Annotated in this window: 56 protein-coding genes; 34 read left to right on the top strand and 22 right to left on the bottom strand. The window is 51.6% G+C overall.

Going from position 1 to position 57,671, the window contains the following annotated elements; all coding sequences use genetic code 11:
* Window positions 1-56: 56 nt before the first annotated feature.
* Genes pdxA through HY879_07935 form a run of 7 tightly spaced genes read left to right on the top strand, consistent with a single transcriptional unit; the run spans window position 57 to window position 7,135 of the window.
* Complete coding sequence (gene pdxA / locus HY879_07965) at window positions 57-1,067, top strand: 4-hydroxythreonine-4-phosphate dehydrogenase PdxA (protein MBI5603277.1); 1,011 nt, start codon at window positions 57-59, stop codon at window positions 1,065-1,067.
* Window positions 1,064-2,026, top strand: coding sequence for a tripartite tricarboxylate transporter substrate binding protein (locus HY879_07960; protein MBI5603276.1), 963 nt, complete (start codon window positions 1,064-1,066; stop codon window positions 2,024-2,026). Before pdxA ends, HY879_07960 begins: the two co-directional genes overlap by 4 nt.
* A gap of 54 nt (window positions 2,027-2,080) precedes the next feature.
* Window positions 2,081-2,539: a tripartite tricarboxylate transporter TctB family protein gene (locus HY879_07955; GenBank protein ID MBI5603275.1), complete on the top strand. Its 459-nt coding sequence runs from the start codon at window positions 2,081-2,083 to the stop codon at window positions 2,537-2,539.
* A gap of 19 nt (window positions 2,540-2,558) precedes the next feature.
* Window positions 2,559-4,070: a tripartite tricarboxylate transporter permease gene (locus HY879_07950; protein ID MBI5603274.1), complete on the top strand. Its 1,512-nt coding sequence runs from the start codon at window positions 2,559-2,561 to the stop codon at window positions 4,068-4,070.
* Between the two features lie 25 nt (window positions 4,071-4,095).
* Window positions 4,096-4,971 carry a 4-hydroxy-tetrahydrodipicolinate synthase gene (dapA, locus tag HY879_07945; GenBank protein MBI5603273.1) on the top strand — a complete coding sequence of 292 codons (876 nt, stop codon included), beginning with the start codon at window positions 4,096-4,098 and terminating at the stop codon, window positions 4,969-4,971.
* Window positions 4,972-4,992: 21 nt separating this feature from the next.
* Entirely contained in the window at window positions 4,993-5,970 is a 978-nt protein-coding gene (locus HY879_07940) for a hydroxyacid dehydrogenase (GenBank protein ID MBI5603272.1), read from the top strand.
* 4 nt (window positions 5,971-5,974) lie between these two features.
* Window positions 5,975-7,135 carry an iron-containing alcohol dehydrogenase gene (locus HY879_07935; protein ID MBI5603271.1) on the top strand — a complete coding sequence of 387 codons (1,161 nt, stop codon included), beginning with the start codon at window positions 5,975-5,977 and terminating at the stop codon, window positions 7,133-7,135.
* A 189-nt stretch (window positions 7,136-7,324) separates the two neighbouring features.
* Here the strand turns inward: HY879_07935 and HY879_07930 are convergent, their stop codons facing one another.
* Window positions 7,325-8,650, bottom strand: coding sequence for a phospholipase (locus HY879_07930; GenBank protein MBI5603270.1), 1,326 nt, complete (start codon window positions 8,648-8,650; stop codon window positions 7,325-7,327).
* 372 nt (window positions 8,651-9,022) lie between these two features.
* Between HY879_07930 and HY879_07925 the strand changes: the two genes are divergently transcribed.
* Both HY879_07925 and HY879_07920 read left to right on the top strand, forming a co-directional pair.
* The gene (locus HY879_07925) at window positions 9,023-9,703 is read left to right on the top strand and encodes a response regulator (GenBank protein ID MBI5603269.1); all 681 of its coding nucleotides are present in this window, start codon (window positions 9,023-9,025) and stop codon (window positions 9,701-9,703) included.
* A 5-nt stretch (window positions 9,704-9,708) separates the two neighbouring features.
* Window positions 9,709-11,574 (top strand): HAMP domain-containing protein, encoded by a 1,866-nt coding sequence (locus HY879_07920; protein ID MBI5603268.1) that lies wholly within the window; start codon window positions 9,709-9,711, stop codon window positions 11,572-11,574.
* Between the two features lie 13 nt (window positions 11,575-11,587).
* On the opposite strand, the gene HY879_07915 is transcribed toward HY879_07920, so the two are convergent.
* Together HY879_07915 and HY879_07910 are read right to left on the bottom strand one after the other, a co-directional pair.
* A complete protein-coding gene (locus tag HY879_07915; protein ID MBI5603267.1) occupies window positions 11,588-12,673 on the bottom strand; it encodes a 4Fe-4S binding protein in 1,086 nt (361 codons plus the stop codon).
* A gap of 56 nt (window positions 12,674-12,729) precedes the next feature.
* Window positions 12,730-13,320, bottom strand: a complete 591-nt coding sequence (locus tag HY879_07910; protein MBI5603266.1) for a PadR family transcriptional regulator — start codon at window positions 13,318-13,320, stop codon at window positions 12,730-12,732.
* Window positions 13,321-13,624: 304 nt separating this feature from the next.
* On the opposite strand from HY879_07910, the gene HY879_07905 reads away from it, so the two are divergent.
* From HY879_07905 to HY879_07880, 6 genes are read left to right on the top strand one after another with little or no spacing between them, the layout of a single operon-like run.
* Entirely contained in the window at window positions 13,625-14,212 is a 588-nt protein-coding gene (locus tag HY879_07905; GenBank protein MBI5603265.1) for a glycerol-3-phosphate acyltransferase, read from the top strand.
* Window positions 14,213-14,214: 2 nt separating this feature from the next.
* A complete protein-coding gene (locus HY879_07900) occupies window positions 14,215-15,387 on the top strand; it encodes a beta-ketoacyl synthase (protein ID MBI5603264.1) in 1,173 nt (390 codons plus the stop codon).
* Between the two features lie 6 nt (window positions 15,388-15,393).
* The gene (locus tag HY879_07895) at window positions 15,394-16,050 is read left to right on the top strand and encodes a 3-oxoacyl-ACP synthase (protein ID MBI5603263.1); all 657 of its coding nucleotides are present in this window, start codon (window positions 15,394-15,396) and stop codon (window positions 16,048-16,050) included.
* Window positions 16,050-16,310: an acyl carrier protein gene (locus HY879_07890; protein ID MBI5603262.1), complete on the top strand. Its 261-nt coding sequence runs from the start codon at window positions 16,050-16,052 to the stop codon at window positions 16,308-16,310. Before HY879_07895 ends, HY879_07890 begins: the two co-directional genes overlap by 1 nt.
* An 18-nt stretch (window positions 16,311-16,328) precedes the next feature.
* A complete protein-coding gene (locus HY879_07885; GenBank protein MBI5603261.1) occupies window positions 16,329-17,588 on the top strand; it encodes a radical SAM protein in 1,260 nt (419 codons plus the stop codon).
* Window positions 17,589-17,619: 31 nt separating this feature from the next.
* Window positions 17,620-20,043, top strand: a complete 2,424-nt coding sequence (locus HY879_07880) for an MMPL family transporter (protein MBI5603260.1) — start codon at window positions 17,620-17,622, stop codon at window positions 20,041-20,043.
* A 138-nt stretch (window positions 20,044-20,181) separates the two neighbouring features.
* Here HY879_07880 and HY879_07875 read toward each other — a convergent pair whose 3' ends face one another.
* The 9 genes from HY879_07875 to HY879_07835 form a co-directional block, all read right to left on the bottom strand.
* A complete protein-coding gene (locus HY879_07875; protein ID MBI5603259.1) occupies window positions 20,182-21,393 on the bottom strand; it encodes a polysaccharide deacetylase family protein in 1,212 nt (403 codons plus the stop codon).
* 180 nt (window positions 21,394-21,573) lie between these two features.
* Window positions 21,574-23,028, bottom strand: coding sequence for a cobalamin B12-binding domain-containing protein (locus tag HY879_07870; protein ID MBI5603258.1), 1,455 nt, complete (start codon window positions 23,026-23,028; stop codon window positions 21,574-21,576).
* Between the two features lie 22 nt (window positions 23,029-23,050).
* Entirely contained in the window at window positions 23,051-23,875 is an 825-nt protein-coding gene (locus HY879_07865) for a polyketide synthase dehydratase domain-containing protein (GenBank protein MBI5603257.1), read from the bottom strand.
* 7 nt (window positions 23,876-23,882) lie between these two features.
* Window positions 23,883-24,362, bottom strand: coding sequence for a YbgC/FadM family acyl-CoA thioesterase (locus tag HY879_07860; protein ID MBI5603256.1), 480 nt, complete (start codon window positions 24,360-24,362; stop codon window positions 23,883-23,885).
* 1 nt (window position 24,363) lies between these two features.
* Complete coding sequence (locus tag HY879_07855) at window positions 24,364-25,629, bottom strand: beta-ketoacyl-[acyl-carrier-protein] synthase family protein (protein MBI5603255.1); 1,266 nt, start codon at window positions 25,627-25,629, stop codon at window positions 24,364-24,366.
* A gap of 16 nt (window positions 25,630-25,645) precedes the next feature.
* Window positions 25,646-26,896 (bottom strand): beta-ketoacyl-[acyl-carrier-protein] synthase family protein, encoded by a 1,251-nt coding sequence (locus tag HY879_07850; protein MBI5603254.1) that lies wholly within the window; start codon window positions 26,894-26,896, stop codon window positions 25,646-25,648.
* A 66-nt stretch (window positions 26,897-26,962) separates the two neighbouring features.
* Complete coding sequence (locus HY879_07845; protein ID MBI5603253.1) at window positions 26,963-27,961, bottom strand: 4Fe-4S cluster-binding domain-containing protein; 999 nt, start codon at window positions 27,959-27,961, stop codon at window positions 26,963-26,965.
* Between the two features lie 157 nt (window positions 27,962-28,118).
* Window positions 28,119-29,189 carry a radical SAM protein gene (locus HY879_07840; protein MBI5603252.1) on the bottom strand — a complete coding sequence of 357 codons (1,071 nt, stop codon included), beginning with the start codon at window positions 29,187-29,189 and terminating at the stop codon, window positions 28,119-28,121.
* Window positions 29,190-29,249: 60 nt separating this feature from the next.
* A complete protein-coding gene (locus HY879_07835) occupies window positions 29,250-29,522 on the bottom strand; it encodes a phosphopantetheine-binding protein (GenBank protein ID MBI5603251.1) in 273 nt (90 codons plus the stop codon).
* A 404-nt stretch (window positions 29,523-29,926) separates the two neighbouring features.
* Between HY879_07835 and HY879_07830 the strand changes: the two genes are divergently transcribed.
* The 13 genes from HY879_07830 to HY879_07770 all read left to right on the top strand — a co-directional run bounded on the left by HY879_07830 (window position 29,927) and on the right by HY879_07770 (window position 41,501).
* Complete coding sequence (locus tag HY879_07830; protein ID MBI5603250.1) at window positions 29,927-30,313, top strand: hypothetical protein; 387 nt, start codon at window positions 29,927-29,929, stop codon at window positions 30,311-30,313.
* A 77-nt stretch (window positions 30,314-30,390) separates the two neighbouring features.
* The gene (locus tag HY879_07825) at window positions 30,391-31,332 is read left to right on the top strand and encodes a lysophospholipid acyltransferase family protein (GenBank protein MBI5603249.1); all 942 of its coding nucleotides are present in this window, start codon (window positions 30,391-30,393) and stop codon (window positions 31,330-31,332) included.
* A gap of 3 nt (window positions 31,333-31,335) precedes the next feature.
* Window positions 31,336-32,682: a cobalamin B12-binding domain-containing protein gene (locus tag HY879_07820; GenBank protein MBI5603248.1), complete on the top strand. Its 1,347-nt coding sequence runs from the start codon at window positions 31,336-31,338 to the stop codon at window positions 32,680-32,682.
* Window positions 32,679-34,442, top strand: a complete 1,764-nt coding sequence (locus tag HY879_07815) for a DegV family EDD domain-containing protein (GenBank protein ID MBI5603247.1) — start codon at window positions 32,679-32,681, stop codon at window positions 34,440-34,442. Before HY879_07820 ends, HY879_07815 begins: the two co-directional genes overlap by 4 nt.
* Before the next feature lie 51 nt (window positions 34,443-34,493).
* Window positions 34,494-34,955: a hypothetical protein gene (locus tag HY879_07810; protein MBI5603246.1), complete on the top strand. Its 462-nt coding sequence runs from the start codon at window positions 34,494-34,496 to the stop codon at window positions 34,953-34,955.
* Window positions 34,956-34,978: 23 nt separating this feature from the next.
* Complete coding sequence (gene fabG, locus HY879_07805; protein MBI5603245.1) at window positions 34,979-35,716, top strand: 3-oxoacyl-ACP reductase FabG; 738 nt, start codon at window positions 34,979-34,981, stop codon at window positions 35,714-35,716.
* A 22-nt stretch (window positions 35,717-35,738) separates the two neighbouring features.
* On the top strand, window positions 35,739-36,350 hold the full coding sequence (locus tag HY879_07800) for an outer membrane lipoprotein carrier protein LolA (GenBank protein MBI5603244.1): 612 nt from the start codon (window positions 35,739-35,741) through the stop codon (window positions 36,348-36,350).
* Window positions 36,347-37,003: a hypothetical protein gene (locus HY879_07795; protein ID MBI5603243.1), complete on the top strand. Its 657-nt coding sequence runs from the start codon at window positions 36,347-36,349 to the stop codon at window positions 37,001-37,003. Before HY879_07800 ends, HY879_07795 begins: the two co-directional genes overlap by 4 nt.
* Window positions 37,004-37,136: 133 nt before the next feature.
* A complete protein-coding gene (locus tag HY879_07790) occupies window positions 37,137-37,556 on the top strand; it encodes an acyl-CoA thioesterase (protein ID MBI5603242.1) in 420 nt (139 codons plus the stop codon).
* A 74-nt stretch (window positions 37,557-37,630) separates the two neighbouring features.
* The gene (locus HY879_07785) at window positions 37,631-37,885 is read left to right on the top strand and encodes an acyl carrier protein (GenBank protein ID MBI5603241.1); all 255 of its coding nucleotides are present in this window, start codon (window positions 37,631-37,633) and stop codon (window positions 37,883-37,885) included.
* Window positions 37,886-37,899: 14 nt separating this feature from the next.
* Window positions 37,900-39,144 (top strand): 3-oxoacyl-ACP synthase, encoded by a 1,245-nt coding sequence (locus HY879_07780; protein ID MBI5603240.1) that lies wholly within the window; start codon window positions 37,900-37,902, stop codon window positions 39,142-39,144.
* A 52-nt stretch (window positions 39,145-39,196) separates the two neighbouring features.
* On the top strand, window positions 39,197-39,964 hold the full coding sequence (locus HY879_07775; protein ID MBI5603239.1) for a 1-acyl-sn-glycerol-3-phosphate acyltransferase: 768 nt from the start codon (window positions 39,197-39,199) through the stop codon (window positions 39,962-39,964).
* Window positions 39,965-40,013: 49 nt separating this feature from the next.
* Window positions 40,014-41,501 carry an NAD(P)/FAD-dependent oxidoreductase gene (locus tag HY879_07770; protein MBI5603238.1) on the top strand — a complete coding sequence of 496 codons (1,488 nt, stop codon included), beginning with the start codon at window positions 40,014-40,016 and terminating at the stop codon, window positions 41,499-41,501.
* 202 nt (window positions 41,502-41,703) lie between these two features.
* On the opposite strand, the gene HY879_07765 is transcribed toward HY879_07770, so the two are convergent.
* A complete protein-coding gene (locus HY879_07765; GenBank protein ID MBI5603237.1) occupies window positions 41,704-42,384 on the bottom strand; it encodes a 4'-phosphopantetheinyl transferase superfamily protein in 681 nt (226 codons plus the stop codon).
* Window positions 42,385-42,594: 210 nt separating this feature from the next.
* Here HY879_07765 and HY879_07760 point away from each other — a divergent pair, with 210 nt between their 5' ends.
* The 3 genes from HY879_07760 to HY879_07750 are packed head-to-tail and all read left to right on the top strand — an operon-like array spanning window position 42,595 to window position 46,690.
* Window positions 42,595-43,917, top strand: a complete 1,323-nt coding sequence (locus HY879_07760) for a beta-ketoacyl-[acyl-carrier-protein] synthase family protein (GenBank protein MBI5603236.1) — start codon at window positions 42,595-42,597, stop codon at window positions 43,915-43,917.
* A complete protein-coding gene (locus HY879_07755) occupies window positions 43,910-45,154 on the top strand; it encodes a beta-ketoacyl-[acyl-carrier-protein] synthase family protein (protein MBI5603235.1) in 1,245 nt (414 codons plus the stop codon). Before HY879_07760 ends, HY879_07755 begins: the two co-directional genes overlap by 8 nt.
* A 12-nt stretch (window positions 45,155-45,166) precedes the next feature.
* Window positions 45,167-46,690: a long-chain fatty acid--CoA ligase gene (locus HY879_07750; GenBank protein MBI5603234.1), complete on the top strand. Its 1,524-nt coding sequence runs from the start codon at window positions 45,167-45,169 to the stop codon at window positions 46,688-46,690.
* Between the two features lie 277 nt (window positions 46,691-46,967).
* Here HY879_07750 and HY879_07745 read toward each other — a convergent pair whose 3' ends face one another.
* Window positions 46,968-47,876, bottom strand: a complete 909-nt coding sequence (locus HY879_07745) for an MBL fold metallo-hydrolase (GenBank protein MBI5603233.1) — start codon at window positions 47,874-47,876, stop codon at window positions 46,968-46,970.
* Window positions 47,877-47,952: 76 nt separating this feature from the next.
* The gene (locus tag HY879_07740; GenBank protein ID MBI5603232.1) at window positions 47,953-48,327 is read right to left on the bottom strand and encodes a hypothetical protein; all 375 of its coding nucleotides are present in this window, start codon (window positions 48,325-48,327) and stop codon (window positions 47,953-47,955) included.
* Between the two features lie 241 nt (window positions 48,328-48,568).
* Between HY879_07740 and HY879_07735 the strand changes: the two genes are divergently transcribed.
* Genes HY879_07735 through HY879_07725 form a run of 3 tightly spaced genes read left to right on the top strand, consistent with a single transcriptional unit; the run spans window position 48,569 to window position 50,362 of the window.
* The gene (locus tag HY879_07735) at window positions 48,569-49,309 is read left to right on the top strand and encodes a hypothetical protein (protein ID MBI5603231.1); all 741 of its coding nucleotides are present in this window, start codon (window positions 48,569-48,571) and stop codon (window positions 49,307-49,309) included.
* Window positions 49,306-49,932: a hypothetical protein gene (locus HY879_07730; GenBank protein ID MBI5603230.1), complete on the top strand. Its 627-nt coding sequence runs from the start codon at window positions 49,306-49,308 to the stop codon at window positions 49,930-49,932. The genes HY879_07735 and HY879_07730 overlap by 4 nt, the downstream gene beginning before the upstream one ends.
* A gap of 4 nt (window positions 49,933-49,936) precedes the next feature.
* Window positions 49,937-50,362 (top strand): hypothetical protein, encoded by a 426-nt coding sequence (locus HY879_07725; GenBank protein ID MBI5603229.1) that lies wholly within the window; start codon window positions 49,937-49,939, stop codon window positions 50,360-50,362.
* Window positions 50,363-50,626: 264 nt separating this feature from the next.
* Here the strand turns inward: HY879_07725 and HY879_07720 are convergent, their stop codons facing one another.
* The 7 genes from HY879_07720 to HY879_07690 form a co-directional block, all read right to left on the bottom strand.
* Complete coding sequence (locus tag HY879_07720) at window positions 50,627-51,517, bottom strand: MipA/OmpV family protein (protein ID MBI5603228.1); 891 nt, start codon at window positions 51,515-51,517, stop codon at window positions 50,627-50,629.
* On the bottom strand, window positions 51,484-52,158 hold the full coding sequence (locus HY879_07715) for a class I SAM-dependent methyltransferase (GenBank protein ID MBI5603227.1): 675 nt from the start codon (window positions 52,156-52,158) through the stop codon (window positions 51,484-51,486). The genes HY879_07720 and HY879_07715 overlap by 34 nt, the downstream gene beginning before the upstream one ends.
* Window positions 52,155-52,871: a glycosyltransferase family 2 protein gene (locus HY879_07710; protein ID MBI5603226.1), complete on the bottom strand. Its 717-nt coding sequence runs from the start codon at window positions 52,869-52,871 to the stop codon at window positions 52,155-52,157. Before HY879_07710 ends, HY879_07715 begins: the two co-directional genes overlap by 4 nt.
* Before the next feature lie 258 nt (window positions 52,872-53,129).
* Entirely contained in the window at window positions 53,130-54,389 is a 1,260-nt protein-coding gene (locus HY879_07705; protein ID MBI5603225.1) for an MFS transporter, read from the bottom strand.
* Between the two features lie 208 nt (window positions 54,390-54,597).
* Window positions 54,598-54,981, bottom strand: coding sequence for a type II toxin-antitoxin system PemK/MazF family toxin (locus HY879_07700; GenBank protein ID MBI5603224.1), 384 nt, complete (start codon window positions 54,979-54,981; stop codon window positions 54,598-54,600).
* On the bottom strand, window positions 54,975-55,205 hold the full coding sequence (locus tag HY879_07695; GenBank protein MBI5603223.1) for a hypothetical protein: 231 nt from the start codon (window positions 55,203-55,205) through the stop codon (window positions 54,975-54,977). The genes HY879_07700 and HY879_07695 overlap by 7 nt, the downstream gene beginning before the upstream one ends.
* 562 nt (window positions 55,206-55,767) lie before the next feature.
* Window positions 55,768-57,582, bottom strand: a complete 1,815-nt coding sequence (locus HY879_07690) for a radical SAM protein (GenBank protein MBI5603222.1) — start codon at window positions 57,580-57,582, stop codon at window positions 55,768-55,770.
* Between the last annotated feature and the right edge of the window lie 89 nt (window positions 57,583-57,671).

Genomic DNA, 57,671 nt, shown 5'->3' with positions numbered 1-57,671 from the left:
GAATGAAACAGACCATGAAACGTGGAGCCATTTACAAACCAGTCATCGGAATCACCATGGGTGACGGGGCCGGGATCGGTCCCGAGATTATCGTCAAGGCCCTGATGGATAAAAAGATTTATGAAATCTGCCAACCCCTGATCATCGGCGACCGGGGCATCATGGAAAGAGCGGTCTTGATTGAAAAGGCCCCGGTGACGATAAGGGGAATCGAACAGGTCCATGAGGCCCATTTTGTTTATGGAACACTGGATATTCTGGACCTAAAAAACTTATCAGCTGACCTGCCTTTTGCCAAGGTTGACGGGCGGGCCGGGAAAGCGGCTTATGAGTACATCGAGAAGGCCGTCCAACTGGCCCTGAAAGAAGAACTTTCGGCCATGGCTACCGCCCCCATCAACAAAGAGGCCCTGGCGGCCGGGGGCAGCCCTTTCCCCGGACATACCGAGATCCTCAGCTCCCTTTCCGGAACCAAGAATTACGCCATGATGCTGATTTCAAAATCCCTCAAAGTCATCCATGTCTCCACCCATGTTTCCCTTCGCCAGGCCTGTGACCTGGTCAAAAAAGAGAGGATTATTCAGGTCATTAAACTGGCCGACGAAGCCTTGCGGCATTTTGGAATGGCCTCACCCCGAATTGCCGTGGCCGGCCTAAACCCACATGCCGGAGAAGGAGGCCTTTTCGGTAGGGAAGAAGTCGAGGAAATTATTCCCGCGGTCTCGGAGGCACAGGCCTTGGGCCTCCGGGTTACAGGCCCCGTTTCACCGGATACCGTCTTTTACCGGACGGCCCTGAAGCACGACTTCGACCTAGTAGTGGTCATGTATCATGATCAGGGGCATATTCCGCTTAAGCTGCAAGGCTTTGAGGACGGTGTGAATGTGACCGTGGGGTTGCCCTTCATCCGCACTTCAGTGGACCATGGCACGGCCTTCGATCTGGCCGGGAAAGGCACGGCGGACCACCGAAGCATGACGGAGGCCATACGAACGGCGGCCACCATGGCCCGTTCTAAGAAAAATTCGAAATACCTTTTTTCAACCCGAAAGGAGCAAGAACGATGAGAACTAAATTTTTTATTTTCGGATTTCTAATTCTTTTTGCCTGGTGTACTATCGGGACGGCCGCGGATTTTCCGCAAAGACCGATCCGCATGATCATCCCCTGGAGTGCGGGGGGAGGAAGTGACGTCCTGTGCCGGGCTTTCCAGCCAGCCATTGAAAAAGAACTGGGTCAGAGAATGCTGATTGAAAACATCCCCGCCGGATCAACCAAGGTGGGCACTATGGAGCTGTTGAAGGCCAAACCGGACGGATACACCCTGCTCTTTTCCAATGAAGCCTGGATCTCCCGGTACTACGCCAAGACCTACGATACCAAGGTCTGGGAACAGATGACGCCCATCGGCAATGTCACCTCCGAACCCCTGGCCTTTGTCGAGGTCCGGGCCGAATCGCCCTTTAAAACCTGGGGAGACCTGGTGAAGGCGGCCAAGGAGAATCCCGGCAAATTGTCCTGCGGGAACCCCGGGGTCGGATCGCCGTTGGATATCGTCTTTAAGGAAATCACCGAACAAACGGGCATCAATGTACGGTATGTACCCTTTGCCGGAGGCGGCAAATCCAAAATCGCCATGCTCGGAGGACACGTTGATTTTCGGCTCTGTCAACCGCCGGAAGCCATCGCCATGATCCGGGCCGGAAAATCCAGGGGGCTGGCGGTTTCCACGGATAAAAGGATGAAGGCCCTCACGGACGTTCCCACCTTCAAGGAACTGGGACTAAAGGGCGGGGAAATGTATACGATTATCCGCGGTGTCTGGGGACCTCCCAATATGCCCCCCGCCCTGGTCAAAACAATCACCAGGATGATCGAAAAGGCCACAAAAGATCCGGCCTTCATCAAGATCGCCCAGGATGAATTCCTCTACACCGTGGACTATCGATCGCCCGAACAGGTGAAGGCCTTTGTGCTGAAATTCGATAAGGAATTCGGGCCGAAATTGGCGGAAATCAACAAATAGATCTTGGCTTTTAGCTTCCAGGCGGAGAAAAAGCCGGTCTCAACAGGAGGAGGCATGAAGAATCGGGACGTGGTCAGCAGTATCGTCTGGATGGCCCTGGGATGCCTGTTTGTGGGCGGTGCCTTACACCAGGGCCTGATGAGAAAAGGCGTGCCGGGACCGGGATTCCTTCCCTTTTTATCAGGCATGGCCTTGATCTTTATTGCCCTTTTCGTCCTGATTCCCGCGTTGGTTCAAAAAGAAAAGGAAAATGGCAGCGATTTCTTTCCGGAAAGCGGCAGCTTCAGGAAATTAGTGTTTGCCCTGGTGGCCCTGCTGGCCTTCGGGGTCGCCCTGAATTATTTGGGATACCTGATCACCACCTTCCTCTTCATGTTTTTAATGGCCCGGCTTATAGAACCCAAGGGATGGTGGATCACCGCCCTGGTGGCTCTCCTGACGGCCGTCGTGTCTTACCTGCTCTTTGTGGTACTGTTGGAAGTGCAATTACCTACAGGGCCGCTTGGATTCTGAGCGGTCCAAGGAGGATGGAATGGATTTTTTTTCCCATGTCTACCTGGCTTTTCAAGTAGCCCTGGAACCTACCAATATATTTCTATGCTTTGTGGGTTGTCTCATAGGCACTTTCGTCGGTGTCCTTCCGGGGTTGGGACCGGCGGCCTCCATCTCTCTGCTGCTTCCCCTGACCTTCAAGCTCCCCCCCGAGTCAGCCATCATCATGTTGGGCGGTCTCTATTACGGAACCATGTATGGCGGATCCACGACCTCCATACTGCTCAATGTCCCCGGTGAGGCGGCCTCCGTCGTAACCTGTCTCGACGGCTATCAGATGGCTAAAAAAGGGAGGGCCGGACCGGCCCTGGGAATCGCTGCTTTTGGCTCCTTCCTCGCCGGAACCTTTGCCACCATCATGATCATGCTGCTGGCCCCGCCTCTGGCCGGGATAGCCCTGAAATTCGGTCCCCCCGAGTTCGTCGGCCTGGTTTTTATGGGATTGATCATGGTCACCTACCTCTCCAGCGGATCCATGGCCAAGGCCTTGATGATGGCCGTCGTGGGCTTGTTGATCAGCTTCATCGGCACCGACATCGTCACCGGCAGGGAAAGATTTACCCTGGGAATACCCACCATGGCCGGGGGGTTTGATATGGTCCCGATCGTCATGGGATTATTCGGTATATCCGAGGTCTTATTGAATTTAGCCTCTCCGGAGGGCGGCGGGGATGTCTTTCAGACCAAGTTGCGCGACCTTTTGCCGACTAAGAAGGACTGGAAGGACTCTACCGGACCGATTACCCGGGGGTCTATCATGGGATTCTTTTTGGGCATAATCCCGGGAGGCGGCGGAATGATTCCCGCATTTATTTCCTACGCCATGGAAAAGAAGCTGGCCAGGCACCCCGAGACCTTCGGCCAGGGAGATATCCGCGGGGTGGCCGGACCGGAGTCGGCGAACAACTCAGGCGCCCAGGGGGCTTTCATTCCCATGCTGACCATGGGCATACCCTGCAATGTGGTCCTGGCCATCTTGATAAGTGCACTGATGATCCATGGGGTCACCCCGGGACCGAGATTGTTGATCGAGCATCCCCGGATATTCTGGGGGGTGGTGGGGAGTATGTACGTTGGGAATTTCATGCTGCTTATCTTGAATCTGCCCCTGATCGGTCTTTGGGTCCGCCTGCTCAAGATCCCCTATTCCCTGCTCTTCCCCTTCATTGTCCTCTTCTGTCTCATCGGGGCTTACACGGTGGGCAACAATATTCAGGATGTTTATATCATGATCTTTTTCGGGATCTTGGGGTACCTGATGAAAAAGTACGATTATGAACCGGCCCCGCTTGTCCTGGCCTTTGTCTTAGGCCCCATGTTTGAGGATGCTTTACGTCAGTCCCTGATCATTTCCGGCGGGAGTCCCTTGATTTTTTTGAGCCGGCCCATTGCCGCCGCTTTTCTGCTGATCGCGTTTGCACTCCTGGTTTCTCCAGTGGCCTTAAAGTTTTTTGGCAAGGAGCGGCCGGGGGTGGGATTGAAAGAATGTTGAGTTGAGCTACTAGGAGGGAAAAAACATGTTCAAACCACAAGGCATCATCACCCCTATCGTTACGGCCATGACAGAAGATGAGAACATCAATGAAAAGGAGTTGCGCATTCAGGTCAACCGGCAAATAACCTGCGGCATAAACGGGATCTTTGCGCTGGGAACCAACGGTGAGGGATATGCCTTAACCACGGAAGAGAAATTGGAAGTCATCAGGATCGTGGTGGAGGAAACCAGTGGAAGGGTCCCCGTATATGCCGGTACGGGAGGCATCAGCACCCGGGAGACCATCTTTCTGTCAGGCCGGGCCAAGGAACTGGGAGTGGATGCCTTATCGATTGTCTCTCCCTATTTTGTGGCCATATCTCAGGAAGATATTTATCGGCATTACAGCCAGGTCGCCGAATCGGTCGATCTGCCCATCGTTCTGTATAACCTGCCGGCCAGGACGGGAAACAACATCGACTATAAAACAGTCCGCCGGCTGGCCCAATATCCCAACATCGTTGGCGTCAAGGACAGCAGCGGGAATTTTGACAATACCCTGAGATACATTGAAGATACGGATCGAAGGTTATCCGTTCTGGCCGGAAACGATTCCCTCATCCTCTGGACCCTGCTGGCCGGAGGCAGCGGGGCCATCGCCGGAACGGCCAATGTCTTTCCGGAAATCGCCCTGGGGATTTACCGATTATGGGAAGCCGGAAAAATCGCCGAAGCCAATCAACTGCAAGCCAGACTCCGGCCCCTTCGCGATGTGATGAAACTCGGGAATCCCAATTCCGTCATCAAAAGGGCCATGAATCTCCTGGGTTATCCGGTCGGGCCGGCCCGGGAACCGGTCAAAGGCATAAGCCGGGATATAGACGAAGAGTTGCAAAAGGCGTTTGCGTTTTATAAATAACCGAAAATGGGAAATTGAGACATGAAAAAGGTGGTGTTATCCCATCGGCTTTATGAAGCCGGCATGAAGATCCTCGAGGGCAAGGTTGCTGTCAGGATCACCGACACAGGCAATCCGCAGGAAATGCTTCCCGAACTGATTGACGCCGACGGGCTGATCCTTCGCATCGGATCCATCGACAGAGAGACGATGGAGGCAGCCAAAAATCTCAAGGTCATCGGACGTCCAGGCGTCGGGGTGGATGACGTCGACCTGACGGCGGCCACTGAACTGGGCATTCCGGTAGTCATCGCCCCCGGGGCCAATACGCGCTCCGTGGCCGAACACGCACTGACCCTCATCCTGGCCCTATCCAAGGACCTGCAGAACAGCGACCGGAAAACCAAAAGCGGCGACTTCCAGGTGCGCAACAGCTATAAGGCCTTTGAAGTATCGGGGAAGATCCTCGGACTGGTCGGCTGCGGCCATATCGGACAGGAACTGGCCAAACTCTGTTCGGCCCTGGGGATGAGGGTGCTGGTTTATGACCCGTTCATCCCGGCCGAAACCCTTGAGCGGCAGAGGTATGGACATGCCAAGGACCTGGAGCCTCTCCTGCAGAGCGCCGATGTCATCTCCCTGCACGTTCCCCTGACCGATAAAACCCGGAACATGATCGGCCGGAAGGAATTGGGCCTGATGAAACCATCGGCCGTCCTGATTAACTGCGCCCGGGGTGGCGTCATCGATGAAACGGCCCTGGTGGAAGCCCTCCAGGGGTGCCGGATACACGGAGCCGGACTGGATGTCTTCGCCTCCGAACCGCTCCAGGCCGGCAATCCCTGGGCCGGATTAGACAACGTGATCGTCACCCCCCACATGGCCGGGCTTACCCGGGAGGCAGCCGGAGGGGTGTCCGTCATGGCGGCCGAAGGGGTGCTGGCCGTCCTGGACGGCCAAAAGTGGCCCCAGGTAGCCAATAAGGAAGTCTACAATCATCCCAAATGGAAAGACCGGTGATCGGATGTCCTCTCCCATCTATTCCCTTCTGAATGTCCGCCGGATCATCGCCGGTCCGGGCAGTCTTTCCAGGGTTCACGAGATACCCGCCAGTTACGGGGCTCGAAAGATCCTGATGATCACCGATCAGGGGGTCTGGGATGCCGGGTTGATCGAAAAACCAAAAGAGATCCTGGAATCCGCCGGATATGGCGTGGAGATCATCCACCAGACGCCTCCGGAACCGGCTGTCGATCAGGTCAAGGCCATATTCCGGGAGGCGCAGGAACAGGGCGGTCAGATGATCATCGGCATCGGCGGCGGCAGTGTCATGGACGTGGCCAAGCTGGTCTCGGTCCTGCTGACTAATGACCTCTCGCTGGAACAGTTGATAGGCGGGGCGGAGATCACCCGCCAGGGTCTCCCCACGTTGATGGTGCCCACTACTGCCGGAACAGGTTCCGAAGTGACCCAGAACGCCATCGTTCTGGTCCCGGAGGAGCAGGTGAAGGTCGGCATCGTGAGCAGCAAACTGGTTCCGGAGGTTGTCATCCTCGATCCGCTGCTGACCGTCAAACTCCCGCCGGCCATTACCGCCGCTACCGGCATGGATGCCCTGGCCCATGCCATCGAATGCTACATCTCGAAAAAGGCCAACCCCTTCAGCGACACCTTTGCCTTGAAAACCGTCAGCCTCATTTCCAAGGGCTTGCGCCGGGCTTACAAAAACGGCCAGGACATCGAGGCCCGCGAGGAGATGCTGCTTGGCGCCCTGTTCGGGGGGCTGTGCATCGCCACATCCGGGACCACGGCCGTTCACGCCCTGGCCTATCCCCTGGGTGGCCGATACCGGATTCCTCATGGCCTGTCCAACGCCGTCTTGCTGCCCCATGTCATGAAATTCAACCTGGACGCCACCGAAGATCGATTCAAAGACCTTGCCCTCGCCATGGGGCTTCCGGTTTCCGGGTTAGCCTCGCGGCAGGCCGCCGAAAGGATGATCGAAAACCTCTATGCGCTGAATGCAGACCTGAACATCCCCGCCGGTATTACCGACTGGGGCGTCACGGAAGCCGATCTGGAGGAGCTGGTGGAATCGGCCTCCAGGGTAACCCGGCTGTTGGACAACAACCCCAGACCCATGACCAAATCCGACATGCGGGCCATTTATCGACGGCTGATGTGAGCAGGGGTCGGGGGTCGGTGGGCAGGGATCAGGGGTCTGGGATCGGGGATCAGGGAGGAGGCATGTGGAGTTAATAAGAAAAAAAAGTTTCAAGATGCAAGTTTCAAGCATAAAAAACCTTGAACCTTTTACCTTGTGCTTCGAACCTATTTTTATGCTTCGTGCTCCTGACCCCCGATCCCCGCTCTATTATTTCAAAGACCCCATATAGATCCGCGAAAAGGCACCGGCCGAACGCATCTGTTTTTCGATAATTCGGCTATAGGTCCGGATAGCTGTTTCCGAGGCACCGGCGATCATTTTCCGATAGTCAAAATCTTCTCCCGCGCTGATATTCTCTATATCCAGGTAGAGTTCCTGATTTTGCACAATAGCCTTCAAAGCCGTTGACAAGGCCGACGCGGCGTCATGCGATTCTTTGGCAGCCACCTGACTTGGAAAATGGTCAAAAAAAGCCGGAAAAGTTGCATCAGTGGAAGTATCCCGCAGGGCCTTGAGCATTACAAAACCCTCATTATGTTCCTGAAAAGCCCCCCCAAACTCCTGGTTGAGGAGTTTTTCGATCAGGATATGGGCTCTGGACACCTCGCTGACGGCCGCTGTTTTCGGTCCATGGATGCCGACCAGATCCACTAAGGCAATAAAGAGCATGGTCGCGGTGCTTCGACCGGGCATAATGGTGGTGTGGTAGGGCATGGTCATGTCCTGCAAATAATGCAACCCCCAACCGGCAAACCGGTATCCCCAATAGGGATGGCCGGTTTGAAAGGCGAGTTTGGCCAGGGAACGGAACAGATGCGTTCTTTGTTCCGGAAATGTTTTTTTAAGGCTCGGTGCGGCCGCGAAAACCAGCCCGGATTCCTGATAAAATCCCATGTGGAAAGGGGCTTGTGATCCATAGACGAGCTTGGGGTTGCCGAAAGCTTGTTTGCCGTATCCGTATTCCTTGCCGAACAGGGTATCGTTATCTGCGAAGAGACCGATATCCAATCCATAATCCGGCTCGTCGGAAGCCGATGAAAGTACCTGAAGGGCGCTGATTTTTTCTCCAGGCCGGAGCGGGATGAAGGTGAGATTCTTGGAATCTTTCTTTAAAATGCTTAGGGCCGACCAGGGTAACGGTTCTTTTTGGGGGGCCGGACTGCCCGGCAAGAGCATGACGAACAGAGGGAGTTCCATGTTGGGATTCAGCCGCAGGGCCTTCAGAAACCGGATCCGGAGGTTGGTTTCCTGGCTGGTAAGGAAATTCAGCGACGCCGGGGTAGCCGGATAGGCCGGGATATTTGAAAGGGCCCAGGTTTCTTCCGCTTTCAATAGTTCTCCGATTTTATCCTTCTCTTTTAATAAAAACGCATCCAGGGGCTCGGCGGACACTTCTGCCAGATATTCCCGGTTTTCCCCCATGGCTGGATAGGTCAGATAGGCATGATTGGACCAGGCCTGGGCGGAAATCGGCAGAACCGCCAGAAGGGCCATTGTAATCCACAAGATCCTGAAAGGAATTTTATAACGCATCGGCTTCTCCTGTTAATAAGGTATGGTCATCGTTGACGGACTTGGGAAAGGCACAAATGTCAACCTCCTAAAACCGTCATTCCCGCGCAGGCGGAAATCCAGGCCAGGACAAGTTTTCACGGGAATGACGCAATTGGGATCTCCCGGACTTTTTAAAATTCTATCCGCTGATTAAAGGTATTACATACAATGGGAGGAAAAACAAGACCCTCATTGATAGGAATTTCAAAAATCTAGGGTTAGAATTTCCTTCCAGGGTCCGGTAACCGAATTAAAACAATCTCGTTACCATCCCGTAACAAAAAAAGGTTTAAATAAAATGTCATTTAATCATAGACATAAGAAAGAACACATTATAAAATGATTCCCAGAATGGCCAAGCCCAAAATTCTTATTGTGGAAGACGAACCGGATATCAGGGAACTCCTCCATTTCAACCTGGAAAAGGCCGGTTATCAAACCTTTCAGGCTGAGGATGGAGATCAGGCCATACTCCTGGCCAAAAAAAACACGCCGGATCTGATCCTTTTGGACCTTCTCCTTCCGGGGCTGAATGGATTGGAGGTCTGTCGCCAGTTGAAACGGAACCCCGACCTGCAACATATTCCCATTATGATGGTTACGGCCAAAGGAGACGAGATGGATCGGGTCGTGGGCCTGGAATTGGGCGCTGACGACTATGTGGTCAAGCCTTTCAGCCTCCGGGAAATTGTCCTGCGTATCCAGAAACTATTGGACCGTCGGGAGAAACAAGGGGCCCCTTCTTTCCTGAAGGCCGATTCCCTGATCCTGGATCAGGAAGGGCATACCGTCAAACTGGAAGAAAAATTCCTGGATTTGACCGCCACGGAATTTCGGCTGCTGGCCCATTTGATGCGTAATCGGGGAAGGGTCCAAACCCGGGAAATCCTGTTGGATAGAGTTTGGGGATATTCCTTTGAAGGTTATTCGCGGACTATTGACACCCATATCCGTAGAATTCGCAAAAAATTGGAGTCTTATCAAAATCTAATCGAAACCGTCCGGGGCGTCGGATACCGTTTCAAGGTCTGAGGAATATGAGCTTCCGCTGGTACCTGAAAATATTGTCGGCCTTTATCTTAGTCATTGCCGTGGTGGTTATTCCCAGCACCATCTACCTGGGAGCCAATCTTAAACATTTCATGATGGTCCAGAAGGAGGAAGAATTAAAACGGGAGCTTAAATTGGCCGCTTTTAGGATTTCGGACCATATGACTACCGGTCCATACAGCCTATCCAAAATCCAGGCCCTGGCCAATCAGGTCAGCCTTAGCCTCCAGAGAAGAGTCACTATCATTTCAACAGATGGGCGCGTCTTGGGCGATTCAGGTCTGAGCCCGGAAGTCATCGACAAGGTCGATGACCATTCTTACCGTCCGGAAATCCTGGAGGCCAAAACCAAAGGATTTGGTCGAAGTATCCGTTTCAGCACCACCATGCAGGCCAATACCTTATACGGGGCCATACCCATTTTCCAAAAAGACCGGTTATTGGGGTATGTGCGCTTAGCCCTGCCTTTGAGTCAGCTCGATGGCTTAATAGATGATTTGCGCTGGAAACTCGCTCTGGTCGGAGGATTGACCGGGTTGCTGGCGATCCTGCTCAGCTTCTTTTTAACCTGGGGAATCAACCGTCCTCTGCGGGAAATTACCGACATGGTAAAAAGAATGGCCGGAGGGGATCTCAAGCAGCCCTTCCATCTCCTTCCAAAAAATGAATTCAGTGATTTGACCGCCTCCCTGGAACGCATGGCCAATGAACTGATCGAAAAAATGGAGTTATTGGATACGGAAACCGGCCAGTTAAAGACCCTGCTTTCGAACATGCAGGAAGGCGTCATGATAACCGATGAAAAGGGACGTATTATTTTAATGAACCCCTTCCTGGCGTTGGTGCTGGGAGAAAAGATCTCCTGGAAGAAGCGCACCGTCCAGGAAGTATTTATGAACAGTGAATTGCAGGACTCTGTGGAAACTGTTCTAAAAGGCAACCCTTTTAAAAGATTGCAACTGACCTTTGGCCGAAACCTTCCACGGCATTTCGAAGTTCAGGTGGTTCCCTTGACGTTGAACTATCGGCATCCCCGGGCCGTAGCCATATTCCATGATACGACCGAACTCCAATACCTTTTAAAGGTGCGTCAAGATTTTGTTGCCAATGCCTCCCATGAACTCCGGACCCCATTGACCTCTATCAATGGGTATGTTGAAACACTCCTTTCGCTGGTCCCTCCGGATCCTCCTGAAATCAAACGTTTTTTATCCATCATGCAAAAGAATGTCAAACGGATGAATTTTCTGGTATCCGATTTATTGGATTTGGCCAAGCTGGATGTTCAGGAAAAATCGAAGATTACCCTGGAACAAGTCCCGGTCAAAGAGGTTCTGGAAGCCGCCGGTCAGATGATCATGGACCAAGCCAAAGAAAAAAAGATCAATTTCTCGAAAGAAATCGACGCCATCCCCGAGAACCTGACGGCCTTTTGGGAAAAAGACCGGGTTTTACAAGCCCTGTTTAATGTTTTGGATAACGCTGTTAAATATACCCCGCCGGGCGGACAGGTGCGATTGACGGCGGAAATCATTTCGGATTTCGGATTTCGGATTTCGGAATCAGGGAAAACTGACCTATCCAGACCAACGATACAAGAAGAATTCCGCACTCCGCAATCTGCAATCAAAATTTCTATCGAAGACACCGGTATCGGCATTCCCAGGGAACACCTCTCCCGCATCTTTGAAAGATTTTACCGGGTAGACAAGGCCCGGTCCCGGGAATTAGGGGGAACCGGTCTGGGTCTTTCCATAGTCAAACACATCGTCGAATCCCATAAAGGGACGGTAGGGATTCAAAGTGTCTTAAATCAAGGCACTACGGTCACCATCACGCTTCCCTTTAAATAAGAATTTTCTCCTTTCATTTATAAGCCGAAAAATCCACTCCCCGTGTCCGACCCCGTTCCTCAAACCAGGCCTCTTCACTGACCGGAGGAATCGTGATCCGATCCGGATCTTTATGAACCAGGGAAATGGCTTCGCCGGAGCAGGTGCTGATGCAAAGACCGCAACCGATGCATCTTTCTGGATCGATCAGGTAAGCTTCTTCCCCTTCTTCGATGGCCTTCACCTGGCAGCGTTCATCGGCGCAGACCCCGCAACTGAGACATTTTTCCGCATCAATCTCGGCATAGTAATGGGAATTAATGACCTTCGAGGCCGGAATGCCCAACCGGTTGATGGCCCCCAAGACCCCGCAGCAGCAGCCGCAGCAGTTACAGATATAGATATGCCCCCCCTGCTGATTGGCCGTCAGGTGCACCAGTCCTTTTTCTTCCGTTTCCTTCAATAAGGCATAGGCTTCATCACGGGTAAGCACCTTTCCAGAAGGCATCTTATCGAAGATCCCGGGTATCGGAGCCAGGGCCAGGCAGACCTGCATGGGCCGGTCGCAGGGATGGCCTAACAGCCCTTGCTCTTTCTTGCAGATGCAGTCGTTGACCCAAAAGGATTGATTCTGTTCGATAAGACTGGAAACCCTCTCATAGGGTAAGGCCTCCTGCTGCACGACGATCTCTTTTTCAATGGGCAGGACCTGCATCAATTGGGGCGTCTTGGAAAAGAATTGCTTCCCATAGACCGGCCCGAAGGCCTCATTGAGTTCGGCGAACTCCTTATCAAGCCGCGGATTTTGAAATTCATAAATCCCAAAGACCCAAGGCATCATCTTGAAGACCCAGGTGCCGCCGAAGTCTATGGCGAAAAGCTGCCCGGCCCGGCCCATTTCTCTCAACTTTTCTTCCAGGCCTTCCAGGGGGCGGCCGGTCCTCTGGGCCACCTGTTCGGCCGTTTCAAAGGAAAGTCTCATATCGCAGAAAAGGTCGGCTTGTTCCGGGGTAAAAATTTTCTGGAGTAACTTGAGTTCCACGCCGTTTTCCGTTGCCGGGAATCCATTTGGCAAGGTATCCAGGACTCGGGCCAATTTCAAATAGGCTTCTTTTTCCATGATTTTTCTCCTTTAATATTTTTTTTTGACAGGATCAACAGGATATTTTGGATTATTTATTCCTGTAAATCCTGTCTAACCAATTTTTTCCTTTTCTTTCCCTTGACCTTCTCCAGATCTTTCAAGGCCCGGTCGCACCAGTCGACGACCATCCGGGCCTGGCGCCTGCCGAAATCAAGGGTCAATCCCCAATAATACGCTTCGTCGGAAGAGCCGGGCACGGTCGAACAATGTTGGATGGTCGGCAGGACTTCCTCCTCATATTTTTTGATTAACCCCAGATGGTGAGCGCGCCATTCCCTTAGATGATTTTTGAATTGGTCCGGCGGCATCTGGTTTCCGAAGAAGACCTTGACCAGCAACTGCTGGCGTGGTTCCGGCATTTCCGTAGGTTCGGCCAGCCAGCGGAGGAGTTCTTTTTCTCCAACCTTGGTCACCTGGTAGACCTTCCGGCTCGGTTTCCCATCCTGGTGTTCAACGGTCGAGGTAATCCACCCCTGACCTTCCATCTGTTTAAGGGTGCGGTAAATATGGGGCAGAGCCGCATTCCAGAAAAAATGGATGGACTTCCCGAAAGTATTTTTCAAATCATAACCGGTGGCCGGTTGATACCGGATCAGCCCCAAAAGGGCATGAGGCAGCGACATGTTTAATTCTCCCATAATATATGAATTAGTTCATATATACGTTAGTTAATATATAACCCAGTCCAAATTAACTTGTCAAGCGAATTTCAATTCCCCCCGACCTGCTCAATTTGGTCTTCCCTTTTTATCTATTTCGTTGTATTACCTATGGCGACATCCTGCTGAAATGGAGCCTGCGCAAGGCAGTGGAGAAGACGTGGCCTCGAGAAACCTGAAGACCCCGGAGAAGAACTCCTGCCCGGCCGGGACAGAGCGGTAACCTGCTAAACACTGAAACCCACAGGTCCTCCGGATTAATAGACGAATGAGAAACGTGATATTGTTGAGCGTAGCCACCTATCTGGCCGCTTCAATTAATTTTTCCATTATACTGTTTAAGTTACTTGGAAAAGGCGATCCCAGGGACCAGTACAGCGGCAACGCCGGGACCACCAACGTCTCCCGGCAGGTCGGCAAATTTTGGGGTCTGGTGATCCTCGTACTGGATATGGGACGTGCCGGAACCATCGCTCAAATCGGGGTTTGGTTTTTGCCTGGTCCATTAGTCCCCCTCTTAGGATTTGTCCTCGTGGCTGGGAACCAAAAGCCCTTGTTTCACGGGTTCCGAGGCGGTAAGGGGGTTGCCAGCTTTCTTGGATTTACTATCTTCATCTCTCCTGTTTTGGCCGGAGTTTCTTGTTTGGCTTGGCTCTTAGCCTATGGACTTTTTCGTCAGCCCTTTATCGGGTCTTTTTTTATGATCGCGGTTTTGGGATTGGGAACCATGATCCATTTCTCCTGGGCCTGGCCTGTGATGATCGGTACAGGTTTAACCATGGCCTTAATCCTTAAAGCCCACAAACCTAATCTTGTGGCTTATCGAATAAAAATGAACAAAAAAAAACTCCCTTGAAAATGGATATTTTCGTAGGAAACACCAATATCATCTCATCACTTGGCTTTTCCACTTCCGGGCACTGTCGGCGCATAAAGGCCGGACAAACCGGGGTCCGCATCCATTCTTGCGGGAATCCCGGATCCCTTTCCGTTCCCCTGTCTCTTATCGATACCCGGCAACTCGCGCAACGTTTCCAGGTATCTCTTGACCGGGATCGCCTCGGTCTTCATCCGGGTCCCTTCACCCGTCTGGAAAAGATGCACATTTTATCGATTTCAGAGGCCTTGAAAGACTCCGGAATAAACATAAGGGATTCCCGAACCCTCCTGGTTCTGTCGACAACCAAGGGCAACATCGATCTCCTGGAGAAGAACCGCTATCCGGAAATCGGTCCGGAACGCCTTTATCTATGGAAATTAGCCGAGGTCCTTCGGACTTTCTTCGGCAATCCGAACAAACCCCTGGTGGTTTCGAATGCCTGCATCTCCGGTGTGCTGGCCCTTATCACCGGTTCGCGGCTTATCCAGGCCGGTCGGTTTGACCATGTCATTGTCACCGGAGGCGACCTGGTAACGGAATTCGTGGTCTCCGGTTTTCAGTCCTTTCGAGCCCTCAGCCCCAAGCCTTGCAAGCCTTTTGATCTCTCCCGGGATGGGCTGTCTCTCGGTGAAGGCTGCGCCACGGTAGCGCTGAGCCGGGACCCTTCTGCCGATGGTTTGTCCGAGAAAATCATCGTGGCCGGGGGGGCTTCCAGCAACGACGCCCATCACATTTCCGGGCCTTCCCGCACCGGCGAAGGGCTTGTGCTGGCCATCCGCGGGGCCTTAAACGAAGCGGCCCTGACCCCTTCGGACATCGATTACCTTTCCGCCCACGGAACAGCCACCGAGTACAATGATGAGATGGAAGCCAGGGCCTTTTCACGGTCAGGCCTGGAATCGGTGCCCGTCAACAGTTTCAAGGGTTATTTCGGACATACCCTCGGAGCAGCCGGGGTCATCGAATCGGCCCTGGCCATTGAGTCCCTGCGGAAAAACGAACTCTTCCGGTCGGCTGGGTTTGAGACCCCCGGGACTTCCCAAAGACTCAATGTCCTGACCGATCATGGGACCAAAGAAGTGGGGTGTTGTCTAAAAACAGCCTCAGGTTTCGGGGGCTGCAATGGGGCGATCGTTTTCAAAAAGATGTGATTTAATATGGAATTAGGGATTACCAGAACTATCCGGCTTCAAAACGGCCGGGTCATTCTCGACGGAATCGTCGAGTATTCGGCGGATGCAAACTCGGCCGCCGCGGTCCTTCGTTCTGTCTACCGTCACTACGGCATCAGCTACCCAAAATTTTTTAAAATGGACAACCTCTGCCGGTTGTGTTTTCTAAGCGCCGAGATCCTGCTTCAAGGGACGGATATCCTCCGGAACTATCCCGGCGAAGAAATCGGGATCATCCTTAGTAATGCCAGTTCCTCCCTGGACTCTGACGAGAAACATCAGGAATCGATCCGCGACGCGAACCACTATTTCCCGAGTCCCTCCGTCTTCGTCTACACCCTTCCCAATATCATGGTTGGCGAGATCGCTATCCGGCATAAAATAAAGGGTGAAAATGCCGTACTGATCTTTGAACAATTTGATCCATTCTTTATCTTTCAGTATGTTTCTGAATTATTTCGTAACCAAAGGGTCCATTGCTGCCTCGCGGGCTGGATCGAATGTTATGGAAATAGTTATCGATCTTTATTGTTCGTTGTTGAACAGATAGACCGGATAAAGAGATTGAATAAATTTCAGGAATGGTTTATCTTTGACCCCTCGAACTTGGAAAAATGTTTTGTAGAAGGAAAATCATTATGATGGAAGATCTGATTCTCAAACTAAAGGAAGAAATTATCGATATCCTGAACCTGGGAGACCTCACCCCGGAAGATATAAGCCCGGAAGATCCTCTTTTCGGAGACGGGTTGGGGCTGGATTCCATCGATGCCCTGGAGATCATGGTGTTATTAGAGAAAAATTATGGTCTTACGATTGAAGACCCCAAGGCAGAGGGGCCCAAGATATTCTATTCTCTCCGAACTCTCGCTGAATTTATACAGGAACAGCAAAAGAAATAACCGCAAGGTTTTTGGCCGATGAAATTCAAGCTGATCTACCCGAAATGGAAAAAGCTCAAAAACCAGACGGAGTTCCATCTCCCTCCCCACGGGCCGGTCGTTTTTGCCGCCACCCTGCCCGAAGATGTCGAAATCGCATTTGTGGACGAGAATCTGGAGACGATTGATTTTCGAGACCCGGCCGACCTGGTCGGCATTTCCATATTGCTCACCAGTCAGGTAAAGCGGGGATGGGAAATCGCCGATGAATACCGCAAACGAGGCATTCCGGTCATCTGCGGCGGCATCGGGACCATGCTTCACGCCCAGGAGACCTCGCACCACGCCGATGCCGTCTTCCTTGGGGAATCGGAAGGACGTATGGAACAGGTCCTGGATGATTTCCGGAATAACCGGCTTCGCCGGGTTTACGACTTTCTGACCGACTTCCCGCCCATCGCCACCGTCGGCCCGGCCCGGCGAGACATCCTGAAACGGGATCTCTACAACTACAAAGGCATTCAAATGGTCGACTTGGTCCATGCCTCCCGGGGTTGCCGGTTTAACTGTTACCCCTGCTGTGTCAGCTTCCTCGGGGGACGGCATTTCCGACCCCGTCCCATCGACAAGGTCGTGGAAGAGCTGGCGGCCATCGACAACAACCGTCTTTTCATCGTGGACAATACCCTGGCCCAGGATAAGGAATGGGAAAAACAGCTCTTCCGGGAGATGATCCCCTTGAAAAAAAAATGGTGCTGCCATCCCATTGAGGACGATGATGAGGTCCTTGATCTGGCGGCCCAGGCCGGGGCCTGGTATGTCTATCAGGCGGTCTTCGACACCTCCGACCTCATCCGCAAACGAATTAGAAAATACCACGACTTCGGGATCGGCGTGGAGGGGACCATCCTCCTGGGGTTGGACCACCAAACCGATGACGATATCCTCCGACTGACCGATTTTCTGCTCGAGATAGGGCTGGACCTGGCCGAGTTCACGGTCCTGACTCCCTTCCCCCATTCGCGGGCCTTCACCGACCTCCACCAGGCGGGACGGATACTGTCTTATGATTGGAACGACTATACCTGCGACAGGGTCATCTTTCAGCCCAAGCACATGAGCCCGCAGCGTCTTCAGGAACTGCACGACCGGGCCTGGAAGACTTTTTACCAGGAAAAAAATCAGTCTTTTCGCATGTTCGAGCTGTTCAAACAGGTCATCGCCAAGGAAATGGCCGATGGCACCTTTCGGCGCTGGCGGCCCACGAGAGAACGAAAATTCGGGCGGGTCGAAAGATAACGGAAGAGACCCGGTTTGAGTAATCAAGGAGATGACCCTGCATAGCCCGCGCTTCCCCTGGCCCCTGGTCATGGTCGTTATCATCGGCCTGGGACTCCTTTTTCTCATCGGGCGATACCGACTGGCGATCGATACGGACATTGTTGCCGCCCTTCCCCAGAATGACCCGGTCGTCGCCGACGGCCGTTATGTCATTTCCCACCACCCCATCCAGGAAAGGATAGTTATCGATCTGGGCCACCGGGGCACCGACCCCGAGTTTCTCATCAGCGGCGGAGAGTTGGTGGAGAAAGTCTTGGGAGAAAGCGGCCTTTTTAAGACCGTGGGGTTACGCCAATATGAAAAACTCTTCCCCGACCTGATTGCCCATGTGGCAGGCCATCTCCCCATCCTGTTCAGCGAGCAGGACCTCCAGGAGCAGGTTGGGCCTCTCCTCTCTTCTGAAAATATTCGTCGGACCTTGACCAATACCTACTCAACCCTGACCAGCCTGGAAGGGATCGGCCAGGCTTCCCTTATCGCCCGGGACCCTCTCGAATTTCGAAATATTGTCCTTAAGCGGTTATCCCTGCTCGGGTCTTCCCAGAATGTTGTCATGATCAAGGGACAGCTTCTATCAGCGGACAAAAGACATCTCCTCATCATAGCCGAGCCCCTCACCTCAGGTTATGATACCGCTTTTTCGCGGAAGGTCACTGCCCTTATAGAGGATATCAGCCTGCGGCTGAATCGGCAATCTTCCGGCCCTGATTCTTTTATCCTGACACCGGTAGGGGCCTATCGGGCCGCCCTGGATAACGAGACGGCAGCCAAAAAGGACACCCAACGAGCCCTTCTCGTTTCCACAATAGTCATTGCCCTGCTGCTTCTATTGGGTTTTCCGCGGCCCTGGATCGGTCTGTTGGCCCTCCTTCCGGCCTTTGGGGGGACAATAATCGCTTTATTCGTTTATTCCTTATTCCAAAAATCCATTTCCATTCTGGCTATCGGGTTCGGCGGCGCGATTATTTCATTTACCGTCGATTACGGCATTGCCTACCTCCTGTTTCTCGACCGTCCTTATGAAACCCAGGGTATGAAGGTGACCAAGGAGGTCTGGCCCCTTGGCCTGCTGGCTATGTTAACGACCGCCATCAGCTTCGCCTTTCTTTTCCTGGCTGGTTTCCCGGCCCTCTCTCAGCTTGGTGTGTTTGCCGCCCTGGGGGTCGTTTTCACCTATATTTTGGTCCACGCCGTCTACCCCTTTCTCTTTCCGAAGGTACTGCCGGCCAAGCGCCAGGGCATCCTTCCTCTACAGAGGCTGTCCGATCGATTGGTCCGGGGAAAGAAGAAGACGGTCTGGGCCGTTGGTCTTTTTGGGGTGGTGATGCTTTTTTTCGCCAGGCCCGATTTTCGGGTGGACCTTCAATCCCTGAATACCGTAGGTGACCCGACCCTGGCCGCCGAAAAGCTGATCGAAGGCGTCTGGGGCAATGTCCTCAACCGGGTATTTCTGGCTGTCGAAGGTAGGACCATGGCCGAACTCCAGGAGAAAGAGGACCGACTGGCCGACCTTTTAGAAGCGGAGACGGCCAAAGGGACTATAGCCCCGGCCTTTTCTCCCGCGATGCTCTTTCCCGGGGAACTACGGGCCAGGCGGAATTTCCAGGCCTGGCAGTCCTTCTGGACCAAGGAGCGCATCACCGGGCTGCGGCAGGAGATTGAATCCCTGGCGCCAAAACTAGGTTTTACTCCTGGGGCCTTTGCCCCTTTCTTGGCGACCCTTAAGGAAAAAACAGTCCCCGCTCCCCCGATCCCAGAGGCCTGCTTCCCCTTTCTGGGCATCGTAAAACAGCAGGGAAAAAACTGGGCCCATTACGCTACTATCCAACCAGGCTCGGCCTATCAAGGGGCCGTCTTTTATAAGACCCTGACTACCAAGGACCTGGCCAAGGTTTTTGATCCCCTCCTGTTTAGCGATCATTTGGGGGAGATGATCCTGAAGGGGTTTTCCCGTGTGGTATTGATCGTGGGGGTAACAACCTTCCTGGTCTCTCTCCTTTATCTTCTTAGCTGGCGATTGACCTTTATTGCCCTGATGCCGACCTTGTTCTCCCTGGTCTGTACCATCGGGACCCTCCGTCTCTTAAAACAGCCCCTCGGCATTCCCGTCATCATGGCCGCGGCCGTGGTCATCGGCATGGGTACGGATTATGCCCTTTACCTGGTCCGGGCCTTTCAACGGTATGGGGATGAGCACCACCCCTCTGTGGGTCTGATCCGTCTGTCCGTATTCTTGTCTTTTGCCACGACCTTTATCGGCTTCGGGGTCCTGGCCTTTTCAAGCCATGTCCTCTTAAAAAACGCCGGGCTGGTCCTGGCCCTGGGTATCGGGTATTCCTACCTGGGAACCGTTGCCTTTGTTCCGCCTTTAGTAAAAAATATCCGCCAAAGACCGACGGGTAGAGGATATTGAGACCATGATGATTTCTGCGGGTTTCGCTGTGATCCCGGCAGAGTCTTCTGTAAATCGCCGGAGGGATCGGTGGATTATTGCCGAGGCGGGATAAAATTGATTTAGAACGGCCGGGCAGGGTATTTTCTCCGTGGGGCCTCAGGTTTTTCGGCCCGAAGCCTTCTCCACCATCTTATGCAGGCCCCATCTCAGCAGGATGTCGCCATATTTAAGGCAATCTCGTCCAGTCAGAAATATCCCTAACAAAAATACCAAATGAGAAAATCCATAAAAAGCAGGGCCTATAATCAATAATGCCGGGTCCCGGAAATAGCCGGACAAAACAGTAAACAGCCCCACCATTGGCCATCCCAGGACATAACTAAACAGCATCAACGCTAAACCAAAAATAAATTTAGGAGAGGGTCTGGCCTTGAAGACATCCAAGGATACCGGTTCCTTTAGTGCCCGCTGGACATAGGGACTGGCGGCCAATTTTGAGGCAAAAGGTCGCAATAAGCACCGCCAGCCGCTCCCGGAGGCAAAACAACCCTGAAGGAATAAAAAAATTTCCTTCCTGTTACCTTCCTCCGGTGTCTGATAGGCCCTTTTCCCAATGAGTCGTTCCGGATCAGCGAAACCGAAACCCCTGGCTTTGATCTTGTTCACCAGTTCATCAACCAAGCCTGCCCAATCCGCCGGGGTTCGCCCTTTATCGTGGAGGAGAATGATGCTTCCAGGTCGTATTTTTTTGAGGACCCTTTTTAAGACCTTATCGGCCTTCGTCCCGATATCGAAAGGCCGGACATCCCAGCCTACCACCGACAGGCCCTGTTTCTTCAGCGCTTTCCTGAGATGCGGATTGGTCAGGCCTATGGGAGGGCGAAAATAGGCCGGCACCTTGCCGATCACCGCCGCAATGGTTTCCTGGGCCATTTGTATTTCTCGATTCAGTGGCTTGGATATCAGGAAGTTGGTATACCAGTTGTGTCGGTAGGTATGGTTTCCGATAAGATGACCGTCTTGGTCTATCTGTCTGATCATTTCGGGATGCACTTTGATCTTTGTTCCAATGGGAAAAAAAACGGCCTTGATTTTGTTCCGTTTCAAGATCTCCAGAAGAGCTGGCGTACTCTCCCTGCCCGGCCCGTCATCAAAGGTTAGCGCTACAAGTTTCTCTGTTGAATCTCCCCTGCAGATGGCAGTAACAAAAAAATTGAGTTTTAATAGGGCCACTCCAAAAATGCAGATGAGTATATATCCGGTCCATAACAGCCCGAGAGCAATCCAGCGAAAAGGGTCTCCAAGACTTAAGCTCAGCCCCACTGTGGTGATGACCAACAGGATGGTTGTAGTCTGAAAGCCGCTCACAAAGTCCTAACCCGGACAAGCCGGAACCAAAAGCTTACCACGAAGACACGAAGGCACGAAGAAATGCATAAAGCTTTCATGTTTGTTTAACCCTCATGAAATTAAGACCTTCTTTATGTCTTAGTGTCTTAGTGGTAAAAAATTTCTTGCCATTTTGAGAAGAATTTGACCCATTAGTTACTAATTGATCGTCTTGATCTTTTTCTTAGGTTCAAATCGGGCCTTGGCCGCCAGAAAGTCAGGCAGGTTCTTGAACATATGCCAGAGAGAATGACGGTGCTGCCAGAACCGTTTCCTAAACTTCCGGCGCCATTCTTTATTGGTATAGAATCGCTTGACATGCTCATTGTACATCTGGTCCAGAATTTCTTTTGAACCAATCGTTTTGGGGATAAAGACAAAATTAATACAATTCATCTGGCTCCAATCTTCTTCAAATGCGCCTTCATCCCTGATCGTCTCCCACAAAGGAGCGCCGGGGAATGGGGTAAATTTAGACATATTCATATCATCCAGGCCCAGGGACATGACAAAATCGCTGGTCCGGCGAATGGACTCTTGCGTTTCCCCGGGGAGCCCCATCATGAATAAGCCCTTGGCCCTTAGACCCGCTGACTGAATGCGGGTAACGGTATCTTTCACTTTTTCCACAGTCACACCTGCTTTGTGTTTAGCCAGCATACCCGGGTCGGCCGATTCAATGCCCAGTGACACCATGAGACAGCCGGCTTCCTTCAGCATCTTTAAAAGCTTATCCGAGGCATACCCCACGCGCACCGCACAGTTAAACTGAATATCGATGGGATTATTCCTGAGCATACAGCATAATTCAACAATCCGCTTTTCATCAGTGGTGAATAAATCGTCATAAATATTCACATGACGGACGCCAAATTTCTCATTCAAAACCTTAAAATGGTCATAAACATATTTAGCTGAATTATACCGGAATCCCTTCTTATAAACTGAACGGTCGCAGTAAGAGCACTGGAACAGACAACCGCGGCTGGTGACCATAGACGTTCCCGGAAATTGAGCGTAGCTAAACAGAGGGAGGTTATAACCTTTTGGAAAGCCTTTGAGTTTTTCATAAGCTGGAAAAGGAAGGTTGTCCAGATCTTCAATGGGTGAGCGCGGCCCGTTATCAATCATTTCATCGCCTTTGCGCCAGACGATTCCTCTGACCTGCGCGGGATCGACACCCGAAGCCAGTTCAGCCAGGGTAATTTCTCCCTCGCCCCTCACCATATAATCAAAAGCCGGATAATCTTTTAAAAGCCGAGGTCCTAAAGCGGAACTGTGTACGCCTCCGCAAATGGTCACCGGCGCTGGAACGGCTTGTTTGAGTGCGGCGGCCATATTGGCTGAATCCGGAAAAGAGGATGTGGTGGCCGAAAATCCCACCAACTCAGCCTTATAACTCAAGATTTCTTGAATATTGGTTTTGAAATCCGATGAGGCCTGAGGACCCAGACAGTCATGGACAAAAACCTCATGACCTTCTTTTTCCAGCCAGGCGGCAATGGACAAAAGGCCATGAGGAATCATACGGTTTGCTGAAGCGATAACATCTTTAGACCCTTTAAACCAGTTCGAGCCTCTTGGATGCACCAGAACAATACGGCGCTTTATCATATTTCCCATCTTTTCCAGCTTATTACAAGGCATTAAGCCACCGGGGCGGACGCAAGCGACCCTGGGAGACATCCTGCATCTGAATGCCCCGGATTTCTTCACAGAGGGTATTCTTTAAATCAAAAATCAGAGCATCAAATATCAAGGGCATCTCATTAACGGTCACCGGAATAACCCGGCCCATATAGCGGCCGCCATTTTTTGTTTTTTGGTGAATGGTTCTTTTTTCAAAACCTGTCGGAAAGGGAACGATGCCGTTGAATCGTTGCCCCCAAACGCAGGCCAAATGAAAGGCGGCATCGAGCGGAAAAGGAGAGCCGAGCAGGGACTCATCGGCCTGATGATCTCCGCCGGAGAGAACCGCCCAGGCCCCCGGGCGGGAAACTGATGCCGGACCAATAATATTTTGATAAGCAGGGCCGAAAGGAATCAGCTCACTATAAATGGATTCGACCGGTATGGTCCTATCCGGATTTTCCGGGGATTCCCATTGGGGGGAAACGCCTTTACAGGATCCGGTTAATAAAAACTCCGCCCGGGCATGCTCCAGATGACGTCCGATCCCTCCACTTTTAGACCTGACCTGCGTCAACAGTTTGGCGCTGACCCGGTCCGCTTGATCCTGTTCAAAGTCCACCAGGGCCATTACCTGACGCGTTTCAGGCGGTATTACTAAAAAACGGGAAAATCGAGCCCTGGTCAGGCACCTCATGTCGGCCTGAGGAAAATTCCGATTCACAGCCGCGGCCAGGGTGATCAGGGCTTCCACGGCCGGGAAAAGGCATCTTCCTTCCATATGGTGATCAAACAGATAGGAATTAATTTCGATTGGCCAGGGAGTGCGCATTGGGGATCTACCTGGGGAATGTCTTCCAAAGCTGGACCGTCTTGGTATCCACGGCCACGGGAGTGCCGGTTGAATTCAAAGCGCAGTGTTTCGTAAATCCCATGCAAATGATCTGTCCTTTTTCGGCATGGGTGATCAGATAGTCAAACTGCAGGCGCACCCGCTCCAACTGGGTCGGTCGGGTCTGGATGTGCATCAGATCATCGTAGACCAGGGGATGATAATAGGTAACGCCCATATCGATAATGGGATAGACAAAGCCGCTTTTTTCGATTTCCTTATAAGGGTAAGTCGCATCGCGCATCAAAGAGGTCCGTCCGAATTCGAAATAGCGCAGGTAATTGGAATGATACACCATCCCCGACCGATCCGTGTCGGCATACAGGGTGCGATAGGTTGTACGGTGCCAGATCAACCCGGTGGTCTGGTCCCGGACATAACGGGGATCATTATTGAAAGGTTCCGGCCGGAAGGGTTTGGGACGCAACTCACACCCCCCTGAAAATCACACAGCAGTTGGTCCCGCCAAAACCAAAGGCATTGGAAAGGGCAATCTCAACCTTCTTTTTCCGGAGGACATTGGGCACCACATCGATATCCGGAAAATCGGGGTCGGGAAGATGATTGATGGTCGGCAAAATGAGCCCTTTCCCCATGGCCTCGATGGTCAAAGCGGCTTCAATGGCCGCCGTGGCCCCCAGGGTGTGTCCCAACTGGGATTTATTGGAAGAAACCGGGATTTTTTCGATTGTTTTACCAAAGACCTCCCTCAGACACTTTATTTCCGTACGGTCCCCCTTGGGGGTGGAAGTGCCGTGGGCATTGATATAGTGGATGTCTGCTGGTTGCAGGCCGGCGTCTTCGATGGTTTCCCGGATGGCCCGGACTATGGTTACCGGATTGGGGCTGGTGTAATGATAAGCATCCGAACTCCAGCCGACCCCCAAAACTTCGGCCCTGGCCTTTAGGCCGTAAGCCTTGATCAGTTCTTCGGCCGCCAGGACCACCACGCCGGCCCCTTCCGAGAGAACAAAGCCTTTGCGGTCGCCGCTGAAAGGACGGGAAGCCTGGGCCGGGTCCGCATAAGCGCGGTCTTCGGGATGCACCTTGATGGTGGCGTTCATATTGGCAAAACCGTGGATCAATTCCGGCAAAATTGGGGCGTCGACGCCACCGGCCAGGACAAAATCGCAATCCCCATCCCGGATCAATCTGGCCCCGAGACCGATGGCATGGTTGCCCGAGGCACAGGCGCCCTGAGGTGAAAAAATCGGTCCGGTAAATTTCAGGAGCATCCCGGCCTTTCCGGAAGGCACATTGGCGCACAAATTAGGCAGCAGATAAGGGCTTACCCGAAGCGGGCCCCGGTCTTTCAAGTCGTGCATGGCCAGGCGAAAGGCATCCGGACCGTTTAAAGCCGAACCGATGAGGCAGGCCATCCGCGGGGCAATCCGGTCATCTATGGTAATCCCTGAATTTTCCAGGGCCTCCTGGCAAACCGCCATGGTCAGGATGATAAAAGCGGCATTCCAATTGTAGATTTCTTTGGCATCGATAAAGTCAAGATCCAAAGGATTCCAGTCCGGGATCTCACCGACAATGTCGCAAGCGGATTCCACCTGACAACGGGTCACCTTCCGGAAACCGGCCTCTCCCCGGATGGCCCGCTTCCAGGTCTTTTCAAAGGTGCTCCCCAGGGGGGTGGCCGTCCCGTAACCGACGACAAATACTTTTCTATTTTTGGGTGGCTTCATGTGTTCCCGCTCATCCTTATATCAGCCGGCGTAAAATCAGAGAGGCATTACATCCGCCGAAACCAAAGGCATTTTTCAAAACAAATTCCCCCTTGAACTTCCTGGCCCCCTCGGCCACACAATCGATTTCAATGGCCGGGTCGGGATTGTAATTAATGGTAGGCAGCAGGGTCTCCCGGAGCAATCCTTCTATGGCGAAGATAGCCTCGATGGCGCTGGAAGCCCCCATGGCATGGCCCAACTGGGATTTATTGGCCGATACCGGCGGCAGGGTTTTGCCGAAGACCTGGCGCAGAGCATCGGCCTCCACTTTATCGCCCACCTTAGTGGAGGTGGCGTGGGCATTAACGGCATCGATATCCGAGGGCTGCAAGCCGGCATTGTCAACGGCTTGCCCGATACACCTTTGGACCGTCTGCAAATTGGGAGAGACAAAGTGGGCGGCATCCGAGGTCATTCCATAACCGGCCATTTCAATCGGTGCTTTGAGCCCGTAGGTTTTAGCAAATTCGGCCGTGGTCAAAATAAGGCATCCGGCCCCTTCGGAAACGACAAAGCCCCTTCTGTGGGCTGAAAAAGGCCGGCTGGTTTTTTCCGGCGCCTCCTGGGGCTGGCCTTCTTTGGGACGGTAGGCCCCGTTCATGGTAGCAAATCCGGCGACGATCGGTTCAACCAAAGGGAAATCAACGGCCCCTGCGATAACCACATCGGCCAGACCTCGTTGCAGGAGGAGTTCACCCATGATCAGGGAATGGATTCCAGTGGCACAAGCCGTAATCGTGGAACAGATGGGCCCGGTAGCGCCGGTGAGTACGGAGACCCGGCCACCGACCATATTAATGCAGGAATTGGGATTGGTAAAGGGATGGGGCATTTTCCTTTCGGATACCATCAGTCGGTCGGCTTGTAAAACCGCATCCAGCCCGCCCACGGCGGTGCTGAAGGTGACCGCCACCCGCGGGGCGATTTCGGGCGTAATCTCGATACCGCTTTTAAGCAGGGCCCGGTGCACCACCAGCAGGGCATACGGGAAAATGGGAGATGACCAATGGACCATTTCCCTGGGCCGTAAAAAGGGATAAGGATTCGGATCGATGGGTGCCACCTCACCGGCCACCCGGACCGGGAAATCGGGGCTCAGGGGAAATCGGGACAATGGTCCGATACCGGACTCCCCCCGGACGGCCCGTTCCCACTGGACTTCCCAATCAAGACCTAAAGGAGAAACGGCATCATACCCTATAATGACGGCTTTTTTTGAAATCATATGGGGTTCCCTGATGAAAGTTTATGACGGTGCCGACAAAGGCAGGTTGCTGAGGCTCCTTGGCGTTCACCAGGGAATAAAGCGATAAAGCTTGGCAAACATTTCATAAACTTCGATCCAGTTTTGTAAGTCTTGGGGCGACCGGATGTGTTCCCGCTTATTGACCATGACCCAGCTCATGTGCGCTGCGCCATCCTTGCAGGTAGTGCAATCCCGTGTGGCCGAAGTGCAGCAGCGATGGACGGTCTTTAAATCGGAAGCCCAGCGGACGAAATGGATCAAGCGACGAGGTTGGGGGCTTCGATGGTCCAGGGATTCGGTCACGGAAGGGCATTCCTCCCAGCCAAAGGGCCGCCCCATCATCCTTCCTGTGGTGATGATCTTATGATAATACTTACTGGAAATGATCGTCCGGGGGTATTGATCCAACAGCTCATCCATTTCCTGGCGCAGTTCCTCCAACTCCCTTTCCTTCCAGTAAAAGCCTTCCGCGCCTTCGTCATTGGATAACAACTGGAAATGGACCTTCAGACCCGCGTCGGCAATTCTTTTAACAGTGGCTTCAACCTTCCCCACTTGCCGCGGCGTAATGGTGTACAGATAATAGGTATAATCGTCTCCGGCATAATGCGTACTCGATATAGCAAAGGTGTCGCGGCCGCGAAGGATCTTTTCGTCTTCGGCGCTGCCCCAGAGCGAAATACCGACCATCAGGTCGGGAAACTTATCGCGGGGGATTTTAATCAAGCCGTTGGTGGCGCAATACGTCGGAAGACGTTTATAAAAAGCCTCGACCCGATCCAGGGTAAGGGTCGGTTCGCCCCCAATCAGTATGGCCAGATTTACGCCCCGTTCCTTTTCGCGGTCGATAAACGCTTCCCACTTCGTGAGGTCCATTTCTTCCGGGGCGGCCTGGTGTTGGTTGGAAGAAAAGAAAAAGCAGCCCTGACAGCGCAAATTGCACCGGTTGGTGACATCGTATATGGAACTGCGGATGTTCAGATTGGTGATCCGTCTGTATCGGTCATGCCATTCGTGATCCAGCAATGAACTTACGGTCTTCATGAAGTTTTTCTTTTACAGGGTCCGTTTATTTTTATTTTTTCCGCCTTAAATTAGGACGCCGATTTTCGCCGATACCCGCAGATAACTCTCTTTATATTCAAAATCCTGGCAATCTGCGTTCATCTGCGTCCAAAAAGGAATTTCCTATACTATCAAGCTAAGTCCCCGGGGGGCTCACCGGCTCCGCGCAAAGATTCTCCCCTTTTGGATAGCCCATCACCCAGACCGCCAAATAGGTGTCCACATAATCCAGCCAGGATTTAAACGTGGCCGATTCCTGGGCATGGCGGAAAAGGCGGGCGGTGACGACCGCCGAACCGGAAGCATAATGACGGCAGTCGGCGCAGTCGGTGTCCGGCACGCAACAGGCCGCCGAACGGTCCCAGTTTAAATCCGCCCGGTATTGCCGAAAAGACCGTCCCAGCCCCAGGTCCTGGGAGCGGTTCTGACGGGGATACAGACAGGTGTAAAGATCATGCAAGCTGCTTTTATGCGTATGGGCCATGGCATTATAAGCCGAGAAAAGCACATTTTGGGGATAGTGCTCCAAAAGGGCCATCATGGCGGCTTGAACGCGCTTAAGCGATTCTTCGTCATGGCGCAGCGGTCCGGCATACCCTACCGGAGAAGAAAACACATTAAAGGTCAATCGGCAGTCTTCGGCAACCAGCCCCCCGGCAACTTCCCGGACTTCATCGATATTATTTCGGGTAAAGGTATAGACAAAAACGGCCCGGGGGTCATTGCGATAATTATCAATTTGTTTTATTAAAAGGTCCTTGGCCTTGCGCACCCGGAAGCTGGTCTCATCATTGCCCCAGACGGAAATGTGGATCTTGTAACCCACGGATTCCGGAATTTTTTTTAAGCCGTTGGTGGCAATGCTCCCCAAGGGGATTTCCTGAAAACAAACCTCCAACCGCTCCGGCACGAGCGACGGTTCGGCCCCGGCCAGGACGACGTAGGTGATGCCCCGTTTTTTCTCGTCTCTCATCAGTTGCCGCCAGGCCTCGACCGAGCTGTTTTCCACGGCGAATTGTTTTTCACCTTCATAATAATAGCAGCCGTCACAACGGAGATTGCAGCGGTTGCTCATGTCGTAGGTGGATTCCCGGAGAAAAAAATATTTCCGGACTTTTTCCCACCGCTGCCTCACTTCCGGCTGGGCGAGAAGTTCGGAAAATTTCGGTTTGCCTTGATCAAGGGATGCCGTATGGGTAAGGGTCATAAATGCGTTCCTCCCCGTTAATTGGCCAAGGGCCAACACCGGGATTGAGCTGTTGGAAGATTAACTCCGGGCGGCCATTTTTTCTTCAACATATTCGGCGATCAGGCGAATGGTCTTCAATTTGGGATAATCATCTTCGTCGATTACAATTTTGTACTCATCCTGCAATACCAAGGCTACCGTAGCCAAGTCCATACTATCAATCCCAAGTTCGTCAATCAGGTCCATATCGGGATTGAATGTCTCTACCGTAACGTCTTCCAGCTTGAGTTCAAAAATAATGACTTGGGTTACTCTTTCAATAATGCCTTCTATCTCATCGCGTTTAGGCATCATTAGCCTCCTTATTTTATTATTGGTTCTTCTTTATAGGGATCGGCAGGGAATCGCCTGGTTTTAATTATTATCTTAGGTGGGCTTCTTTTAATTGAGGAGGATTATAAGATGGAAAGGAAACCGGGGTCAAGGGAAAACAAGCAAATTGTTTATTTTATATTGACAATGCCAATGGTTATAGATAGGATTTATTTCTTTTTATCCTGAATTAAAAATTTAGGGAATTTTCTATAAATAATGAAAACGACGGAAAATCAGAGAGTTAGTTTTGGGCAGCTTTGACGCTTTGATGTAGTTCACCGCTTGGGAATTCGGGACAGGTCTTTCTGTAAACAATAAAATTTCAAAGATCCGACCTGTCCAGATGATGGCAAACTACGTGCCATAGAATTTGAAACCCGATGTCTACCTTCCCGGATGATTGGTTACCTCTTGAGAAACCCTGGATTACCCCTGAAGGGCGGTGGGAATCCAGGGCGCGATTCGAACCCTTCTCGGGGTGGTTCTCTGGGCACTTCGAAAAAACCCCCTTGGTACCCGGGGTGGCCCTCCTGGCCTTGGCGTCTGAAATGGTGAAAAGGCAAGCCGTTGAAAACGAAAGGCTTCTTGAGGTTTTCGGTTTTTCCAGAGTAAGGTTTAAACTGGTGGTTCTTCCGGATGAAGAACTATGTATTTCTGTAGCTGCCATGCCAAGCGATTCTGAGGCCAAATTGGATTTTGAGATAACCTGTCAGGGCAAACTCGTTGTCCAGGGGTATTTGAAAGTCAAAGAAGAAGGGACCGGCTAAGACGGGATGGAACAACCCCTTAATGCCGGAGATCTATTAGTCTTGAGACAAGCGATCCAGGTTCGTTGAGAGGTGTTATGAAGGCATCCTTTCTCAAGATGCTGAAAAAGATATCCCTTTTTTTGAGCTCCTGGCCTGTCCGATTCTTTGCCTGGTGGATTGCCACCGGATACTTTCTGTTTTATCCCTCCAAAAGGCGATCGAGTATCCGCCTTTATCAGGGGATTTTTCCTGATAGAAGGGCCTGGTACTATCTTTTTTGTGCCTGGCGTCAGTTCCACTCCTTCGCCGCTACCTTTGGGGACCGGATCGATTTCGGCGGGAAGAAAAAGGGTTCTATTTCAACCCAAGGAAGTGAAGGAGTACTCGAAGCCGCCCGAAGCGGCCGGGGAGGGATAATCCTAATGTCTCACCTGGGTAGTTTTGAGATTGCGGCGCGAGGTTTCCAGGAGGTTGGACTTAAGCATCTCATGATCATGGGAGAAAAAGAGGCCAAACAAGTGGCCCGTGATCAGCGTGAAGCCCTCAAGGCCCGGGGGATCACCATTCTGGTTGCTACAGGAAAGGATGATTCACTTTTAGACGGATTGGAGGCGATTAAGTTTATCCGGGAAGGGGGAATCGTGTCCTTGGCCGGTGATTTGGTTTGGACCCAGCAACGATCCCTGCTGCCGGTGAGGTTCTTTGACCGGGAAGTGGCCCTGCCCTCAGGCCCCCATCTTCTGGCCCTGGTCTCGGGGGCACCCCTCTTCATTCTGTTTACCTTTCGGGACATGAGGGGAGGGCAGCGGGTCATCATCTCTCCTCCTCTGGAGGTCAAGGCCCTCTCCCGTACGGAACGAAAAATAGCCCTTCAAGGTAGCGCTCAGATTTATGCCGCCGCCCTGGAAGAGATGGTCCGGCAACACCCTTTTCAGTGGTATATCTTTGAGCCTTTCTTTCGACCTCCTGCCGGGCCACGGGGAAGTTTAAGCCCGGCCTTGAGACCCCGATCTCGGGAAACGATGGAAGGCATCTAACCCATGAAGGTTCTCCTGATTTCAGCCAATACGGTTAGGGTCCCCTACTTCGTATATCCCTTGGGGCTTGAATATGTGGCCGGCGCCATATCAAAGCGACACACCGTTAAGATCATTGACACCAACATCGTCAGGGAAGTCGAGAGGCTTAAAAAAATCATTTTGGACTTTACCCCTCACCTGATTGGTATCTCGCTCCGCAACATTGACAATGTGGAAGTAACGAATACCCGGAGTTTTTTAAAAAAATATCAGGATCTGGTCGATACCATCCGGGAACATTCCCGGGCACCCATCGTCCTCGGCGGAAGCGGATTCACCATTTTCCCCGGAAAAATTATGGACCTCTTGAAGGCGGACTACGGAATTGTCGGTGAAGGAGAACGGTTGTCTCTTCTTCTTGATGCCCTTGAATCAGGAGAAAGGGTTTCCGACCTTCCGGGCATTGTTTCCGGGGACACCCCAGAAGCCTTTCCTCCCCCTTGGGAAATCCCTTTTAAGAGAGCCAGGGCATCCGACGAGATGACCCAATTTTACATAACCCACGGCGGCATGATGAACCTGCAGACGAAACGGGGATGTCCCTATCAGTGTATCTACTGCACCTATCCTCATATCGACGGAAGGAATTTACGGTTTATCTCAGCCGACGAGGTGGGGGACCAGGCCAGAGAGTTGGAGCAGGCCGGTGCGGAGTATCTTTTTGTCACCGATTCTGTGTTTAACAGCAGTTATACCCACAGCCTGGAGGTGGCCGGGGCCTTCACCCGAAGGGGGATAGCCATCCCTTGGGGGGCTTACCTGACACCCACCAAGGCGCCTCAAGGGTATTACCAAAGGCTTCATAAAGCCGGGATGACCCACGCCGAATTCGGGACCGAGTCGCTTTCCGATGCCATGTTGACCGCCTACCAAAAGCCCTTCCGGGTGGATCAGGTTTTTGAGGCCCATACGTCAGCCCTGGATGCCGACCTGCATGTGGCCCATTATATCCTTCTGGGAGGTCCGGGGGAGACCCGAGAAACCGTCAGGGAGACCCTACTTAATGCCGAAAAGCTTGCCAGAACCGTCATCTTTTTTTTCTGCGGCATAAGGGTTTATCCCCATACCAAGCTTTATGATTTGGCCCTGCAAGAGGGCCAGATTACGGAGTCTGCCGATCTACTTGAACCGGTGTTCTACCGGTCCCGCTTAATTACAAGCGAAGATATACGACGGTTGGTTGAAGAAAAGGCTGAGGGTCGAGAGAACTGGATCATTGGTTCAGGGGGGAACCATGCCGCACGGTTAATGGAACGCCTTCATAAAAAAGGGATCACCGGCCCCCTGTGGGAGCAGAGGATTCGATGATGGAATTAATTATGCAGGACACTCTCATCAAAGCCCTGACCGCGGGCTACGAAAGGATCGTAGTCTGGGCCGATATCCTTAACCGGATCAATGTCTATCCGGTGCCGGACGGGGACACGGGTCGCAATCTCGTTATAACCCTGGGCGCCTTAAGGAATAGACCCTTAGATCCCGGGGCATTCAATCAGGATATTCTGCTCTCGGCCAGAGGCAATTCCGGAAACATCGCTGCCCGTTTCCTGGCCGGGTTTCTCGATTCAAAAGATCTGGCGGCCCTGCCCCAATCGGCCGAGACCGGCCGAAATCTCGCCTATCAGGCCGTTTCCGACCCTCAACCGGGAACCATGCTTTCTCTGTATGATACCCTGGTGACTTCTTTGAAAAAAACCCCTCCTGAGAGGACAGGTCAGTGGGCCGATGCAGTCATCCGCGATCTGGAAGAGGCCGTAAAAATGACCAGGGAGCAATTACCTCAGCTCAGGGAGGCCGGTGTGGTCGATGCCGGGGCCCTTGGTATGCTGGTCTTCCTGGAACCCCTGCTGAATATCCTGGCCGGTCGCCAGGTCCGGCAGTCCTTCTTCATGGATGACCTGAAGGAAACCCTTGTCCTCTCCGAAACCCGGCCTGACCAGGGATATAAGGGCTATTGCCTTGATGTGGTCCTTAAGGTTAAGGAGGAAGGGGCGGAAAGGATGAAACAGGTCCTAAAGGCAGAAGAAGCCTTGGTCACCATTACCGGAGAGAGCTGTCTTAAGGTTCACTTTCATACCACCGACAAGGACAAAGCAAGACAGGGCCTGTCCTCTCTTGGGGCCATACTTAGCTGGGCTGAAGATGATCTTGCCGAACAGACATCCCGGTTCAGCGAATCCCCCAAAAACCAGATTATCCATATCATGACCGATGCCGCCGGTTCCATGACCAGAGACCAGGCTCAGGCCTTAGGCATTACCCTTCTTGACAGTTACATCATGGTGGAGAATCTTTGTCTTCCGGAAACCTATATCGACCCGGCCAGGCTCTTTACGGCCATGAAGGCCGGGGCCAAGGTTTCCACAAGCCAGGCCTCAACGGCTGAGCGCCATGAGACCTACAATAACATCATAAAACTGTACGACCGGGTTCTCTATCTCTGTGTGGGCTCCTTCTATACCGGGAATTACCAGGCGGCCTTACAATGGAAGGCCGGGCAAGACCCCGAAGACCGGATGATCATCATGGATACCGGGGTGGCTTCCGGCAAACTCGGTCTGATAAGCAGGGCCGCGGCCGAACTGGCCCTCACCGCCAGCGATCCCGAAGAGGTCGTCGCCTTTGCCCGGGAGGCCATTCAAAATGTGCAGGAATACATATTCCTCGACAAGCTGCACTTCCTGGCAGCCGGCGGCCGCATGTCAAAGACTGGCGCCTTTTTTGGTGATACCCTTCGCATCAAACCCATTATCAGCCCTTTTTCAGAAGGGGCCAGGAAGATGGGGGTGGTGAGAAGCACCAAAGACCAGGTGCAATTCGCCTTCCGTCGTCTCGAAAACGAACTCCCCAAGGATCAAAAGACCACCCTGCTTTTGGAATACTCGGACAACAAGGACTGGCTGGAAAAGGAAATCAAGCCGGAGATAGAGCGCCGGTTTCCTCAGGTGAAGGTCCACATGCAACTCCTCTCCCTGACCTCTGCGGCTCATATGGGCCCGGGTTCCTGGGGATTGGCCTTTCTCCCGAACAATCACCGACGGAGCGGTTTGTCTGGGGACGTCCGTTGATCGTGGCCTCACATTTTGAACAATATAGACTGGGTTGACAGGAAGGGAAAAATGGACCAGAATGAATTTTTTCCGGCTGAACCGCTAATCCCGCACAGACGTCGCATGAGACTCTTGGAATGGGTCAAGAGACCCATAGAGAAAACCCTTCTGGCGGAAGCCACAGTAAACCCCAACTGGCCTCTTCACCAGGACGGAAGGGTGAACTCGGTGATCAGTATCGAACTTGTCGCCCAGACTATCGCTGCCCTGAGAACCTGGCGTGCGGGAAAAGGGGCCGGAGAGCGACTTGGATTCCTGGTGGGTGTTAAAAAAGCGGACTTTTCTGCGACCAGCTTTTCGGTGGGGAATAAACTCGTTATCCAAATTGCCGAGATGTACCATCTTGGTGAATATGCCGTCTATGAAGGCCAAGTCAGTTCTGAGTCGGGCTTCTTCTGCAAAACCACGATCCAGGTCATGGAACCTGGGGAGGAAATCCTTTCCAACCTTAAGACCCGTCAGAGGATCTAACTCGGGGAGAAAGAAATTTAGACATGAACCCTTTATTGCCAATGAAGGTTGCCCTGGTAACGGGCGGGAGCCGGGGGATCGGGCGGGCCATCAGTCTTGAACTGGCCCGAAACGGCCATTATGTGATTGTTAATTTTCGTTCCAACCCACAGGCGGCGGAAGAGACGCTGGCCCTGGTTCACCAAGCCGGAGGACGGGGAGAGACCGTCTGTTTCGATGTGGCCGATCAGGAAGAGACTGAAAGAAACCTGGAGGCCCTTCTATCCCGCCATGAGGCGATCGATATTCTTATAAACAATGCCGGTGTGGTCGCCGACTGTCTTTTTGTCCTCATGTCCTCCGAGGAATGGACCAAGGTTCTTAACATCTCCTTAAATGGATTTTACAATGTCACCAGGCCTGTCCTCAAGAAGATGGTCACCCGGAAACATGGCGCCATTGTGACCATCTCTTCGGTTTCAGCCAAACTCGGTCATCGCGGTCAGACCAACTATTCGGCTGCCAAGGCCGGCTTGGAAGGGGCCTGCCGATCTCTGGCCTCCGAGGTGGCCCGTCTCGGTATTCGGGTTAACTGCGTTGCCCCCGGTCTGATTGAAACGGAGATGATTCAGGCCGTTCCCAGGGACTTGATAAAACAGATCATCCCTATGGCCCGGGTGGGACTCCCGGAAGAGGTGGCCAAAGTAGTCCGGTTCCTCTGTTCCGAGGATGCCGCTTACATTACCGGCCAGGTTATCTCGGTCAATGGTGGCATGGTTTAGGAATTTCGAGGAAAGGCGCGACTTGAAAAGAATTCTGTTTTTCTGTGTTTTAATGACCCTCGGCCTTCAGCTTTCCGTTGCAGGGGCTTCCCAGGATTTGGCTTCCCTAAAGGAAATCGCTAAAAATATCCAGTCCATTAAGGCCGATTTTATTCAGAAGAGGTTTCTTCCCATCCTCACGAAACCTCTTCTTTCTGAAGGCAGATTTTTTTTCTGCCTCCCCGGTTCCCTGAGATGGGAGTACCTAAGCCCCCTTCGAAGCGTTATGCTGCAGAAAGGGGACACCATTAAGCTTTACCATTTCTCTGAAGGGGCCTGGAAACCGGAAACGACACCGGCAGTTGAGTCCAGACGAATGGTGCTGGCCGAAATCAACCGTTGGTTTCAAGGTCGTTTCGATGAAAGTAAGGCCTTCAAACCTCTCTATTCTCCTGGACCTCCGGCCCGGGTTATTTTGACCCCCGGGGAGGGGATCGACAAATTTATCCAGCGGATTGAGATTGTCCTCTCTGCCAAGCCGGGAGTGATTGATCGGGTGGAGATAAAAGAACCAGGGGGTTCCCTGACCTCGATGGAATTCAAAAAAGTAGAAACCAATTCCAAAATCCCAGCCGAGATTTTCGATACCCCATGATTCGCAATATAAGTCTTGGTATTTATTTCCTTGGATTTCTCCTTTTCTCGGCCGGGTGTGTCCCCGCGGCCAGGACGGTCCTAAGCCCTGGCTCTGGCGAAGACCTCCAGGATTGTTTGACCCTCTTTCCGCCCGGACCCTGGGAGAGTGTCCATAAGATCGAGGTCCTCTTCGGGGGAGGGAACTCCTTCACCATGATAGGGGTCACCAAGGGAGACCCCTCGGTGCGCCTGCTTCACAGCCTTTTGTTGACCCCCGAGGGATTCACCCTTTTTGAAGGAGATCTTCGGGAAGGTGAAATTATCGTCCGAAAAGCAGTGCCCCCCTTTGATTCACCAGCCTTTTCCAAAGGAATGATGGAGGATGTGGCCTTCCTCTTTTTTTCTCCATTGGGCAGTCCTGTCAGTTGGGGGAAAGCCATGGATGGCACCAGGGTTTGCCGCTGGGGTAATCCTGACGGTTTTCAAACCGAAACCAGGGAAACGCCGGACCAGGGCCGGGGAATCCTTCGCCGGGATGATCAGGGCCGAGCGACTAAAAAGGTTTCCTTGAAAGGGCCCTTTGTCCAGGGTCTGGCGGCTGATATGGAACTGCAAGTACTCAGACCGGTTTCCTATACACTTAAGATGACCTTAGTCCAATCAGGGCCTTGATTTTCATGGACTTATTAGCGGTGAGTGCATCAAAAGCGGAAGAGGGGAACGAACATTATTCTTGACAATTCCGTGATTTTCTTCTAAAATTAAATTTTTTATTTCAGAGGACTGAAATCGTATAATAAATACAATGGGGGAATTCTGTTCGGCCAGTGTGACTTTGCGCGTTCCGTATTACGATGTCGACGTTATGGATGTCGTTTGGAATGGAAATTATTTTAAGTACTTCGAAAGGGCTCGACAAGCCCTCTTTTTGGAATGCGGATTGGATTTGCGAAGTTACATGATAGAAAAAAAAATCGTTTTCCCCGTAATCCGCTCCAAGATCAAACATATCCGACCTTTAAGAGTGAACGATGAGTTCATTTGTACCGCCCATCTGAAAGAAGCGAAGATAAAGATCGTTTTAGGTTTTGAAGTAAGGCTGGCCGCGAATGGATTGATCTGCGCCAAAGGCGAAAGCGAACAAGTGGCGCTTCAATTACCCGAAATGGAGATGGCTTTTAAAATTCCTGAAGACATCCGGGAAGCATTATGCGGGAGATCATAAAACCCGACTTAGGATTTAAACAACGATGAGGTAAGCAGAAGAAGCGATAAAACGACACTATTAGGGCGACCATTATGACACGGGAAGAGCTACAGAATGAAATATTAAAAATCCTATCTACGGAATTTGAAATCGAAAATCCCGACTTGGATGCTGATTTAAGGGAGAAGTATGAGTTCGACAGTATCGACGCCATAGAACTTCTGGTAGAGATTGAAAGGTTATTAAAAACAGAGCTGACTCAGGAAGAAAAAAAGCAGGCGATGGATATTCGGACCATTAATCATGTTTGCGATTATGTGGAAGCCTTGGCCAAAACAAGAGCCTGAAATGTGAGTCCCTTATGGAAAGAAGAGTCGTCATTACTGCCGGTTCGGCCATTACCCCTATCGGCCATTCCAAAAAAGAAATTGTCCATAGCCTGGTTAATGGCATTTCCGGAGTAAAACGATTACGTCAGGATGATCTGCTGTCAAGGTATATCCATTCCGGAGTTTTCGGGACAGTCGATTATCCGCTTGAGTATGATTTCAAACGCCAACATCGCAAGACCATGGGACCGGTGGCCTATTATGCCTGTCAGGTGGCCAAGGAGGTTATTGAGGCTTCCGGGTTAGAGAATAAGTTTATCACCTCAGGACGTTTAGGCGTAGCCTTTGGATCCACTCATGGCAGCCCTACGGTTCAGAGAGATATCTATAAAATCTTTTTCGGGGGCTCTTCTTCCGAATATTCAAACATCGGCGCAGTGGAATACCTGAAGTCCATGGTCCATACGACAGCCGTGAATATCACCAAGATGTTTGGAATTACGGGGCGGGTCATTTCTTCTTCAACGGCCTGCACTACCGGCAGCCAGTCCATCGGTTTCGGATATGAATCGATTAAGTTCGGGATGCAGGAGGCCATGCTTTGCGGCGGGGCCGACGAATACGACACCACCACTGTTGCAGTATTTGATAATCTGCTGGCCTGTTCAACCGCTTTTAACGAGACCCCGCATCTCACCCCGCGTCCGTTTGACTCGAGAAGGGACGGCCTGGTCGTTGGAGAAGGCGCCGGGGCAGTCCTGTTGGAAGAATATGAACACGCCCGGAAACGGGGGGCTACTATCCTGGCAGAAGTCATTGGGTTTGCCTGTAACAATAACGGCGGTGATTTGATTTTGCCCAATCTGGAGGGCATCACCCAGACGCTTCTGCTGGCACTCGAGAATGCCGGGATTTCCCCGGATCAGGTCGATTTTGTGAGCGCTCATGCCACCGGAACCAAAATGGGGGATATTATTGAGGCCCAGGCCATTCATAAGGTCTATGGGAATTCGCCCTGGGTCGCCGGGTTAAAAAGCTATATGGGACATACCATGGGAACCTGCGGCGCCATCGAAACGATTCTCTGCAGCTACATGATGGAAGAGAAATTCATTGCTCCGACGTTGAATCTGGAGGAAGTTGATGACCGTTGTGATATGATTCGGCATTCCCTGAAACTTCAGGAGGGCAAAATCCGAATTGCCGCTATCCAAAATTTTGCCTTCGGGGGAGTCAATACCTGCCTGATTATCAAAAATCTAGCCGACGGTATTTGATAGACCGTTAGAAATAAATTCTCCGATTACATGGTGTAAGCCTAGAATAGAAATGACCATTCCCAAATGGCTTAAACGTTCCATTGATTTTAGTGTTACCATTATTTTATGGATGTATTTTACCTTAGGCTATTTCATTTTATTCTCTCCCTTTTACATCTTTTCCTTCCTGTTCTCTATTAATCGCGAAACTTCTTTTCAAAAATTAAATCACCGATTTTTCAAATCGTTTTTTTGGGTTCTGCGAATCATCACCCCCCGTTTAACCATCCATATTGACGAGGACGTTTATTCCATCCGATCTTCGGTTATAGTCTGTAATCATATCTCCTACCTCGACCCGATTCTTCTGATTTCTCTGTTTGATCAACAAAAAACGATCATTAAAAAAACATTTCTAAAGGTGCCTGTTTTCGGATGGCTGCTGAAAACATCGGGTTATTTATTTACATCGACGGAGGAAACTTTCGCCACCTTCTTGCTGGATGGTGTGGAGAACCTTAAAAATTACCTGGTATCGGGGGAGAATATATTTATCTTTCCGGAAGGGACAAGAAGCCGGGATGGAAAGATCGGGCGGCTGAACAAAGGCGCTTTTTCCCTTGCCAAACGATGTCGTGCGCCGATAGAGGTGCTGATGATCAAGAATACGAATACCTTGTTTGCGCCGGGAAAATGGTTATTTAATACCTGTGCTCCCAATACGATTGAAGTAAAGCGGATTTTAAGTCTTCAGCCGGAGTACGCCAGCGGTACCTTTTCGATTCAGTCACTGATCGAGCAAGTCAGGCAGGCATTTGAACAGCAGCGTGAGACCTGATTTTTCCACCCGACCAACCACGGAAGTTTTATAGAAAGGAAACGATCCAATGCCTACACCCGAAGGGGTCAAGGAAAAGGTCCTGGTCATCGGGTCCGGTATCGGCGGCCTGAGCACGGGCATCATTTTAGCCAAGCTCGGGTTCGAGGTCACCGTCATCGAGAAGAATCAACAACCCGGCGGGATGATGCGCAGTTACGCCCGCCGAGGGGTGCAGTGCAATGTCGGTCTCCATTATATGGGCGCCCTGGACCAAGGGCAAATTCTACGCCGTTGTTTCGATTTTCTGGACATTACGGATCAGCTTCCGCTTATTCGGATGGGGATCGACGGGCCGGTGGATCGGTATCTTTTCACCGATAACCATCTTGGGATCGAACGTTTCGATGTGCCCACCGGTTTTGAAGCCTACGAAGCCGGTTTAAACGCCGCCTTTCCAACCCAAAGAACACAAGTGGCCGCTTTGATGACTCTGTTGCGCCGCAGCGCCGATCAATTTGACCGACTGTCTTTTCTATATGCCGATCGACCGACTGAGTACTGGTTTGATCAAGCCGAGCCGCTGGGGGCGATTTTCGACCGTATCGGCTGTTCCCCCGGGCTGCGGACGGTTTTCGGACTGCCCTCGGTCCTGATCGGTGTCCCTCACGCGGTCTGTCCCCAGTTCTATCACACCATGACTCTGGCCAGCTACCTGATGTCTGCCTGGCGACTAAAGGGGCAGGGAGCGACCATGGCTGACGTCTGCGCTCAACGCCTGACATCCCTGGGAGGAAGCTTGCGTACCGGAGAAACGGTATCCGGCATCCGAACGGTCGACGGCCACGTCCGGGGTGTCACCCTGGATTCGGGTGAAATCCTTGACGCCTCCATCGTTGTTGGCGCCATCCACCCCAAGGGGGTGATTGCGTTACTGGGGCCCGACGTCGTCAAGGCCTCCTATCGTCGGCGGATCATGGGGTTAAAGGATACCCCCGGCATGATGGCGGTCCACGCCCTGGTGCCGGCCGAGAGGTACCCCGAAATTTTACACAACCTGTACGCAGTACAGGCCGATCCCAACGGCGGCCTCCAGGACCTGATCTTTCTGCAATTGCGCTCCAGCGACCTGCCGGGACAAAACCTGCTGACACTGATCACTTCCGGCCATAATGAATTATGGCAGGCCTGGCAGCAGACCCGCTCCGGCCAGCGCGGGCCGGATTACATCCAAAAGAAGCTGGTGTTGGCCCAGAGTCTGATCGAAAGGGCAGAAAAGATTATCGGTCCTTTCCATGGGCTACAGGTCCTCGACATCTTTACGCCTTTGACCATCCGGGATTGGGTCAACAGCCCCGAAGGATCGGCCTACGGCGTAATGCGCTCGAGCCAACAGTTGCTTTCGGCCGCGCTGTTGAATCGTACTTCATTGCGAGGCCTCTTTTTGGCCGGCCAAAGCGTGTTGTCCCCGGGTATTTTGGGGACCATTTTGGGTTCTTTCACCACAGTGAAGTTCATCGTAGGCTCAGAGCGATTCCGGCAGGAGGTGCGGATATAATAAAAAAAAGGATTCCAGGATTCGAGGGGTCAAGGATTCAAGTGAAAGGCGTGGAATTTAAAACCCTTGAACCCTGGCATCCGAAGGATGCCTTTTCTTTAGCTCGGCGGGTCGGCTCCCGACTGGGAGCCTCTTCAGGAGCTCGGCGAAGCCGAGCGGACCGAGCGGCTGAATCCTGGAATCCTCGAACCCTATTCTCAAACTAGTGATCGTCGCAGGTTATCAGGGCAATTACCTGCCCGTCCCCTCCGGCCTGCCTTACCGGATAGATCTTGCCTTGATAGCTGAACTGTCCCTCTTCCGCACCCACTCTGATTATTTCTATCTCTCGCAAGGCCTGAACCAGATGAAGCCCCAAGGCCTTGGCCGCGGCCTCCTTGACGGTCCAGGCCAGGGTGGCGGCTCGTTCCGGGCCCAAAGGGGAAACCGAAATCAGGTCTTTTTCCCCCCCTACCCAAAAGGAGTTTAAGACTCGTAAAGCCTTATTTGAGATTACTTCAAGATCCACACCAATCGGATGATTGTGGGCCACGGCTACGACCATCCGGGAGTCATGGGAAACAGAACAATATAATCCACTTTCCGCCAGACAGGGCCTTTGGTCATCAGGCCCAAAAGTTTCAATGGTCCGGTCCGGTTGAGTTTTTTCTACCAGGCCGAGCTGCCGGGCCAGCCTCTTCAAGGCCACCCGGGCGGCAATGAAGCTCTTCCGTCTTCTGGGTCCCATCCTTTCAAGCCTTAATCTTTCCCGATGGGTAAGGAGACTCTCTTCAACGGGGAACACCGTACCTATAGGGAGAAGAACCATTCCGAGACAGGCCGACTGAAGCTGACCGATTCCCGACCAGGGACCGGACGTCTCTCTGCGATTGGAAGAATCCAAACCGGAAATCATTTTTTTTGATAAAGGTATTATTCTCTTTGATTACGGGTTAACCAATATTAGGGGGAAAGGGAGAACCTGTCAACAACCAAACATGACTTGACATTATCATGACCATCCATTAAAAGTTTATCGGAAGCTCGTGGAATTTTCTCTCTTGGAAAAAAGAGTTTAAAGTCAAGAGGGACAATACTTGTCGAAGAGGTGAAATTGCTGTACCTGACGGATAAACAGTTTCAGGCCGAGGCCGTGGTGACCCATGGGAAAAACTTTTTTAAGAAAAAAATAGAAAAAGAAAGAGTTGTCATCACCGGACTGGGAACCATCAATGCCATCGCCGGGAGTGCGTCTCAATTCAGCGCAGCTCTGAGGCAAGGGGTCTGCGGCATCGGACCGGTCACGGTCTTTGATACGACCGACTTCAGGACCCGGACCGGCGGGGAAGTTAAAAATTTTGTCCCCTCCGAGAGGATCCCGCCGGAATTCTCATTAAAGCGGATGTCTCGTTCGGACCGCATGGCCATGGCGGCTGCGCTGGAGGCCTTGAGCGATGCGGGACTATTCCCTTTTCCGGAAGTCCTGCAGGCGGATACCGGCGTGGTTATCGGCGGCGGGGCCGGCGGCATGCTGGAAGGCGAGGAGGCCTATCGCCAATATCTCCAGGGCAGCGGTAAGGGCGTCCATTATTCGTCCTTTTCGGCCTTTTGCTGCGCCTCTTCCGCGGACCAGATCGCCTCAAACTTAGGGCTCATGGGACCCAAAACCACTTTTATGACCGCCTGTTCATCCGGCGCCACGGCCATCGGGTATGCCAGGGATCTGATCCGGGAGGGGTCGGCAACCGCTGTTATCGCCGGCGGCGCCGAACCCCTTTGCCGGATTACTTACGGCGCTTTTAACGCGCTGAAGGCGGTGGACCTCGAATATTGCAAGCCTTTCGATAAAAACCGGCAGGGGCTCTCTCTCGGTGAAGGTGCCGGCATCATGATCCTGGAGGCCTTGAGCCAGGCGCAAAGGCGGGGAGTGCGCATCTACGGGGAGGTCCTCGGGTACGGGGTGAGTTGCGACAGCTTTCATATGACCGCTCCGGATCCCCAGGCTTCCGGGGCCGTGCGCTGTATTGAAGCCGCCTTGCAGGACAGCGGCGTCGCCCCTGAGCAATTGGACTATATCAACGCCCATGGCACGGCCACCCCTGCCAACGATCCTATAGAAACCAGGGCGATCAAGACGGTTTTCGGCCAACGGGCCTATCACATCCCGGTAAGTTCCACAAAATCCATGACGGGCCACACCTTGGGCGCGGCCGGCGCCATCGAAGCCGTGGTTTGCGTTCTGGGGATTTCTCAGCATTTTATTCCGCCGACGATCCATCTGACCGAACCCGACCCCGAATGTGATCTGGACTATGTTACTGAAGGCTGCCGGGAGTTGGAGGTGAATATCGTTCTTTCCAATTCTTTTGCCTTCGGCGGAAACAACACCGCCATCGTTTTGGGAAGGTATACCCCGAGAGGGATTGCCCATGAGTAACCCGTCGGGTACAAAGTGTAATCGTGTGGTCCTGTCCGGGGTCGGCCTGGTCACTCCCTTAGGGGTTGGCAAGGATGCTTTTACGCAGAAACTTTCCAGGGGAGACTGCGGCATCGCCCCGATTACGACTTTTAATACGTCCCCTTTTGCTTCCAAACTGGGGGCGGCCGTAACGGACTTTAACCCCAGAGCGTTAATCTCCGCGAAAAATCTTCGCAAGATGGACCGGACTTCCTCTCTGGCCTCCGCTTCAGCCAGGATGGCCCTGGAGGATGCCGGGGTCAGCATAAACGTCTCCAACCGAGATCGGACGGGGATTATCCTGGGGACCGCCGTCGGCAGCTCCGACGTGGCCGCCCAGTTTGCCGGAGTGCTTTTCAGCGAAGGCCCGGGGATGGCCAGTCCGTTTCTGGTGCCGAATACCGTGATGAACGCACCAGCCGGCCATACTTCCATCGAGCTTGGCTTCAGGGGGGTCAACTCAACCATCAATCACCGTGAGGCTTCGGCCGAGACCGCCATCGTCTACGCCGCTTCTGCGATTAAACAAGGTCGGGCCGATGTAATGTTTGCCGGTGGCGTAGATATTATTTCAGAATTTTTTTTTAGAGTGCTGACCCATTTTAAGGCCCTTTCCCCGACAAACGGGGGGCCGGAGGGAGCGCGTCCCTTTGACCTCCGGCGAAACGGACCGGTAGTCGGCGAGGGGGCGGGGATGGTCTGCCTTGAAACCTTATCGCAGGCCGAGGCCCGCGGGGTCAGACCCTATTGTGAAATCGCCGGATGGGGCCTGAGCTCAGCGCCGGCCCCGCCCACCGACTGGCCTTCAGATCCCCGGGGGCCGGTCCTGGCGATCACACGGGCGCTGAATTCGGCAGGGATCGCCCCCAGCCATATCGATTATGTCTCGGCCGCCGCCAGTGGCGGCAGCAGACTGGACGCCCTTGAGGCCGAGGCGCTGTCCATCGTATTTGGAAGCGCTGCCGATCGACCCTATATCAGCGCCCTTAAAGGGGCTGTCGGTGAGAGCTTCTCCTCCGGGGGGATAAGGGTGGCGGCCATGGCCCTATCGATAAAGGCGGGAAGCATTCCCCCCACGGTCGGTCTAAAAGATCCGATACGACCGCTGCGGTTTGTCATGGACAAAAAGATGGACCTGCCCATTAATTACGGCTTAATCAACGGGTTTTCATCCGGGGGGACCTTTGTTTCTCTGGTGCTGAAGAACATTACCTAAGGAGTAATCTCGATGAACATAGGGGAGTGGATTTACAAGCGCGCCCTCACTTATCCGCAACGGCCTTTTCTAAAACAGGAAGACCGGGCCTTCACCAACCGCCAGTTCAATGCGCGGGTGAACCAAACCGCCCGCGCGCTGACAGCCCTTGGCGTCAAAAAGGGTGAACGGGTGGCCACCCTGATGGTCAACTCCTGCGAATTTCTGGAAGTCTTTTTTGCCTGCGCCAAAACCGGGGCCATGATCGTCCCCATTAATTTAAAACTGGCGCTGCCGGAAATGGGTTATATCATTAAAGATGCCGCCCCCCGGGCCCTGATTTATTCTGCTGAATTCGTAGGCAAGGCCGAGGGGCTTAAGACGGCCTCCACAGCGGTTGAACATTATCTCCACCATGGCGGCGACCAATTTTCCGGCGATCCTTCTCTTTCGGATTTTACGGCCTCATTTCCGGAAGAAGAACCGATTCCCGCGGAGGAAGTGACCCTGAAAGATCCCTTAGTCATCATGTATACCTCCGGGACGACCGGCGATCCCAAAGGGGCCGTGCTTTCCCATGAAAATTTTCTTTTTGGGGCCATCCATTCCCTGATCGGCTACGGCATCAACTCCAACTGCAAATCCCTTGTAGTTGCTCCCCTTTTTCACATCGGAGCCCTGGTCGCTTCGGCAACCCCGGTCATTTATGCCGGGGGCTCGCTGGTCCTGAAAAGTTTCGACAACCCTTCGGAAGTGGTTCAGCTTATCTGCGCTGAAAAAATCAACTACATGTTTGCGGTGCCGGTGATGTTTGACCTGATGGCCAAAACCGACGTCTGGGAAAGAGCCGATTTTTCCCATGTCAATTTCTTCATTACCGGCGGGGCTCCCATGCCTGTTTCCCTGATCCGCAAATATCAGGGAAAGGGCATCCGGTTCGCCCAGGGGTATGCCATGACCGAAACCCTGCGACTGACCTCCCTGGATCTCGAAGACTCTATCCGCAAAGCCGGCTCGGTCGGCAAAGAGGTATTCCACACCCATTTGCGAATCGTAGACGACAGCGGCCGGGATGTGCCGCCGGGCGAAGTTGGAGAGATTGTGGTCAAGGGCCCTACCGTCTTATTAAAATACTGGAATAAGGCGCAGGAGACGCGGGATGCTTTCCGCGATGGATGGTTTCACACCGGCGATCTGGGGAAACAGGACCCAGAGGGGTTTTTTTATATTGTCGGCCGAAAGGTCGATATGATTATCAGTTCAGGCGAGAATATCTATGCCGCCGAAGTGGAGCGGGCCATCGAATCGATTCCTCAAGTAGCGGAGGCCGCAGCGATCGGGATGCCGGATCCCCAGAGGGGCGAAGTGGTGGCGGCCTTTGTTTTGCTGAACGAGAGCGCTGCGCTGACTGAAGAAGGACTTCGATCAGTCCTTCTTGAAAAGATTGCGCACTTTAAGATTCCCAAAAACGTCGTTTTTGTAAAAGAATTTCCCCGCAACAGTGCCGGTAAAATACTGAAAAGGGAGCTTAAGAAAGGTCTCGAAAAGACGGATTAGTTAAAAAAGGATCTTAAGGGGTCTGGGCGCGGCGAAATTCAAATTAAACCCTCATGCCCCTCTGGGGCGCCGCGAAGCATGAAAAAAGGATTCAAGGGGTCGAGGGGCCAAGGATTCAAGTGAAAGGCATGGAATTCAAAACCCTTGAATCTTGGAATCCTTGAACCCTATTTTCGTGTTAAAATAGGTCAGGCATCTTGCCTGACAATCTTTTTTTTATTCCTGTTCCCCGGGTTTAAACCAGAAACGAGCAACGCGTAACCAGCAATAAAAAAAACTAGACCACCCGGTCCCTTTTCAACCCTATGGCGATCAAGCGAACCTGGGCGGTGAGGTTTAAAAGAAAAGCCGCCTCGGGCTGTTTGCCCTTGCGAAGCGTATGATACTCGTCCGCGTGGATACGCTGGACGACCATTTCTTCCTGCATCTGGGATTCTTTCAGGTATTGTTCGATCATCTCCCGGAAGGCCCGGCAGTCGGCTACAGCGGCATTGAAAAATCTTTCGCATTCCCCTTGGTGCACTACGGAGTGATGACCCAACAGGATGGTTTTCGGCGCTCTCTTCCGGATCCGCTCGATGGAGTCGAGATAGTCCTCATAGCCGGATAGAAACTGGGGCGCCACCCAAAAATCATCTCCCGGCATGATTCCGAGCGCATCGCCTGCCAGCACGGCCTCCAGATGGGGCAAAAAGAAACTCAGACTGTCGCTGGTGTGGCCGGGGGTGGCGATGACCTCAAGCGATGCCCCGCCGCCCAGATCGACAAAATCCCCGTTTTTAAGGATCTGTTCAACGGTCAGAAGGCTGTAGTCAAAATCCCCGGGGATAAAGGCCCTGTCCATATTACTTTGCCGGACAAGCGCGCGGTTGAGATTCGCCATGGCTTTCCCGGTCTTTGTCTGCGAGAGCCGCCTGGCGAACATTTCGCTGCCGCCTGCTTTTATATCCGGAAAGTGCCGCTGCAAAAAGGGGGTGCTGCCCACATGGTCGAAGTGGGAATGGGTATGGAAAAGAAAGTCCGGTCCTCTTCCTTTCCCCAGCACTTTGGGGATGTCCTGCAGAACCTCCGGCCCCACAAAGGCGGGCCCGGCATCGACTTGGACAACACGATGGCTCCCCACCACGAGAAAAGCAGGAAACTTGGGACCTCCCAAGCGATAAAGTCCTTTTAAAATTTGATCCATATAGTAACCTTATCACGAGGAAAAATAGCGTTCAAATAAAAAATCGAGTTTAATACGAAAATAGGGTTCATGGGTTTTAAATTCCAAGCCTTTCACTTGAATCCTTGGCCCCTGGACCCCTTGAATCCCCTCTCATGCTTCGTGGTGTCACGCCCACTGCGGGGCATGACGGTTTAACTCGCAATTTCCCGTAGCTTGCTGCGGGGACACCACTGTAGTAGACAGAGGGAATGACTGATGCGGTTGTTAAAAAAAGGCAGTCGATGTGCCTGGCCGATTCATTATCATTCGGAATGATGTCTTTTGAATATTTGTAGGAGGTGACATCGGTAAAAAGAGGGAGGATAATAAATTTTCTTGGGAGTTTGATGGTTCCTTCCTGTAGTCCGCAGGGTCCAAATGCAATAAAAATGCCACAGTTCAAACAATAATCGTTGACGATAACTTCCATTAGTTGGTCCCCATAAAAGCTGGTACAACTTATTGGGGCAGGGCAATTCGGGAGTTGCCTTTCCAAAATAAGTTGAATTCTAAGTATATTATTAGTTGCAAGTCCTAAAAAGAATTATTATAGTAAAATTGTATTGTTTTTCTTTGCAATTTTTCATAAGATGGTTAAATTATTGATTATTTATATTGGAATCAACTTATTATTTTAATTGATAAAAACCTTTCATTTAGAGGCATCTGCTTTGGACACGAATATAACTGAAATAGAAAAATATTCTCGTTGGCGCGCCGTGCAAATCAGGATTACATTTTTTTCTGATAAAATTGAAGAATCTGCCGTGAGTAAATGGTGGGAAGCAGTTATCGGCGAGCCTTCTGAACAGAAATCAATTCTTCCAAAACAAAATTTATATCAAGAACAAGGTAACTATTGTAAAGGCAGATTGGTCCTATCCGTTCATCTTAATAAAGTCGATTGGCTTTATATTCCTATAGAAGGCGAATTTTACATAGATTCTTTTTTAGATTCACAAGAAGTGTTTTCTGAATTGATGCCTAAGTTGTATAAGACTTTCCCTCCAATAAATAGATTTGCGGTCGGTTATATCTTGCAAGTACCAGTTAATAGTAGAAAAGAGGGGTACGAATTTCTTGCAGAATTATTGCCCAGCGTAAAAATTGATGTCGACAAATCTTCAGATTTTATGTATCAAATTAACAGACCCAGGAATACAACTACAGGCATAGCTAACTTGAGCATAAATAGACTTATGAAATGGTCAGTTGGCGTAGTAAAACGGTTCGCACTATCCTCTGGCGGTTTTGAGTTTAGCAATCCCGAGAATTCCTTCTCGCGATTAGAATTAGATTTGAATACTTCTACCGAATACGCTGGCGCTTTACCACAAGACAAAATTAGTTCGATTTATTTCGAATGTGTTGGATTGGCTAAAGAAATAATGATTAATGGTGATATAGCATGAAAATTCAATCTAAATTTCAAGATAACTTATTATCCGAGGGTAATACTGAACCATCATATCCCATCATTAGCCTAAAGGATATTGAACACCCTGAAAGAGATTATGGTTTTCCTACGCATGCTGGCATTATTTCAAGTCTTGTTACAGTAACGACTTCATCTGCTACTACCGACCTTGTTTCAATGGTCATAGGTCCATCTCCTTTGATTGCTGGAACGGGAGGATTCGTATTACAACAAAGACCAATTGATTTATTGGCCAGATCAAAACAAGTCAAGTCTGTTTTACAGCTCGCAAAAAATAGTATAATAGGTTTTATTGATAAGCAATTATTACTACCCATTGCGAATGACTTTTTAAACAAATTTTATTATGCCTTAATGAAGCATGACATTAACGTTAGTAATTTGAAACCTCTTAGAGCTTTTGAAGGTGAAGAATCCATTTTATTCGAATGGATTTATCCACATTGGAGAATCGGCTTTTCCTTTGAACAGAATCAAGAAGACTCATCTTGGTTTCTTGCTTCTGATAGTGTAACCGGAAACGTACAAGCCTATGGCGATTTAATCTCTATAGATCTTCTATGGATTCTCGATTGGTTAAAAAGGAGACCTTGTTAATATAATGACAATGAAAAATGATTATGCTGACACTTGTATTAGAGGTGTACGAAAAGCAGAATGGATAGTCGATGGTATTATCTCTTCATTGGTATTTGAACCAGATTTTAGAACATGTGACCAAAGAGATGATCGTGGATATGAAACGTCTATCAATTGGGAGGACAATGACCAAGCAGTCAGTTACACCCTTAGGCAACCTATCGCCAAATTCGGCGCTCTTAGACTTCCACGCAAAGCTATTGATCTTGTGAATGAGAAACCTCAATCAACAAATTCCTTGAAATATGAGAGGAAAATATCACAAGATAATCGAGATAATCCATATCACGGCAATATTGTATACCTTCACGATGTGCCAAGACCAAAGATTAAGCAAATAGCAGCTACATTGGCTTTAGAAATAACCGATATATTCCCACCTAAATAGTCCTATTTCGTAGTAACATCGAAGATAAACCTGCGGCCAAGAATACCTCTTGGGTTTTTCCTGCAAACGCCGACAATTTTGCCCATCCTGCCATCAAAAGAGGGTGATGAAATTCGGGGAGTAGCCACCGCATATTTCAAATCGTAATTCACAAATTTAAAACTTTTCAAAGTCATTTGTTTGTAGGAGGTACTCAACATCCGAGATATGTTGACACTGTTTGTCAGGTCAAATATCTTTCAGGTCACAATATAATTTAAAAAATTATTTATCCGCCTCGACCATAGTGGAGGATGTCCAGAATAAATAAGAGATGGCAAAACCGGCCAGGATGGAGGTGTTGGTTTTGACCAGGGGACTGTCGGAGAAAACGGCTCCATTTAAAAAATCAGTCCGGGCGAACATGCTCAACTTCCACCCCTTGAACCTTTTTCCTATATAGGTGGTCATTTGCAGCCCGCTATATCCACCCTGGGGCGAATAGGCCGGGCGACCGGGTATGGCAAAGGCCGGGTCAACACGATAATAATAGTCATGATAGCCCTGATCTCCCCAGACGGGTCCTAATTCAATCCCCCAATTCCAGTCTCCCCCGGGGACTCTCTTAATCATTTCCATATTAAGACGGGGGTTGAAGATCCAGCCTTGATAAATCACCTCAGAAAAATTAGTAGAGAAGAGTGCCCTGGCCGGAAAACTCAAGGATATCTTATAGGTTTTCTCCTTATTTTGGCTAACCAAGACTTCCAGAGAAGGACCAATTTCAAAAGTCGGGTCCAGGTCGGACATGCCCCGGCGGGCCTTGTTGTCAGTACTTTTTACCGGGGCGGATCCGTTCCCACTTACGTCCAGATTAAGCCGGTCGGTCTTTAGTAAAAATCCGCGGATATCTTCTCCATCGATTTTGAGCATATCCCCTCGATAAATGATATAGGGATAGGGAAAGACATAATATCGGGATTCATCGGACCCCCGGTAATCCGGCATGGTTAGCCCCGTCGCCCCAAGCCCTGCTTCCCAAAGGGGGTATTGACCACCGTAAGAAATTACCGGAAGAGAGAATAAAAGGAGCGTCCCCAAAATGATGGCCCACCAGGGATGCTTGAATCCATTTCGATTTCTCAATCGTCGAACGATGCACTTGATATAAACCAAATTTCCTCTCTTTGGGGTGCGGAAAGCTCCACCAGATCCAGATGAAAACCCTTTTGTTCTATTATCCGGGAAAGCTCCCCGGTTCCCCGATAATAATAGGGAATTCCTTTAACCTTTAATTTCATCCATTCAACTAATCGAAGAAAATGGAATCCGGGTTTCGGAACGGTTGCCCGAATAATCAGTTTTCCTTCCAATGAAAGCACCGATCGGATCCGAACCAGAAATTCCCCGAGTTCCTGGTCGGAAAGATAGTGCAGCATATCAAGGCAAAGGACCGCATCGGCTTTTTCATTATCCAGGGGCAGGTCCATGGCGCTGCATTGAACAACCCGGCCTCGGTCAGCCAGGACCCGGCTGGTCACACCGGCCCGCTCACCATTGGGTTCACAGGCCAGAAACTTCAGGTCAGGATAAGCGGCCAGGAGCCAGGCTGCCGGAACCCCATAGCCGCAGCCCACATCAATCACTTTCCAACCCGGTTGGACAAAATCGGCCAGGCGGGGAAACATGGGATCCATGAGGATCTTGAACCGGGCGAAGTGGCGGGGATAGGGTTTCAGGTGCCTGTAGGGCAGGAGGGCCGCTTGAAGATGTTCCTTTGATCCGACCTGTTCGGAAATAATTAAAGTGGATTTCATTTTCGACGCCTTGAGGGTATCAGTATTCTGGCGGCGATCAGCCGGGAAAAGGTTCGGGTATTACGCCAGAAATCCTGCCAGGGTCTGAAGTGGGAGACCCTCTCTTGAGCAGGGCCGTAGAGGACAGACACGGGCACTTCGATGATGGGCAGACCGCTCCAGACCGCCAAAACCATAATTTCAACTTCGAACTGGTATCTCCTGGCCCGGCTTCTAAGGTGCAGAATCTCCGGGAGGGGGTACACCCGAAATCCCGATTGGGAATCCGAAAACCATTTCCCGCAAGAAGCCCAGACCCAGAAGTTCGAAAATTTCCGGCCCCAAAGGCTGGTCCAGGGAACATGATTTTGCTCCATTCCCAGGCGTTTCCCTATCACTAGAAGACGTTGACCCTCGGGAATGGCCTTGATCAGGAAAGGAATATCCTCCGGAGCATGCTGGCCGTCGGCATCTATGGTGACAGCCCAGTCTGCCAGCCGAGAAGCCTCGGTAAATCCTGTCAGCAAGGCGGCCCCTTTGCCTTGATTCTCCTTATGGCGTATAAGGGTTATACCGGAAAGGGAAGCCAGGATCTGTGGGGTGGAATCGGTAGATCCATCATCCACTACAATAACAGGCTTCCCAAGCCGAAGGGCCTTCTCGACTACTCCACGGACCTGTCCCCCGTGATTGAATGTGGGGATGACAATGGCAAAAGAATGCGGGGCAATCATGATCGGGGAGCCCCTGAGGGACGAGGTACTCTCCTCGTAGGGATTATGGTTCCTATTGGTATCAAATTTATGTTACTTCCTTGCGGATTTTAGGGTCTCAGGAAAGATCACATCTTATGATTTTTCACTTCCTTTCGCAAGGACGTTTTTTTGGGTTCGGCCTTAAACGGGAAACTGATTTAGATCTTATCATAGTCGTAAGGCGCGTCAGACCGCATAGTAACTTCATGGTCTTGGCCTGCTCGAGCGAATACGACATCAAAGCATCGTCGCTGGCGGCATTTCAGACTTTGCTTTCCGCTTATCGCCGTACCAGTAAATAGTCCAGACCGCCCCGAGTCCGCCCACTCCCAGTAAGCTAAAGGCCCAACCCCAGGTTTCGTACGACCTCTGCCCATTGATTAAGGGGTTGCTTAAGTCCAGGACCGCTCCGAAAGCCAGAGGGGCGATGGCCGCACCGCCAAACCCGAGGAGGGAACGCAACCCCAGGGCCACCCCCAGATAGGAGGGCTCCATGACCTCGGTCAGAGCGACGGAGAGGATGGGAGAATCACCCAGGGAAGAAAAGGCGTAGATCACCCCGATCCCGATGATCACGGAGAGGGGCAACCCGATGGTCCAACCGAAAGTGAAAGAGCAGATCATGCTGACCGCGGCCAGCACCAGCATCACCCGGGCGCGAGCGTACCGGTCCGACAAGATCCCCATGGAGAGGGAAGCGATCAAACCCATGATGTGAAACAGGGCCACGATATTCGCCCCGGCTCCGGCAGCCTGGACACCAGCCGCGCCGGCCACCCCCAGACAGGCGGCCATAAAGGCCGGTGTCCAGGACCACATGCCCTGAAGCTCCCAATTATGGAAGATGTACCCCCAGATGAGGAGCATGGCCTTCCGGTTGCCCAGGACTTCCCGGGTGAACTTCTGTCCTTTGCGCCGCTCCGGTACGGCTATTACGGTGTGCTGCAAGGTGATCAAGGCCAGAAGCCAGGCCAGCACCGGACCGAGGCAGGTAAGGAAAAAGGAAAGCGGGTAACCGCCTTTGGGAAGCGCGATGCCGCTGATGATCAGGGACAGGGCGTAGCCGCAAGATGTGCTGGCAATAAATAACCCCACGGCCATGCCTCTGCGGACAGGCGCATATTGATCCGCGATGATCATCACCCCGGTGGTATAGGTTCCGCCAAGGGAAAGCCCTAACACTGTGTGCAGGATCAAACCGGAGAGGAAATCCCGGGCCAGGAAAGCAAAGGCCATAGAGCAGACCCCGGAGGCAAACAGAGAGCCGAGGTAGACCGTGCGGGCGCTGATCCGGTCGGCCAGGCTGGAGAAAACCACCAGAGAGACCGCGTACCCCAACTGGAATCCGCTGGCGATGGAGCCGGCCTGGGTGGCCGACATAACCCATTGCTGTTGAAGGACCGGCAGGGCCACGGCATAGGTCATGAAAATGAGGCCGTTAAAGACCCTTGAGACACAGATTCCAGTCAACCACCAGTCAAATTTTTTCCGCTGCATCCATTCGATCCCCGGATCTTTTCTTTATCAAACCGCCCGAGCTATCCAACCATACCATATCTCCCTTAATTCTTTATCGGATTTTTTTCACTATGGATATGGGCCTTCCCTGGGAGTTGACGGATAAGGCCCAGGCCCTCAAGGAGGTGAGTTGATCTTATCGTTGGCGGTCAGGCCGCATCTGAACAATAGATAAAAAAGTCGGAAGTTATTCTTTCGGCCTGTGGTTAGACGCCGTGTCGAGACCTTCCAATCCAAGAATTACAGATAACGCTTCCCCTATTTTTAGAATGTAAGAATCCTCAAGATGCCCAAACACCTTTATTACTCTTCGTTTGTCGATCACCCGAACTTGTTCGCAAAGAGCTACAGAGTCTTGGAGTAATCCACCTATACCTGCGGGAATAAATGCATGAGAAGACAAAAGAGCACGTCGTATTTTTGTTGTAAACGGCACAATTATCGTGTGGGGGCTGGCAATATTAGCACGATCAATTTGAACGATAACGCAAGGTCGTATTCCGGCCTGTTCTGTTCCCATCACAGGGTTAAGATCGCATTGGATGACATCACCTCGGGTAAAAGTTACCATTTTATTTCTCCAAGAGCCAAACGGTCCTCATAATCTTGAAGATTTGATAAATAGTCTGGGAAGTCTATTTCAGCTATTCCCAAACCTTCAGAAAATTGATTCCACAATTGCCAACGATTACTATCGTGTCTCATCAGTATAAAATTAATGAAGTCGTTCACTTCCTCGATAAGACCTTCTGGCATTTGTCTAAGTTTTGTTACTGTTTCTTCATAAAGTGTCATTTTTCTTCCCTTCCTGTAATAATTTATCGGCCTCGCAGGAGACCAGAACTTTCAAACATCCTCTTTAACCTCAGACCATTTTTTGACCCGGCCCGCCTTGAAATCTTCTTCACCGGCCATAATACATTTAAAATCAGATAACACTCCCGTTTTATTCTTAGCTTAATTATAGCATTCCTCTTTTGAAAAGAGCAAAGCCTTTGTTTGTTAATCTCAAGCCCTCTGTTGTCTGCCGTTTCAGAAGAATAGTCTCTTTAATGTTCGCATTCTCTATTTTGTTTACAATCTACCCCGTGATAACGACACCATTTTATAATAAATCGTGCGGGTCAATTGTAACTATTGAATAATTTAGAAAAAAGGCGAGATAGCCGACTGATCGGCCTCCAAAGAGGGAAGAAAAAAGGGCGGGGTTTAGACCAGGACCGATAAAAGCGAAAGGGAAGTCCCTTCCAACCCTCTGAAAACATTTCAACAAACCTCAATAGGGCAAGGACTACCGCCGGCACGAACCCGGCCATGAACAGTGTCTCGCCAGACGCAGAGCAGAACCTCAAGCCGCTTAAGAGTGTGCCAGGGTGGTCAGATAACGTCCCCGTTCCTGGCGGTGATTATATCTAAAGATGGTATCCACAAGCCCCTGATGGGGTCTGCCGAAGGTTTGGGCATACTGCCTGCTGACCCAGAGGTAGTACTTCTCCATACTTTTCATATTTTGAGTAAAAATAATACGGGTCAGTTCGTCGATCCGTTCGTCCGCCCTTTCGTCAAAAAATTCTGTCACCTGAGAAGGCGGGCCGCCTGGAACAGGCTGGTATTTCTGCATGAATACATAGGCACCCGGCAGGGAACGTAAAAATCGAAATCGTTCCAAATCATCAGCCAGCGTGGTATTAAATCCGTACATACAAATGAATTCGACATTGTCTTTGCCGGTAAAATGAAGGTGTTGATATTTTTGACCCATTTCAATCAGGTTACGGTTATCGTTCAAACTGAAGTGATAGACCCGGCGGGTAAATCTAAGATTGGAACAATGGACACGTTTTAACAACCGGGCTTTCTCCTGATCCAGCAGACGCAAATCCAGGGTTTGGTTAAAGTTGACCTTCAACCGGCGCGAAGCCATTTCTTCGAGCAACGCACCGGCCTCAGGGTGCGCCAGGATATTGTCATCCAGGAGGATCAGTTTTTGTCTGCCCTTCTGCAGAAGCTCGTCCAGACGGGCGACTTGGCGGATCTTGCCTTCCTTGGCGGGAACGATGCAAAAAGGGCAGTGAAAAGGGCAGCCGCGGGTAAGGAAACCGATCGCACAATCTCCCAATTCCGGATAGAGGCTGTAATCTGCCGGCAGTTTTTCCACCTCCGCCGGAAGACGCTTATGAACATCAACACCTGAACCGCCGGCCAGGAGTGCATCTCCGTAATACTGCCTTAGTTTTTTCAGACGGGCCTGTGAGAGGGGCCGATAGAAGACAACGCTGGCATAAACGGCTTCAACTCCTTTCCGGAATGCGTTGTGCCGCTCCAGGACCACGCGTTTTCCCTGTTCTTTGAAGTATCGGCTTAATTTCATAAGTGCCAGGTTTGGCAACCGGCTGTCCACGTCCAGGAGCAGGATGGTCCCTTTCGATAATCTTGCAGGCTTTTTCTCCTTCGGCTCAGGTCTTTTCGGGATCTGGCAGTGTTTGGTCAGCAGCCGGCCGGGGAAGAGAATGCGTGCCTGGTCTCCCACGGTCATCAGAAATTGCATTTCAGGAAACAGCTCATCCATAAATTCGATCCAACGAGAGAAATGTCTCCAGTTGCAAACTCGATCTGGGCGGTCGAACAGGATCAGTCCCGGAAGATCTAAGGGCTTGGCACAGGTTGGAAAGGCCCCGAGCAGATGCCGTACCGCATCAAGAATCGGGAGCATTGCTTGCTTCTGCCATGATGACATATAAGACCATTGCAGCTTGAAATCGCAATTTTTTTCCATCCAACAGGAGGTGTCTATGGCCAGATAGGCCCTGGATAACAGAGAGAGACGCTCCAGTGCCTGGGTCGGTGCCCGGCGCTTATAGTTGACGGCCCGGTAGTGTATTCTGCTCAGGAATTCGACCGGATCAGTTACCCGGGCCTTGTTGGAGAACAGTGAATGAAATCGGCTGAGACGGAAAAAAGGATCATTGAAATCAAAATCATCGGTCCGAACATGGCCTTGTATGTCTGCTCCATAGCCCAGAAGAAACAACCAGGAGTTGCCGAGACCGGTTTTAGCCCGATGGGCAGGCAGGTCTGGAGGAATAAAGCGGAATTCTGTTTTTTTCAAACTTCGCAAGACGGCCAATGGTTCAAGTCGGACGCCGCTGCCCCAAAAGGCTTCAGTGGTCATCGGGGCTTCATGAGGCGAATGGGGGGCCAGAACACATTCCACCTGTAAAGGTTCTTCAGAATGACGGCAAAGTCGCTTTAAAGAAAAGG

The organism is Deltaproteobacteria bacterium (genome assembly GCA_016219225.1).
In the GTDB taxonomy this organism is placed as follows: Bacteria; Desulfobacterota; RBG-13-43-22; order RBG-13-43-22; family RBG-13-43-22; genus RBG-13-43-22.
Note: the sequence above shows the minus strand (reverse complement) of the source record. Positions and strands in the feature narration are given on the sequence as shown.

Bases quoted from the DNA above. Each gene is read 5' to 3' on its own strand.
- pdxA (MBI5603277.1), top strand. From the start codon at position 57: ATGGGTGACGGGGCCGGGATCGGTCCCGAGATTATCGTCAAGGCCCTG.
- HY879_07960 (MBI5603276.1), top strand. From the start codon at position 1,064: ATGAGAACTAAATTTTTTATTTTCGGATTTCTAATTCTTTTTGCCTGG.
- HY879_07955 (MBI5603275.1), top strand. From the start codon at position 2,081: ATGAAGAATCGGGACGTGGTCAGCAGTATCGTCTGGATGGCCCTGGGA.
- HY879_07950 (MBI5603274.1), top strand. From the start codon at position 2,559: ATGGATTTTTTTTCCCATGTCTACCTGGCTTTTCAAGTAGCCCTGGAA.
- dapA (MBI5603273.1), top strand. From the start codon at position 4,096: ATGTTCAAACCACAAGGCATCATCACCCCTATCGTTACGGCCATGACA.
- HY879_07940 (MBI5603272.1), top strand. From the start codon at position 4,993: ATGAAAAAGGTGGTGTTATCCCATCGGCTTTATGAAGCCGGCATGAAG.
- HY879_07935 (MBI5603271.1), top strand. From the start codon at position 5,975: ATGTCCTCTCCCATCTATTCCCTTCTGAATGTCCGCCGGATCATCGCC.
- HY879_07930 (MBI5603270.1), bottom strand. From the start codon at position 8,650: ATGCGTTATAAAATTCCTTTCAGGATCTTGTGGATTACAATGGCCCTT.
- HY879_07925 (MBI5603269.1), top strand. From the start codon at position 9,023: ATGGCCAAGCCCAAAATTCTTATTGTGGAAGACGAACCGGATATCAGG.
- HY879_07920 (MBI5603268.1), top strand. From the start codon at position 9,709: ATGAGCTTCCGCTGGTACCTGAAAATATTGTCGGCCTTTATCTTAGTC.
- HY879_07915 (MBI5603267.1), bottom strand. From the start codon at position 12,673: ATGGAAAAAGAAGCCTATTTGAAATTGGCCCGAGTCCTGGATACCTTG.
- HY879_07910 (MBI5603266.1), bottom strand. From the start codon at position 13,320: ATGTCGCTGCCTCATGCCCTTTTGGGGCTGATCCGGTATCAACCGGCC.
- HY879_07905 (MBI5603265.1), top strand. From the start codon at position 13,625: ATGAGAAACGTGATATTGTTGAGCGTAGCCACCTATCTGGCCGCTTCA.
- HY879_07900 (MBI5603264.1), top strand. From the start codon at position 14,215: ATGGATATTTTCGTAGGAAACACCAATATCATCTCATCACTTGGCTTT.
- HY879_07895 (MBI5603263.1), top strand. From the start codon at position 15,394: ATGGAATTAGGGATTACCAGAACTATCCGGCTTCAAAACGGCCGGGTC.
- HY879_07890 (MBI5603262.1), top strand. From the start codon at position 16,050: ATGGAAGATCTGATTCTCAAACTAAAGGAAGAAATTATCGATATCCTG.
- HY879_07885 (MBI5603261.1), top strand. From the start codon at position 16,329: ATGAAATTCAAGCTGATCTACCCGAAATGGAAAAAGCTCAAAAACCAG.
- HY879_07880 (MBI5603260.1), top strand. From the start codon at position 17,620: ATGACCCTGCATAGCCCGCGCTTCCCCTGGCCCCTGGTCATGGTCGTT.
- HY879_07870 (MBI5603258.1), bottom strand. From the start codon at position 23,028: ATGATAAAGCGCCGTATTGTTCTGGTGCATCCAAGAGGCTCGAACTGG.
- HY879_07865 (MBI5603257.1), bottom strand. From the start codon at position 23,875: ATGCGCACTCCCTGGCCAATCGAAATTAATTCCTATCTGTTTGATCAC.
- HY879_07855 (MBI5603255.1), bottom strand. From the start codon at position 25,629: ATGAAGCCACCCAAAAATAGAAAAGTATTTGTCGTCGGTTACGGGACG.
- HY879_07850 (MBI5603254.1), bottom strand. From the start codon at position 26,896: ATGATTTCAAAAAAAGCCGTCATTATAGGGTATGATGCCGTTTCTCCT.
- HY879_07845 (MBI5603253.1), bottom strand. From the start codon at position 27,961: ATGAAGACCGTAAGTTCATTGCTGGATCACGAATGGCATGACCGATAC.
- HY879_07840 (MBI5603252.1), bottom strand. From the start codon at position 29,189: ATGACCCTTACCCATACGGCATCCCTTGATCAAGGCAAACCGAAATTT.
- HY879_07835 (MBI5603251.1), bottom strand. From the start codon at position 29,522: ATGCCTAAACGCGATGAGATAGAAGGCATTATTGAAAGAGTAACCCAA.
- HY879_07830 (MBI5603250.1), top strand. From the start codon at position 29,927: ATGTCTACCTTCCCGGATGATTGGTTACCTCTTGAGAAACCCTGGATT.
- HY879_07825 (MBI5603249.1), top strand. From the start codon at position 30,391: ATGAAGGCATCCTTTCTCAAGATGCTGAAAAAGATATCCCTTTTTTTG.
- HY879_07820 (MBI5603248.1), top strand. From the start codon at position 31,336: ATGAAGGTTCTCCTGATTTCAGCCAATACGGTTAGGGTCCCCTACTTC.
- HY879_07815 (MBI5603247.1), top strand. From the start codon at position 32,679: ATGATGGAATTAATTATGCAGGACACTCTCATCAAAGCCCTGACCGCG.
- HY879_07810 (MBI5603246.1), top strand. From the start codon at position 34,494: ATGGACCAGAATGAATTTTTTCCGGCTGAACCGCTAATCCCGCACAGA.
- fabG (MBI5603245.1), top strand. From the start codon at position 34,979: ATGAACCCTTTATTGCCAATGAAGGTTGCCCTGGTAACGGGCGGGAGC.
- HY879_07795 (MBI5603243.1), top strand. From the start codon at position 36,347: ATGATTCGCAATATAAGTCTTGGTATTTATTTCCTTGGATTTCTCCTT.
- HY879_07790 (MBI5603242.1), top strand. From the start codon at position 37,137: ATGGGGGAATTCTGTTCGGCCAGTGTGACTTTGCGCGTTCCGTATTAC.
- HY879_07785 (MBI5603241.1), top strand. From the start codon at position 37,631: ATGACACGGGAAGAGCTACAGAATGAAATATTAAAAATCCTATCTACG.
- HY879_07780 (MBI5603240.1), top strand. From the start codon at position 37,900: ATGGAAAGAAGAGTCGTCATTACTGCCGGTTCGGCCATTACCCCTATC.
- HY879_07775 (MBI5603239.1), top strand. From the start codon at position 39,197: ATGACCATTCCCAAATGGCTTAAACGTTCCATTGATTTTAGTGTTACC.
- HY879_07770 (MBI5603238.1), top strand. From the start codon at position 40,014: ATGCCTACACCCGAAGGGGTCAAGGAAAAGGTCCTGGTCATCGGGTCC.
- HY879_07755 (MBI5603235.1), top strand. From the start codon at position 43,910: ATGAGTAACCCGTCGGGTACAAAGTGTAATCGTGTGGTCCTGTCCGGG.
- HY879_07750 (MBI5603234.1), top strand. From the start codon at position 45,167: ATGAACATAGGGGAGTGGATTTACAAGCGCGCCCTCACTTATCCGCAA.
- HY879_07745 (MBI5603233.1), bottom strand. From the start codon at position 47,876: ATGGATCAAATTTTAAAAGGACTTTATCGCTTGGGAGGTCCCAAGTTT.
- HY879_07740 (MBI5603232.1), bottom strand. From the start codon at position 48,327: ATGGAAGTTATCGTCAACGATTATTGTTTGAACTGTGGCATTTTTATT.
- HY879_07730 (MBI5603230.1), top strand. From the start codon at position 49,306: ATGAAAATTCAATCTAAATTTCAAGATAACTTATTATCCGAGGGTAAT.
- HY879_07725 (MBI5603229.1), top strand. From the start codon at position 49,937: ATGACAATGAAAAATGATTATGCTGACACTTGTATTAGAGGTGTACGA.
- HY879_07715 (MBI5603227.1), bottom strand. From the start codon at position 52,158: ATGAAATCCACTTTAATTATTTCCGAACAGGTCGGATCAAAGGAACAT.
- HY879_07710 (MBI5603226.1), bottom strand. From the start codon at position 52,871: ATGATTGCCCCGCATTCTTTTGCCATTGTCATCCCCACATTCAATCAC.
- HY879_07705 (MBI5603225.1), bottom strand. From the start codon at position 54,389: ATGCAGCGGAAAAAATTTGACTGGTGGTTGACTGGAATCTGTGTCTCA.
- HY879_07700 (MBI5603224.1), bottom strand. From the start codon at position 54,981: ATGGTAACTTTTACCCGAGGTGATGTCATCCAATGCGATCTTAACCCT.
- HY879_07695 (MBI5603223.1), bottom strand. From the start codon at position 55,205: ATGACACTTTATGAAGAAACAGTAACAAAACTTAGACAAATGCCAGAA.
- HY879_07690 (MBI5603222.1), bottom strand. From the start codon at position 57,582: ATGACCACTGAAGCCTTTTGGGGCAGCGGCGTCCGACTTGAACCATTG.